The organism is Elioraea tepida (assembly GCF_019203965.1).
Classification (GTDB): Bacteria; Pseudomonadota; Alphaproteobacteria; order Acetobacterales; family Acetobacteraceae; genus Elioraea_A; species Elioraea_A tepida.
Map to the genome: position 1 here is coordinate 2,617,813 of NZ_CP076448.1, position 55,588 is coordinate 2,673,400.

Here is a 55,588-nt window from a genome sequence, read left to right on the forward strand (position 1 = left end):
TCGGCGCCGATGCGCGCCTGCAGGGTGAAGTAGCAGAAGAACGACAGGATCGAGACGGCGAGCGACTGGAACGCGAGCGCGGCGAGCCAGGGCAGGCTCGGCGGGATGGCTATCCCCTGGCCGCGCGCGAGGGAGACGGCGGCGGCGAACACCCCGCCGATCACGAGACCGTCGGCGATCACCGCGAGCGTTGGCAGCCGCGCGCGGGCGTTGCGAACCGCCGCCATGTTCGCGCACGCGACGACGCAGGAGCCCGCCACGGCGAGCAGGACGCCGCGCCAGGCCCCGCTTCGCCCGAGCGAAGACCATTCCGGAGCGAAGACGAGCGCGAGCCCAGCCGCCGCGACCGCCGCGCCTGCGACCACCGCACCGCTGACCGGCGTGCCGAACAACGCCCGCAGGCCGAAGGCGTTGAGCGGGATCACCATGGCGACGATCACCGCGACAAGGCCCGAGGCAATGAACGCCACCGCCTCGTAGAAGATTAGGTTGTTGATCGCGAACAGGCCAAGCCCTTGGGCGGCAACAAAGGGCAGGTCGCGCAAGGGGAAGCCGCGATGGCGGCCGCTTGCGCGCAGCCAGGCCTGAAGCAGGGCGCCGGCGAGGAGGAGCCGCCAAGCGACCGCAGGCCCAGCCGGCGCGATCTCCACCTGCACCCGGATGGCAGCCCAGCCCAGCGCCCAGAGAACGGCGGTGACGGAGAAGAGGAGGGCGTTCACCGGGAGGGAGCATCGCGCCGCGTGCGGCGTCAGGAAAGTCCCGTGCCTGCGGTTCGGCCCTGCGCGCCGGTCGCGGCGACGCTTCCCCCGATCACCCTCGACCGATGGCGCGGCGAGCCGGCCTCGTCGAGCGGTTCATTCGCTCACCGGCGTCCATCTCTGACCGGCAAATCGACTCCTCGACCGGTGCGCGGGCAAACACCCCCCGGCGCACGGGGAACGCGCGCCGGGGGCGGCCGAGGCCTCAGCGCGCGGCGAGAAGTTCCGGCGCGCGGATCAGGATGAACTCGTTGTCGGCGGCGCGGTCGAGCCGCCGGCCCGAGGAGAACGGCAGGTTGTTGTCCATGTTGACGAGGATGTGCGCGTCATCGACGGCAACCACGCCCTCGATCGTGAAGAACGGCATCGTGAAGCGCCCGCGCAGCGGCGGATTGGCGGCCGTCTCGACACGCGCGAGGCCTTCCGGGTCGGCGATGTCCATCAGGTCGATGTGGCCCAGCTTCCGCACGAAGCCGTTTGCATCCGTCTGGGCGAGGTCGACCACATAGACGCGCTTGAACCGTGCCGGGTTCGGGAAGCAGTCCGGGCGCGGCTGGTTCGGCGCGGGGCAGGCGAGCGAGGGGTCGCCCTCGCCGTCGTCACGCTCGATCACGAGCGCCCGCGTGGCGTCGATCATGTTGAAGTCGCCGATCGCCGTCGCCCCCTGCTCGAGCGCGTACTTGACGCTGCGCCCGGTCCAGCGTCCGGCCGCTGTGTCGAACTCGAGCACGCGGAGGAAGCGGCCCTCGGATTGGCCCTCGGCGGTGAGGATTGGCTTCTCGAGCATCGCCCAGAGCCGGGTTCCGTCCGGTGTGGCGGCGAGGCCCTCGAAGCCACCGCTGCGCGGCACGCGCCAGTCGCGCCCGGGGGCGGCCGGCTGCACGAGCCCGGGATGGTCAGGGCTGCGGAGCACCTGGCCGTCGAGCATCGTCTCGAACAGGCCGGTGACGCGGCCATCGAGCGTGGCGCGGATCAGGTAGGGGCCGAACTCGTCGCCGATCCACACCGTATCTCCGATCACCTGGATCGACTCCGGGTCGAAGTCGCCGCCCGTGAGGTAGCGCTCGCGGGTGCCCTCGTTGACGATCCGGAAGGGGATCACCCGGTCAGGGTCGCGCAGGAAGATGCGCTCGCGCACATCCACTGCACCGCTTGCCCAGTCCGGCATCACGCGCACGAAGAGTAGGAGCGCGTCGGGGCTGTTGCGCTTGTTGCCGAAGCCGTTATCGATGATCGCGTAGAACGAGCCGTCGGCGGCGCGGCTGCGCGAGAAGCCGGAGAAGCCCTGGAGCGGCTGTCCGATGAAGGGGAAGGAGATGCCGGTCGCGCGGTTGCCATGCAGCGCTCCGGTCGTTCCCATCACGCTCATCGGGCGGTCATTGCGCAGGTTTCCGGGCCCGGCGAAGCGGCCGCTCATCATCGCCTCGGCCGGGGCATCCGCAGGCGGAAGGTGCAGGCTGAAGGCGGGGAGCAGCGCATGGCCGGCAAGCCGCGCAGGGAAGCGCTGGTCGGCTTCGGCCGGCGTGGCGAGGATCGTGGCGGCGAGGAGGCTCGCGGCGAGGCCCTGAGCGGTCTGGCGAAGGCGCATGATCGTTCGGTCCTTTTCGGTGGATGAAACGCGCCGTGGGCATACTCGCGTGCTGTTACAGCCGCGTGGCCCGACGATGACGGTTCCGTTGCACCTGCCCGTCGCGGCGAAGGTCCCGCCGCGCCATACTGCTGTGAGATGACGGACACGCTGCGCAGCCTCGACCTCAACCTGCTGACCGTTTTTGCCGCGATCATGGCCGAACGCTCGGTCACACGCGCCGGCGAACGGCTCGGCTTGTCACAGCCGGCCACGTCCGGTGCGCTTGCACGGCTGCGCGTGGCGCTCTGCGATCCGCTCTTCATCCGCACCGGGCGCGCTTTAGGCTCCGGACTCATAACCGGCAAGTGACGGTTGCGGCGAGGTAGACGGCGCTGAGGAAGACGTCTGCGCGTCGGTCGTATCGCGTGGCGATGCGTCGGAAATCCTTGAGGCGGCAGAAGACGCGCTCGATCAGGTTTCGCTTGCGCCAGGCGCTCCGGTCGAAGGGGTGTGCTGTTTGCGGGTGGGGTTGTTCGGGATCACCGGCAGGATGCCGCGGGCGAGGAGGAAGCTGCGGATGCCGTTGCTGTCATAGGCAGCGTCGGCGATGCAGAGCTTGGCTGACGGCCAGGGAGCAAGCAGCGCCAGTGCCACTGGCGCATCGCCGTGCTGGCCGGCGGTCAGTTCGAAACCGATCGGGCGGCCAAGATGATCGGTCAGCGCGTGGATCTTGGTGGTCCGCCCGCCCCGCGGCGGGCCCCATCGCGGCTTGCCGCGATGGGTTCCGCGACCGCCCGATGGCTTGCGCGCGCTCCCCCCTTTTCCACCCCCGGCGCTGCGATGGGCCTTCACATGGCTGCTGTCGAGCAAAAGCTCGGCCGGCGGGCCGCCAGCCCTGGCGAGCGCGCGGAACACGCGCTGCCACACGCCCTTGGCTCTCCAGCGCACGAAACGGTTGTACAGCGTCTAGCGCGGGCCGTAGACAGCCGGCGCATCGACCCACCGACCACCAGAGCGCAGCACATGGACGATGCCGCTGATCACACGCCGGTCATCCACCCGAGGCTTGCCGCGTCTCTCCGAAGGCAAGAGCGGCGCAAGCCGCCGCATCTGCGCCTCGCTCAGAGAGACACAGATCGCTCATCCCGGTTCCCCTCCATCACCGCCAAGGGAACCACCCCGAAACACACCAGCCCGCGTCGCTCAAAGAACTTTATGAACACATTATGGGTCCGGACCCTAAAGCGGTTTTCCTACTGGTGTGAATAGCCGCAGTTGGTGATGTATTTTCGGCATTCGTCTGGGGCGAAGGCGTCGAGCACGCTGCCGATGGCGTTTCAGAGGCCATCGACGGTGCGGCGTGCGGCGGTGCGAAGCAGGGCCTTCAGCTTGGCGAAGAACTGCTCGATCGGGTTCAGGTCTGGGCTGTAGGGTGGCAGGAAGAGCAGGCGCGCGCCGACTGCCTCGATGGCTTCGCGAACGCCCTTCACCCTGTGGCTGCCGAGGTTGTCGATCACCACCGTGTCGCCCGGGCGCAGGCTTGGTGCCAGGAACTGCTCGACATAGGCGCGGAAGCTTGGGCCGTTGATTGCGCCGTCCAGCACGAGGGGTGCAACAACTCCGTCGGCGCGCAGCCCGGCGAGGAAGGTTGTGGTTTTCCAGAGGCCATGCGGCACGGCCGCGACGACGCGCTGCCCGCGCGGCCCGCGCGCCATGCGGCGGGTCATGTTCGTGCTGGCCCAGGTCTCGTCCACGAAGACCAGGCGCTCGGGATCGAGGCTCGGCTGCATCTCGCGCCAGGCGGCGCGGGCGGCGGCTACGTCCGGGCGGTCCTGCTCGGCGGCGCGGACCGACTTTTTTTCAGCGTCAGCCCAAGCCGCGCCAGCGCCCGCCAGACCGTCACCAGAGAGACCGCGACACCGCGCTCGGCCAGCAGCCAGCCGCGCAGTTCGCCAAGTGTGGCATCCGGCTGCGCAGCCACACGCTCGCGCAGCGGCGCAAGATGCGCGGCGATCTTCGACGGCGGCCGACCCGTCCCACGCCGCGCCACCGTCTCGCCCGTCTCGTCCCGCTGCTGGCGCACCTTCACGACGTAGGACGGGCTGACCATCAGCCGCTCGGCCACCTCGCGCACGCTCGCCCCGCCATCACAGGCCGCGAGCACCCGTCCCCGCAGGTCCGGCCCATAGGCTTGTCCCCGACGCCACCCCATCTCCGCCTCCAGCTCATCGCCAGAGGCCTACGAATCACAGATCAGGGCCGCGCCGGAATCCCCAAACCGATTCCACCAGCCAGAAATCGACTCTAACCAGTCCTCGCGCGTGCCGCCGTCGCGCAGGATCTGCTCCTCTTTCGTCAGGCGCAGTCGCCGAGCCTCGACCACGGTCGCCTCGACGATCTCACGGCGCATGGCGAGAAAGCTGCGCTCAGCCAACATCTCGTCGAAGCGCACGAACAACCTCGTCAGCGCGCCCGGGCGCATCAGCGGTTCGCAGTAGAGCCAGATCTGATTGGCGTAAGGCACGGCGCTTCCTGCAGCGCCACGCCCGCAACGCGCAGGACGCTCAAGCGGTCGCGCAGCTGGTCTTCGGCCCGGTCATCCGACAGCGTCTCGTGGGCCCGCAGCACGAGGATGCGGACTATCAGCACCGCATCCCAGGGCGGGCGTGCGCCGCGGCAGCGGTCCGCGCACGGCAGCGCCGCCCCCAGCTCCGCGCGGAACGCCTCGAGCTCCACCACGGCGCGCAGCCGTGCCAGGCAATCGACAGAGGCCGAACGCCACCCCAAGCGTTCCTTCACGTCAAACAACCCGGACTGTCCCGCCATCCGCCGCTCCCGCTGTCACCAGCAGAAGCGAACCAGCCCGCAGCCGTCAGCGCCAGTGGTTTTTCGAGGTGTCCTTTTGGTATTATGGTAGAGCACATGGTTCTCGGCTCACCTTCTTCCCAAGGACTAGGCACGGTCGAGATCGAGAGACATCACTGCGGTTCAAAACTGGGGCAATCCTAACCAGCGCACGATAATGATATCTGGACACCCTACTCTGAATCAGCAAGTAACATTTCTCTATTCCGAGGACGTCGAGGCTTCGTGGCGGTTTTATTCTGAAATACTCCGTTTGCCTCTGATCCAGGATCAGGGTACGTGCCGGATTTACGAGGCAGCACCGGGCGGTCGAGCCTTCCTAGGGATCTGCCGCGCCAAGGCGCCGCGGGCCACTATGGATCCTCGCGTCGAGGGAGGTGTAGTGATTACCTTCATCGCGGATGATGTCGACTGTTGGTATGAGTACTTAAAAGCTCGAGGGGTGGAGATCCCCTACCCACCTACCTTCAACGAGTTTTATCGAGTGTATCACTTCTTTTTCCAAGATCCGGCGGGCTACACGCTCGAGATCCAGCGCTTCGAACGACCCGACTGGGTAGATCCACCTTGCTAACTTTCAGTTTCTAAACATTGTTGACGGCAGCCAGGTGGCGATGCCCGGAAAGACGGTCACCAGCGCCACGGCAGTGCACATCAACAGAAAGAAGGGGAGCGTGTTTCGTGCGATCGAGAGGATGTTCTCCCCCGTTAGCCCTTGCAGGACGAACAGGTTGAAGCCGACGGGAGGCGTGATCTGCGCCATCTCGACAACGAGGACGATGAAGATCCCGAACCAGAGCAGATCGAACCCCGCCCCCTGGATGATCGGCAGAACGACCGTGACGGTGAGCACGATCATGCTGACGCCGTCGATCACGCAGCCGAGCAAGATGTAGACCCCCGTGAGTGCGGCGATGATCAGGTACGGGTGAAAGCCCTGCGCGCCGACCCACGCCGCCATCGCCGCGGGGATTCGGGTATAGGCCATCGCCTGTGTCAGAAAGGCTGCGCCGGCGAGGATGAAGTTGATCATGCAGGAGAGCCGGACTGCTCCCATCAGACTGTTGCGAAATGTCGTCAAGGTGAGCGTTCGCTCCCACGCCGAAAGCGCCAGAGCGCCGATCACGCCCATCACCGCGGCCTCCGTTGCGGTGGCAATCCCGCCATAAATTGAACCGAGAACAGCAAGGATCAGCAGCAGAACCGGGATCAGCGCGCCGCTTTCGGCGAACTTGCGGGCGAGCGACAAGCGCGGCCCGGGAGGAGGCGTAAGCCGCGGGTTCAGCAACGACCAGACCATGATATAGCCCGAGAACAAAGCAACCAGCATCAACCCGGGCAGAATGCCCGCGATGAAGAGCCGCACGATCGAGACATCGGCCGCCACCCCGTAGACGATCATGACGATCGAGGGCGGAATCAGCAGGCCGAGCGTGCCGGATCCAGCGAGCGAGCCGATCGCCATGGGCCGGTAATACCCACGCTCAAGGAGGGTCGGCAGGCTCATCTTGCCGACCGTTGCGGCCGTTGCAGCGGAGGAGCCGGAAACGGCTGCGAAAATGCCGCAGCCGATCACGTTCACGTGCATCAGCCGGCCGGGAAGGCGCTCGACCCACGGCGCGAGGCCGCGGAACATGTCCTCCGAGAGTTTTGTTCGGAATAGGATCTCGCCCATCCAGATGAACAGCGGCAGGGCGGCCAGCGTCCAGGACGCCATGGCCTGCCACACCGCCGTCCCTAGAACCTTCTCCACCGGAAAGGCGTTGAAGGAGGGGAAGACAGCCGGAAGGACAACGATGCCGACAAGCCCGGTAAGCATGAGGGCGAATCCGATCCAAATGCCGAGACCGAGGAAGAGGAAAAGGGTCGCGAGCAGGATGACGCCTGCTTCGGTCAGGGCGACGTCCATCGTCTCAGAGCTCTTCCGACGCCTTCTCGAGCGCCGTCTCGCTGCCACGCCGATAGGACGGCATGCCGCCTTGGAGCAAAACAACGAGGTCATCGATGAGCGCGATCGCAAACACGAGGGCGCCCGCCGCCATGAAGCTCTGCGGCATCCACAGCGGCACGGCCAGCATGCCCTGCGCCACTTCCTCAAACGTCACGCTGTCGGAGACAAGATCGACAGCTGCCCAGGCGAACAGAAGCGACATGCACGCTGCTGCCGCGAGGGCGACCGCCTCGATCACTGTACGCGCCCTGCCGCGCACGCGGCCGATCAGGAGGTCGACCCTGATATGCGCACCATGCCGGAAGGCATAGGCGAGCGGTAGCATGGCACAGGCGGCCATGGAGAAGGCGGTGAGATCGTCGCCGCCGGGCAGGAGACCTCCGACCTGCCGCAGCACGACCTGCGCAAGGATGAGCCCGCCGACGGCCAGAAGCGCGACAGCGCCGGCAATCCCACTCGCCCCGTACAGGGTGTCGAGCGAGCGGCGAAGCATCACCGCCGCGCCTTGGGTCAGGCAGCCCGGGCGATCGCCGCGCGATAGGCCTCGATCAGCGCCCGGCCATCCGGCCCGGCCTTCTGAAGCCACTCATCGACCATGATGTTGCCGATACGCGCGAGGTCTTCCATCAGCTTCTGCGGCGCCGGGTCAGTCACGATCATGCCGCGTTCAGCGAGCTGGCGTTGGCGTGACACTTCCTGCTCCTGCGCAAGATCCCAGCCCCTCTGTTCGGCACGTTCGGCAGCGTTCCGGATAGCCGTCTGTGCCGCTGCGGGAAGGCTGTTAAGCGCGCGCGTGGAGCAGAACACGGCGTTCTTAGTGCGCGTGAAACCGACCGGAACGAAGTACTTCACGTAGTCCCAGGCCTGGCTGTCGACCCCGGTAGCGGCGGATGTAACCATGGCATTCACGACGCCGGTGGCGAAAGCCTGAGCCAGTTCGGCCACCTGAACGAGCGTCGGGGTGGCACCCACAAGCGTTGCGAATCGTTGCGTTGCCGCGTTGAAGGTGCGGAACTTCGTCCCCTTCAGGCCCTCGAGGCTCGTCAGCGGCGCGTTGGTGTAGAACCCCGACTGGGGCCAGGGAACCATGTAGAGCAGGGTGAGGCCCTGGCGCGCGAACCGCGCCTGGATGTAGGGGCGCTGCAAGCCGTTCAAGACCCGTGCCTGCGTGAAGTTGGTGACAAGCATCGGAATGCCGTCGACCTCGAACATCGGGTCCTCGTTCCCGTAGGCAGAGAGAAGGATCTCGCCCATCTGCACCTGACCGGTCTGAACGCCGCGCTTGATCTCCGGCATCCGGAGAAGCGACGCATTCGAGTGGACCACAATGCTGAAGCCTGGGACGGCCGACTCGATCTCCTTGACGAACTCGCGGATGTTCTGAGTGTGGAAGTTCCCATCCGGGTATGGCGTGGCAAACTGCCAGCGTGTACGCTGAGCTGCAGCATCGGAGGGAAACAGGCCGGAGCTCAGGGCAGCCAGAGCACTGCCCGAGGCACCCAGCAGAAGTGAGCGGCGATCCATCACACGAAGCCCCCAAATCCGTCGTTGCGGGCGACAAACGCCCATTCACGCCAGCATGTCACAGAAAACGGGCCTCGAGCGCAAGGGGGTCTTGGAGGTATCAACGGCTGGAGTCACCGTCGCCCGAGGCCTCGGCGGCGTCGAAATGGCGCTTCACCAGCGTGAACAAGAACAGCACGAAGGCGAGGAAGATGACGAGACCGGCGATATAGAACGCATCATCCTTGGCTGAGGCGGCCATCACGAGGCCAACGAGCGCCATCAGCACGCCGAGGCTGCCGAAGATAAGCGAGGATGGGGTCATCGCGTCGTCTCCCTCGAGGTTTCGACGTGTTGGGGGGACTGCGGCGGCGCCATCTCGTCCTCGAACAGCACCCTGGAGGCGACCGCTTCGAGATCATCGTATTGGCCGCTTCGGACAGTCCAGAGAAATCCCGCGAGCGCGAGCCCCGCGAGCAGAAGCGACAGAGGGATGAGGAGGATCAGTGCGTCCATGGCACACGAGCCCTCTCGACCCTCAGCGCATTCAGGATGACGGTCACGGACGACGCTGCCATCGCAACGGCCGCAACCAGCGGAGTGACGAGCCCGGCTACGGCAAGCGGCACCGCGAGAGCGTTGTAGGCGAGCGAGATCGCGATGTTCTGACGCACCAGCCGCGCCGCGAAGCGCGCCACATCGATCGCCCAAGGGATGGACGCCAGGCGCTTGCCCTGGAACACGAGGTCGGCGGAGGCTTGCGCGATGTCAGCCCCGCTTGCCGGAGACGCGGAGACATGGGCGGCTGCAAGCGCAGGCGCATCATTGAGCCCGTCCCCGACCATCAGCACACGATGGCCCGCTGCGCGCAGCTCAGCAAGCCGTGCGAGTTTCGCACCCGGGTCGGCGCCCGCGCGCCACTGCGAGATATCGGCTGCACGCGCCGCAGCCTCGACGGCCGCAGGTCGGTCACCCGAGAGGAGTTCGACCTCCAATCCAGCCCGGCGAAGTGCTGCCACCGCCTCCCCTGCGTCCGCCCGCAGCGCGTCGGCGAAGCGGAAGACAACCGGGGAGCGACCGGGAACAGCAAGCCAGAGCTCCATCCCATCGCCCGCGATCGCGCCCGCGAAGCGTGCGTTACCGAGCCGAACCGTTCCAGAGGGCGTCGCACGCGACAGCCCCTGCCCAGGATGCTCGACCACACCCACCGCCGCCGCGACGCCTGCAGCCTGTGCCAAGGCCCGCGCAAGCGGATGGCGGCTCGCAGCCGCAAGCGACCCTGCGAGCACGAGATCGTCGTCCGACCAGTCGCCCGGAAGCAAGCTTGGCTGTCCGCGCGTCAGTGTCCCGGTCTTGTCCAGCACCGCGACATCGGCCTCCGCGAGGCGATCGAGCGCGGAACCTGATGCAATGAGCACACCACCTCGCATCAGCCGACCTGCAGCGGCTACGTGGACGGCCGGCACAGCGATCCCGAGCGCGCACGGGCAGGTGATGATCAGCACCGCGACGGCATTGACGAGAGCCGGCTGCCAGGCAAGATCGAACCACACCCACCAGAGCAGGAAGGTTGCGGCGGCGACAAGGTGAACCACCGGCGTGTACCAGCCTGCCACGCGGTCTGCCAAGGCTCGGATGCGCCCTCGGTCGGCCTCCGCCGCCTCCATCATCCGCACGATTGACGCGAGCACGGTGCTGGTCCCCGAGGCCGTGACACGCACGGTGAGCGGGGCGGCAAGGTTGAGCGTCCCGGCCTCGACGGTGTCACCGGGCGCCGTGGGACGGGGAATGCTCTCGCCGGTGAGGAGCGACATGTCGATCTCGGAACGTCCAGCGAGCACGACCCCGTCAACCCCGATCCGCTCGCCGGCAGCGACGAGAACGCGTTCGCCAACCCGGACGGCATCAGGGGCGCGCGGCCGTGCGATGCCGTCGTCCCCCAGCACCGAGACCGGAGCGCGACTGAGCGCAAGCAGCTCCGCCGCTGCTCGGCGAGCGCGTGCGCGCACTCGCCGGTCGAGGAAGCGGCCGACCAGAAGCAGCAAGAGCAGCGTCACCGCGCTGTCGAAATAAGCGTAAGGACCGCCGCGGACCGTCTCGGAAAGGCTCATCGCCGCGGTGAGCAGCACGCCGAGGCTGATCGGAACGTCCATGTTGGTCCGCCCCGCGCGCAGCGCGCCGAGTGCGGAGGTGTAGAACGGCAGGCCGCACCAGAGGATGGCGGGAAGCCCGATCAGCGCTGCGATCCAGTGCATCAGGTCGCGGGTCGCAGGCCCCATGTCGCCGCTCGCATGCCCCGTCCAGACGGCGACAGAGACGAGCATCACATTCATCGCGGCGAAGGCAGCGACACCCATCGCGCGCATCAGACGCCGGGTCTCATCGTCATCGGCCGAGGCAAGACAGGACGGATCGAACGGCGCCGGGGTGAAGCCAAGCGTGGCCAGCCGCGCGCCGAACGCATCGGCCCGCTCGGCTGGCCCGCGCCAGCGAATGGTGAGGCGACGCGTTGACAGCGCCTGCCGCGCCCAGGTCACGTCCGGCTCCTGCGCCAGCACCTGCTCGATCAGCCACGCGCAGGCCGCGCAGGTGACCCCGCCGACGAGCAAGGTGAGCTCATGCCCGCCCTTGCCGTCCGGCACGGCGCGCGCGGCGAGATCATGGCGCGGTGCGTCCGGGTCCGGCCGTGGGGGCGAAGCGGAGGCGCGCGCGTAAAACGCCTCGAGCCCCAGCTCCGTGACGAGACGGTGCGCCGCCTCGCACCCGCGGCAACAAAACCGATCCGTTCCTGCGGGCAGCGGGCGCCCGCAGTGCGCACAGGCTGAGCCGGCCCGGCCGGTCGCCCGCTCGAGAAGGTCGGTTTCGGTCATCGGTCCGACCGCCTCATCGCGCTTGCCTCACCTCGCCACGAAACGCTGGCGGAAATCGACCGGCCCATCACCGTCACGTCGTGCCTCGAGGCGAACCTCCCATTGCCCCGGTTTAGGCAAGGCGATCGGCGCGACGTATCGACCGGCCCCTGTTTGCGTAAAACTTAGCCTCAGCGGCTTCGGCGTCTCGAGCGGGCGGATCAGCACGGCGTCGAGCGACAGCTGGTCAAGCGGCGTCGAGCGCGAATCCTCGGCGATCAGCACCACGCGACCGGCCAGACGATCGGACGGACCAGCCTCCCACTCCAGCGAGAAGCGCCAACCGATGCGCGCCTGGCGCTCCGCTTCCGCGAGCACCTCATTGTAGAGACGCCCTCGCTCATAGGCACGGTCCACGGTCGTGCCGGTGAAGGTGGACAGAGCGAGCCAAACCATGACGGCATTGACGACGATGACGACCCCCATGCCGCCGACGAAGGCCATCGGGATCCAACGGTCACGTCTCGGCGAGCCAGTCGGCGCAGTCATCGCTTCGGTGCGAGGAAAACGCTCGCTGTCGAGACGACGGCGCGTCCGGCCTCGTCCTGCAGCACGAAGGTGACCGGCGTGCTTTCGGCAAGTCGCGCACCGGGCGCGGCCGTGACGTGCACGCGATGGGTCGTAACCCCATCAGCCCGCGTGGCGATGAGCGGCCGCTCGTCAGGCGCGCCGACGACGGCGATCGTCACTCCGGGCAGCCCCTCGAGGCGGAGATGGTAACTCGGCTCGTCATAGCCCTTGTTCCACACTTTGAGCGTGAAACTGTTGCGGATCGTGCCGTCCGAGAGAACAACGTAAAGGGGCGCACGATCGCGCAGAACCGCAAGCTCGGTTGTGGAGCGCAGAACGAAGGCGACGAGCATCACGAGCGCGACGGCGACAAGAACGGTCGTGTAGATGAGCGTGCGCGGGCGGATGACCCGCCATTCAGCTCGCGCTGCTGCAACACGCTCAACTCGTGCCGGGCCGGGCGGCACGGCCGAGGCCACCGCCTCTGCCCTCTGCAGATTTGTCAGCGTATCGAGGGCGATCAATCCACGCGGGCGGCCCACCCGGTCCATGATCTGGTTGCAGGCGTCGATGCAGAGCCCACAGCCGATGCATTCGAGCTGCTGGCCGTCGCGGATATCGATCCCGGTGGGGCAGACATTGACGCACTGACGGCAGTCGACGCAGTCGCCACGTCCCTCCCAGGTCTCGCCCTGTTTGTGCTTGCCACGCGGCTCCCCTCGCCAGGCGCGGTAGGAGACGACGAGGCTGTGCTCGTCGAGCATGGCTGCCTGGAAGCGCGGCCAGGGGCACATGTAGGTGCAGACCTGCTCACGCGCCCAGCCTGCGAGCGCGTAGGTGGTGAAGGTGAGGATGCCAAAGAATGCGTAGGTCCAGCTCCCCGCCTCGCCTGTGACGATGGCACGAAGCGTGGTTGGTGCATCGCCCACGTAGAGAACAAATGCCCCGCCGGTTGCTGCGGCGATCACGAGCCAGACGGTGTGCTTGGCGATCTTCCTGGTCCAGTAGGCGGCGTTGCGCGGGCCCTGGTCGAGCCGCAGGCGTGCGTTCCGGTCCCCCTCGATCCGGCGTTCGACCCAGAGATAGAGGTCCGTCCAGACAGTTTGTGGGCAGGCGTAGCCGCACCACACGCGGCCGAATAAGGAGGTGACGAGAAACAGAGACACAGCCGCGAGGATCAGCAGGCCGGTGACGAAGTAGAGCTCGTCCTGCCAGATCACGATCGGCCCGAGATAGAAGCGGCGGCCTGCGAGATCGACGAGCAGAAATTGATCAGGCGCATCGCCGGGACGCGGCCAGCGGATCCAAGGCGTGATGTAGTAGGCGGCAAGGGCCAAGATCAGGAACGCCCATTTTGCGGCACGGAACCGGCCGTTCACGCGAGCAGGATAGACCTTGATCCTCTTGGCGTAGAGCGAGCTCGGGGGGCTCAGCGGCGCCTCCGCCGGCGTCGTGCGTGTCGGCGCCTCGATGGTCATCGCTTTCTCTCAACCTTCCCTACTCGCCGCCACCAAGAGTGTGCACATAGACCGCGAGCATCTTGATTGTCGCCGCGTCGAGGCGACTGCCCCAGGCAGGCATCACCCCCATGCGAGGATTGGTGATCTGCGCGACGATCTCCGCTTTCGTTCCGCCGTAAAGCCAAATCGCATCGTTCAGCGCGGGCCCTCCCACAGCACGCACGCCCTCACCCCTCTCGCCATGACAGGAGACGCAGTTTTCCGCGTAGACCTCTTCGCCACGCCTCGCCGCTGCCTGATCCGTCGCGCGGTTCGAAAGGGACAGCACGAACTCCGCGACATCATTGATCTGCCCGCGGCTGAGAATGCCGCCATAGACCGGCATCTGGCTGATCCGGGCCTCCACACTCTGGGCGTTGCGGATGCCATGGACGATGGTGAAGTGGATGTCCTCGAGGCTGCCGCCCCAGATCCACTCATCGTCCACGAGCGCCGGGAAGCCCCCGGTGGCTCCCTGGCCGCCTGAACCATGGCAGCCCGCGCAGTTGTCGGCGAAGGCCACGCGGCCGCCCGCGATCGCGTAGGCCAGCAACTCGCTACTGTGCCTAATCTCGTCGAGGGAGGCGCCGCGGATCCGATCGAGGAAGGGTGCCTGCTCCGCCCTTGCCACCGTCATCTGTTCCACGATCGCCGCGCGCTGTGTCCAGCCTGTCAACCCCCGGAAATGGCCCGAGAAACCGGGAAACGACGGATACAACAGCGCCCATACTGCCGACCACGCGATCGTCGCGTAGAAGATGTAGAGCCACCATCTCGGCAGGGGCGTATTGAGCTCCTTAATACCGTCCCACTCGTGCCCGGTCGTGGTCTTCCCGGTCAGGCTGTCCTTCTCGATCTTCGTCGGCATCGTTTGCCTCGATCCCTTCAGCCCCGGTCCGCCGCGCATTGCGGCGGCGCGCCACAGTCGCCGCCGCCGCGATCGTCGAGTGGAATCCGACCATGCGCCTCGAGCCGCCTCCTGTTCCCCGGCCAGAACGCCCACGCCACGATGCCGACGAACAGCAGAACGAACCAGAGCAGCCATGCCTGCCTCAGGAGCCCGTAGTTCGCCGCAAGCCACTCCATATTCGCCTCCTACTGCCTGAGCTGCTCCGGGGTGACCTCGGCGAAGTTCACAAGCGTGCCGAGCATCTGCAGGTAAGCGATGAGAGCATCCATCTCCGTCACTACGCTTGGGTTGCCGTCGAACGCTGCCTGCACGGCCTTCGGATAGCGCGCAAGCAGGCCGGTCGCATCGGCATCAGGGTTCGCCTGCGCGATCAGATCGGCGCGCGCATTCGCGATCATCTCCTCCGTGTAAGGCACCCCGATCGCCCGGAGCGCCCGCAAGTGATCGGCGATCCCGTCAAACTTGAGTGGCCTCAGGAGGAACCCGTAGGGCGGCATGATGCTCTCGGGAACGACGCTGCGCGGATCGACGAGATGGGCGTAGTGCCACTCGTTCGAATACTTCCCACCGACTCGGGCAAGATCGGGTCCGGTACGTTTCGACCCCCACTGGAACGGATGATCGTACATGCTTTCGGCAGCGAGCGAGTAATGCCCGTAGCGTTCAAGCTCGTCCCGGAACGGTCGTATCTGCTGGCTGTGGCAAGTGTAGCACCCCTCTCTCAGGTAGATGTTGCGCCCGGCGAGCTCGAGGGGGGAGTAGGGCCGGACGCCCTCGACGCGCTCGATAGTCGTCTCGATCGTGAATAGCGGCACAATCTGCACAAGCCCGCCGATCGACACCGTGACAAGCGTCAGGACGGCAAGGAGGATGACGTTTTTCTCGATGACTTCGTGACGAATCATCACCATCGCTCCCGTCTCACTCGGCTGCCACCGGGGCGATTGCCCTTCGTTTCGCGGGCAGCACCTCCATTTCCCTCACTGTCTTCCAGAGGTTGTAGACCATGATCAATGCGCCGGTGAGGTAGAAGATGCCGCCAATCGCGCGGATGACATAGTAAGGATGCATGGCTGCGACCGTCTCGATAAAGGAATATTGTAGAAAACCGAACTCGTCGTAGGCGCGCCACATCAGGCCCTGCATGATGCCGGAGACCCACATCGCCGTGATGTAGAGCACGATGCCCAACGTCGCGATCCAGAAGTGCCACGCAACAAGCTTCTGCGAATAGAGCTCCCGCTTTCTCCACAGCACCGGAACGAGATAGTAGAGAACGCCGAAGGTGATGAATCCCACCCACCCCATTGCGCCCGAATGCACATGGCCAACCGTCCAGTCGGTATAGTGGCTGAGGGCGTTGACGGCCTTCACGCTCATCACAGGCCCCTCGAAGGTGCTCATCCCGTAGAAGGCGACGGCGGTCACCGAGAAGCGCAGCCCCGGGTTGGTGCGCAGCTTGTCCCATGCCCCCGAGAGCGTCATGATGCCGTTGATCATGCCGCCCCAGGACGGCATCCACAGCATCACCGAGAAGATCATCCCGAGCGTCTGCGCCCAGTCAGGCAGGGCCGTGTAGTGCAGGTGGTGCGGCCCCGCCCAGATGTAGAGAAAGATTAGCGACCAGAAATGGACGATCGACAACCGGTACGAGTATACAGGACGCTCCGCCTGCTTGGGAATGAAGTAGTACATCATCCCAAGAAAGCCCGCCGTTAGGAAGAAACCGACGGCATTGTGGCCATACCACCACTGGATCATCGCGTCCTGGACGCCGGCGGGGATCGTGTAGCTCTTCGCGCCGGCGAGGCTCACGGGAATTTGGAGATTGTTGCCAATATGCAGCATTGCGATAGTGACAATGAAAGCGAGGTAGAACCAATTCGCGACATAGATGTGCGGTTCCTCCCGCTTCATGATCGTGCCGACAAAGACGACGAGGTACACGACCCATACGAATGTCAGGAGAAGGTCGACGTACCATTCCGGCTCGGCGTATTCCTTGCCCGATGTTACGCCCATGACGTATCCGGTCGCGGCGAGCACGATGAACGTCTGATAGCCGAAGAAGAGGAACCAGCCGGCCTCCGCGCCGCCGAACAGGCGTGTGCGACACGTCCGCTGCACGACGTAGAGCGACGTGCCCAGCAAGGCATTGCCACCGAAGGCGAAGATCACCGCGCTCGTGTGCACAGGCCTGAGCCGCCCGAACGTCGTGTACTCGAGGTCGAGATTGAGCGCGGGAAAAGCGAGCTGCCAGGCGATCACCGTCCCCATCAGGAATCCGATGACACCCCAGAACACCACCGCAACCATGAAGGCGCGGACGACATCCTCGACATAGTCGGCCGACCGCGCGATCGCGTGACCGCCCGCCTCTTTCCTTATTGCCGCCTCTGCCGCCATGCTTCCCCCAGTCCCTCACGCGCGTGGCGAACGCCACGCCGGCCCGCTGAGCCGGCCCTCACGGTGCTCGTGTTGCGGCGGCGCAGCATTGACATGCATCAAGGTATCTTGCCGTTTGCCGGGCCACACAGGAGAAGCTTCAGACTACGCCAGCGGACGTGAGGGCGGGCGTTTCTGGTTCGCATCGACACGACGAGGCACGCGCATGACCGACGAGGCCATCGAGGTTTTCGCTCACGCCGCGCCGCGGATCAGACGCGTTGCCGTCGATCGCCCCTGGGCCTGGCTCGCCGCCGGCTGGCGCGACGTGACGGCAGCGCCACGCGTGAGCCTCGCCTACGGGGCGCTGATCGTCGTGATTACCTATCTCCTGCTTTTCCTCCTGCTGCAGGCGGGGGTGTTCTGGCTCGTCCTGCCGCTGACGGCAGGGTTCTTCTTCACGGCGCCTTTGCTCGCGGTCGGCCTCTACGAGACAAGCCGGAGGCTTGCCGCAAGGGAGCCGGTCAGTCTCGCACGCGCCCTTGCCGCCTACAGGCGAAACGGCACCCAGCTCTCCTTCATGGGTGTGATGCTCGGGCTGCTACACCTCGGCTGGATCAGGCTTGCCTTGCTCCTCTTCGCCGTCTTCTTCGGCGTCGGCTTCAACCCGAGCTGGGAAACCCTCGTCATCAAGCTGATGGCGCCGAGCGCGATCCCGTTCTGGATCGCGGGCAGTGCCGTCGGTGCCGTTCTCGCCGCGCTCGTGTTCGCGATCTCCGCCGTCTCGATCCCCATGCTGCTCGATCGCGATGTGAACGTCTTCGTAGCCGTGGCGACCTCCTTCGCCGTTGTGCGCGAGAACTGGCCGGCGATGACGCTCTGGGCGGGGCTCATAGTTGCCTTCACCCTCTTCGGCGTCATCCCGTTCTTTCTGGGACTTACGGTGACGATGCCGCTGGTCGGGCACGCCACATGGTACGCCTACAAGGATTTGGTCGAGTAGACATTATCCGAGTTCTGGTGCGAATCGTGACCGTTACAGATTTTCCGAGAAACGGCGGTTGACGCCACACGGCTTGGGCAGTTCCGGCTGACCTGGAACGGACGATCGGGAGGCGCATACGCTATGCGGCCTCGCCAGTTCCTTACCTTTCCCACGGGCCGTTGTCGGCGGTAAGCCGTCCGCCCTGTCGGTAAAGACCTGAGCACGAACGGGCAGCGTTTCCTTTGCAAGGCGTCTGCCATACGCGGGCGCCGCTCGTCTGGGTGTCGCAAAACCAGGTTCAGGCAAGCCCCGCGGCGCGGAAAGCAAGCGCAACGAGCACTGCTGCATTAAGCAGGAGCAGTGGCACGGAGACGAGCCGCAGAGTCGGAGCGAAGCGCCGGGTGAAATACGCGCCGGCGAAGCCGACACCCATCAAAGCTGGCATGGTTCCCGCACCAAAGGCGGCCATGCTTACTGCGCCTCCAAAAGCGGAGCCGGATGCTGCTGCGGCTACAAGCGCACCGTAGAGAAGGCCGCAGGGCAGAAACCCGAGGAGCAAACCCAGGGTGAAGCCCCGTCCCCAGGTCGGATTAGCGAGACTTGGCGCGGCTCTGCGCGACACCGCCTCGCTCACGGCGGAAGGAACGCCGAAGCGGGGGAACCACGAGAGGCTCGGACAGGTCGCCTGCGCAAGTAGCAGACCAGCTCCGAGCACAAGCAAGACAGGCAGAAAGAGAGTGATCCCAGCACCATGCACGGCAACGCCCGACGCAAAGCCTGCGCCCGCGCCGAGCCCAGAGTAAGTGACGAGACGGCCGAGATGATATGGCAGGAGCGCTCCGGCGCTCAGTCGCGACAGTGTTGGCCGCGCGACGAGTCCGGCCGACACCTGCCCCAGCACGAATGGTCCGCACATCCCGGCGCAATGCGTTACGCTGCCGGCAAGACCCGCCACGAACAAGGTCGCCGCAAGCGTCGCGGTGCCTGAACCTCCGAGTGGCGTCAGATCGTGCAAGCACGAGGCAAGCCATTCCATGGAGCGAAGTTTAGGGCGGTCACGGCTGCCGCGCGAGCTCGATCAGGCGTTGCCCGCGACAAACTGGCGGAGCTGATCAGCCTCTTCCTCGACATCGGCGATCCGACGCTTCACCACATCCCCGATGGAGACGATGCCGATCAGCTTCCCTTCCTCGACAACGGGAAGGTGGCGAATACGGCGCTCTGTCATCGTCGCGAGTACCTTGTCGACCGTATCGCACGGCGATCCATATATGATGTCGCGTGTCATCACGGCGCTTGCGGTCAACAAGAGTGCGGCGGCACCGTGTGTGGCGATGGCGCGGATGATGTCGCGCTCCGACAGGATGCCGAGCACGGCATCCGTTGCATCACGGATCAGCACTGCTCCGATGTTATGGCGGGAGAGTAGGCGAGTGATAGCCTCCAGCGTATCATCCGGCCGTGCTGAAAAGATTTCCTGACCCTTTTGCTCCAGTATCGCAGCAACGCTCATCGCGAACCTCCATTGACATAGGGCGCTGTGCGGAAGCCCGCAGCCCGCCCTCCGGCAAAGAAGCAGACATCCCGAGCTACCAAAAACGCAACAGGTCAAGTGTGCAGGTGCACAAAGGCTCGACCATTTGCATTTTCCAGTATGACAGGACGCACTCGCCGGCTTCGCCGTCAGCCCACCCGCCGGAGCGAGCGGCGCAGCCCATCACCTCCACATCAGCACCGCGACGTCGGCAAAGCTAGTGGTTTGATCGAGTTGATGATTCCCTTGTTGGCCCAGACGTGGGAGTCTGGGCGGATGAGGGAAGGCGTTGAGGTCCGGCTCCGGCCGGGCGACCGGGAGCGGCTTGAAGGCGTGGTCTGCGACCGCAAGAGCTCGCGGCACCACGTCTGGCGGGCTCGGATCGTGCTGATGACCGCGGACGGCGCGGGCACGATGGCGATCCGCGCGGCGACCGGCAAAGGCAAACCCACGATCTGGCGCTGGCAGGCGCGCTCCATGCACGACGGTGCCGAGGGCTTGTTCCGCGACGCCCCGCGAGGCCGCGCCTTCGCTTCCACCTCGCCTGAGCAGATCGCCGCGGTGGTCGAACGCACGCTGCACGACGACCCGCCAGCGGCGACGCACTGGACGTTGCGCTCGATGGGGAAAAGGCGAGCGGCCTGGCGCCGTCCACCATCCACCGCATCTGGCGCGAGCACGGCCTGAAGCCGCACCGGGTGGAGACCTTCAAGCTCTCCAACGACCCGAAGTTCGTCGAGAAGGTCCGCGGGCTGCAGGCAACGCCCGAAGGGCGGGACATCGTCGGCCTCTACGTCAACCCGCCCGAGCACGCCCTGGTGCTGTCGGTGGACGAGAAGAGCCAGATCCAGGCGCTCGACCGCACCCAGCCGGGACTGCCGATGAAGCGTGGCCGGGGTGCCACCATGACGCACGACTACAAGCGGCACGGCACGACAACGCTGTTCGCCGCGCTCGACGTGACGGCGGGCACGGTGATCAGCCAGCGCATGCTCCGCCACCGCGCGGCCGAGTTCATCCGCTTCCTGCGGCTGATCGACAAGCAGACCCCCGCCGAACTCGACCTGCACCTGATCCTCGACAACTACGCCGCCCACAAGACTGAGGCGGTGAAGCGCTGGTTGGCCCGGCATCCCCGCTTCCACCTCCACTTCACGCCGACCTCGGCCTCCTGGATCAACGCCGTCGAGGGCTTGTTCGCCACGCTGACAAAGCGTCGCCTGAACCGCGGCGTCTTCCGCTCCGTCATCGAGCTGAACCAGGCCATCCATGCCTATCTCAATGCCCACAACGCCGACCCGAAGCCCTTCCGCCAGACCGCGCCCGCCAACACCATCATCGGCACGCACCAGCGCAGGAAACGTTCGCTGGAATCACTCTACTAGGCTCAGGACTGATTGGCCGAGCCAGAAGGTGACGATGGCGGCGAGGGTGATGGCGCCGAAGAAGATGGTGGCGCATTGGTCGTAGCGGGTGGCGATGCGTCGCCAATCCTTGAGGCGGCGGAAGGCGATCTCGATGCGGTGGCGCTGACGATAGAGCGCCTTGTCGTAGGGGATGGGCTGCTTGCGGTTCTTCTTGGTCGGGATGCATGCGGCGATGCCACGCTCGGCGAGCGCGGCGCGGAACGGGGTGCTGTCGTAGCCGCGGTCAGCGATCAGCTTGCGCGCCGGCGGCAGGAGTGGGGCGAGGATGTTGGCGCCCTTCTGGTCGTTCATCTGCCCGGCGGAGAGCATCATGACGACGGGGCGGCCTTGGCTGTCGCAGACGGCGTGGAGCTTGGCGTTCAGCCCGCCCTTGGTTCTGCCGATGCACCGATCAGGCGCCCCGTTTTGAGGAGGCTGGCCGCGGTGCGGTGGGCCTTCAGGTGCGTGCTGTCGATGATTAGCCGGTCGGGCTCGCCGGCCTCGCCGGCGAGGGCGGCGAAGATGCGGCTGAACACTCCAGCGGACGAAGCGGTTGTAGAGGGTCTTGTGCGGGCCGTAGCCCGGCGGGGCGTCGCGCCAGCGCAGGCCGCCCCGGATGACGAAGATGATGCCGCTCAGCACGCGCCGGTCGTCCACGCGCGGGATGCCGTGCGAGAGCGGGACGTGCGGCCGGATGCGCCGCATCTGCGCCGGGGTGAGCAGGAACAGGACGGACATCAGGGCACCTCCGCCCCGTTCAGAATCACGCCCGCCCGCGTCGCCGCAAGCAGATTAATGGGTCCTGAGCCTAGTGAGACCCGACGCGAGAAACACCAGTATAACGAGATTGGATCGAGATGAGCGAGTACCGTTGCCGGCGAACTTGCCAGCGGAAGACCATCCTGCCTGCGCCAGAGGGCGAGGGCGGAGCCGAGGACGGTGCGGAGGCTGTCTGGGATCAGGAGGGTGGCTCCGCTGGGAGTGCTGGAGCGGAGCGCCTTACAAACTTCGGGCTTTCCAGGGCTCGAGCCACGAAAGCTCAACCCCGCGCAGTGATCGCGTTCTTCGCAAGGCAAGCTCCCGATGAGCTGGCCCTTTTTTCCTTGGACATCCATTTGTCGAAGGACGCCCGAGGATGGCTGCTTCCGAGATGCCGAGACGAGAGACCCCGGAGCGGGGTGATGGGGCTGAGCGGCGCGCCGGCGGCGGGGCCGCTCGCTCCGGGGCAGCGCTGGAGCGTGGCGCGCAAGCGCGCGGTGGTGCTGCGCCTGATCGCGGGCGAGCCGGTGGAGCTTGTGTCGCGCGAGATCGGCGTGCCGGTGTTCAAGCTCGAGCGCTGGCGCGAGCGAGCCGAGGCCGCGCTGGAAGGGGCGCTCAAGGAGCGCGAGGCCGACGGCGAGGGCCCCGAGCTGGCCGCCGCGCTGCGTCGGATCGGCGAGCTCAGCATGGAGGTCGACCTCCTGCGCGCGAAGATGGGCCAGTCCCCCGGCCCTTTGGCCCGGAAGCGGTGGCGGTGATGGCCGGGTCGGTCTCTCCTGCCACCGGCCGCGCCTACGGCGTGGCGCGGGTGTGCGCGGTCTGGGGCGTGCCGCGATCATCGTTCTACCTGGCCCGGCAGGCGGCGCAGGGCTTGGCCCCCGCGCGGCCGACCGGCCGCCGCGGGCCGAAGCCCGCGGTTCCGGACACCGCCCTGCGGGCGGCGATCCGGGCCGACCTCGCCCGCTCGCCCTGGTCGGGCGAGGGCCATCGCAAGGTCTGGGCGCGGCTGCGCGTCCGGGACGGGCTGCGCATCGCGCGCAAGCGGGTGCTGCGGCTGATGCGCGAGAACGCCCTCCTGTCGCCACACCGCGCCCGCCCACGCCCCGCCGACGACCATGACCGGAAGATCATCACCGACGCGCCGAACGTGATGTGGGCCATCGACGGCACGCAGGTCGCCACGGTGCGCAACAGCAAGGTCTGGCTCTTCGCCACGGTGGAACACTGGAACGCGGAGGCGCTCGGCTGGCACGTCAGCAAGCGCGGCACGCGCCGCGAGGCGCTGCAGGCCATGGGCATGGCCGTGCGCCAGCAGTTCGGCCATCTCGGCCGCGACGCCGCCCGCGGCGTCCAGCTGCGCCATGATCACGGCAGCTGCTTCATGGCCGAGGACTTCCAGAACCAGACACGAGCCTAGGGCATGACCCCGAGCTTTGCCTTCGTAGGCAGCCCCAGACCAACGGCGTCGTCGAGCGGTTCTTCCGCACACTCAAGCCCAACTTGGACAGTCGTGCGGAACATATGAGGAACTCTTTGGCCTAACTTAGTGATCGGGCAGAGGGCGTCTCTGGTCGGCCGAAAGTTTTAGTGAAAACATTTTGCGTAGACGATCAGGAATAGCTTGCGAATCAGCTCTTCCCGCGCGCACAACAGGGCATGTTCGTCGTCGAAAAGGCAGCCCGCGGCCGCCGCTACCTGTACCTCGTCGAAACCGTCCGAGAACCAGGCGGACGCGTCCGCCAGCGCATCCTCCAGCCACTTGGGCGCAAGGACATTCTCAAACAGTCCGGCGCCCTCGATCGCCTCCTCCAATCCCTCGGACGACATTGCGAACGCAGCATCATCCTTTCCGACATCGCCGCCGGCACCATCGCCTGTCGCCGCATCGGCGCGCCGCTGCTGTTCGGGCGCCTGTGGCAACGCGTCGGTATCGCCGATGTGCTCCACAACCGTCTCGCCGGCCGCGGCTTCGAGTTCGACGTCGAGCGCGCGATCTTCGTCACCGTGCTGCACCGGATCATGGTCTCGGGCTCGGATCGCGCCTGCGAGCGCTGGATGGAGGACTACGAGATCCGAGGTGCGGAGGGCCTTGCGCTGCACCACCTCTATCGGGCGATGGCCTGGCTTGGCGAGGAACTGCCCGACGCCGAGCAGGCCGGCGCCACCCCCTTCGCGCCCCGCTGCGTCAAGGACCAGATCGAGGAGGAGCTGTTCGCCCGCCGGCGCGACCTGTTCAGCGAGCTGTCGGTGGTGTTCATGGACACCACCTCGCTCTGCTTCCATGGCCGCGGCGGGGAGACGCTCGGCCGGCGCGGCCATTCCAAGGACCATCGACCCGATCTCAACCAGATGCTCCTCGCCGTCGTCATCGACGCAGACGGCAGGCCCCTCTGCACCGAGATCTGGCCGGGCAACACCGCCGATGTCGCGGTGCTGCTGCCTGTGATCGACCGCCTGCGCAGCCGCTTCGCCATCGGGCGGGTGTGCGTGGTCGCCGACCGGGGCATGATCTCGCAGGCCACCATCGAAGGCCTCGAGGCGCGTGGTCTCGAATACATCCTCGGCGCGCGCGAGCGCTCGGATCCGCTCATCCGCGAGGTGGTGCTGGCCGATGAGCGTCCCTTCACGCCCCTCCTCATCGAGCGCGCCAACGGCGCCGAGACCGAGCTTCGGATCAAGGAGGTCAGCGTCGCCGGCCGGCGCTACGTGGTCTGCCGCAACGAGGCCGAGGCCGAGCGGGATCGCGCCGACCGTCAGGCCATCCTCGCCGGTCTCGAGCGCCAGCTGAAGCGCGGCGACAAGGCGCTGATCGGCAACTCGGCCTATCGGCGCTACCTGCGCCGCCTCCGCGACGGCGACGGCAAGCCCGGCCCGGCCTTCGAGATCGACCCCGGCAAGGCCGCCGAGGAGGCCAAATACGACGGGCTATTCGTGCTGCGCACCAACGCCCGCATCACCCCTCTGCAGGCGGTGCTGCGCTACCGCGACCTCCTTGCGGTCGAAGAGCTGTTCCGCCGGACCAAGGCGCTGCTGCGCACCCGCCCGATCTACCACTCCTCCGACGCCGCCATCCGCGGCCACGTCTTCTGCTCCTTCCTCGCCCTCCTGCTGCAGAAGGAGTTGGCCACGCTCTGCGCCGCCAAGGGCGTGAAGATCGAATGGGCCAATCTGTTGCGCGACCTCGATCGTCTTCAGCAGGCGACGATCGAAAAGGACGGCAAACGGATCGTCACCCGCACTCACGCCGAGGGCCAAGTCGGGCGCGTCTTCCAGGCAGCCGGCGTCGCCCTGCTGCCGCCGCACTTCCGTGAACACCCAGGCTGAGCAGCCGCCTGCTCACGCCAACCGCACGTGTCGTGCAAACAACCGACACACACGCCCTATCGCATTGGAACAACAGGCGTTTTTCTCAGACAGTCTCCAAGTTGGGTCAAGGAGCAGGTCGTCCACGGCCGCGTCTTCGAGACCCTCGAAGACCTCCGCGACGCCGTCCGAGCCTTCATCGCCCGCTACAACGCCCAATGGCTGATCGAGAAAAACGGCCACCTCAGCCCACACGCACGACGCCGCCAACACGAGCTTGCGGCCATGCCCATGGCCGCGTAACCCAACCGAGTGTCCAAGGAACCGGGTCCGGTTCAACAGCAACGCGGGGCAGCAGACCGTCTGGCTCTGATAAATCGGCTCGACCGGATTGCCGGGCTTGTTGCGTCCATCAGGGTGCCGTTGAGCTATGGCCGCGAACTGTACGATCTTCGGCAGCACATCGATTTCGTCCGCGGCCTTATCGACAGCGGCCGTAGCCTGGGCGGGAGTGCAAAGCCGCACCGCGGCCCTTCGCCGCCGACTGGTCTATAGTATCCCCTCGCTCCGAAAGCTGAGCCAACGTCCGTTGCCGATTATGAGGTGATCATGCAGCGTTACCGAGAGCACAGCTGCCGCCTCCTTGACCATCCGTGTTATCTCAATGTCCGCCCAGCTAGGGCTCGGGTCACCGGAAGGGTGATTATGGACGAGAATAAGTGCAGTGGCATGTAGATCCAGCGCGCGTTTGAGCACCTCGCGAGGGTAGAAAGGGGTGTGGTTCACTGTGCCACGAGCTAGCGCCTCAGCGGCAATCAGGCGGTTCTTGCTGTCAAGGAAAAGTACGCGGAACACTTCCGTTTTCTCTCGTGCCATCGCGGCCGTCAGATACTCGAGTAGCCTATTCCAAGTGTCCAAAATTGGTCTTTCTATCACCTCACCCTGCGCCAGCCTGAGCGCTGCCGCCTGAACGAGCTTAAGCGCTGCCACGCTGTGCACGCCGAGCCCTCTGGTCTCTAGCAAAGCCTGCTTCGGTGCAGCAAGAACATTGGCGAAACTGCCGTAGCGGTTTATGAGCGCCTTCGCGAGCGGCTTGGTGTCGCCCCTTGGCATAGCAAAATAGAGCAGCATTTCGAGCAATTAATAGTCGGCGAGCGCATCAGGACCACGCGTGAGCAGCTTGTCGCGCATCCGGCCCCTATGCCCGTGCGGACCGGTGCTCTCAAAGGGCAGGAAACCCGAAACTTGTGCTAGCCCGCTTCCCTGCGGCGTCTCCGGCGGCTGCTCATCTCGGGCGCCGGGCAATCTCTCAATCGGCTGCCGCTCGACAACGAGCATCGACGCTGACAGCGATTCGGCGAACCCGCCCGGCTTCACCTTTGGCTCGGCGTCGGCACGACGGATGCGAGGAAGCTTTGAAACAGGCCACACAGTGCACCATCCGCCCCGCTACTCGAAAACGGTAGCATACCAGACAAATAAATACAACTTAAAGTTGTTAAATGGAGGGTGTAGACAGGCTTGGAGCGTTTCGAAGGGAATCCCTGGGCGCCGTGGTGGTTCACGCTACAGCGGTTTCCATCTTCAGGCTGCCCCTTCAGGGTTTGCTCGCGAACAAGCCTCGGGAGCTTGCCTTGAACCGGACCCGGTTCCTTGGACACTCGGTTGGGTTACGCGGCCATGGGCATGGCCGCAAGCTCGTGTTGGCGGCGTCGTGCGTGTGGGCTGAGGTGGCCGTTTTTCTCGATCAGCCATTGGGCGTTGTAGCGGGCGATGAAGGCTCGGACGGCGTCGCGGAGGTCTTCGAGGGTCTCGAAGACGCGGCCGTGGACGACCTGCTCCTTGAGTGTGCGGAAGAACCGCTCGACGACGCCGTTGGTCTGGGGCTGCCTACGAAGGCAAAGCTCGGGGTCATGCCCTAGGCTCGTGTCTGGTTCTGGAAGTCCTCGGCCATGAAGCAGCTGCCGTGATCATGGCGCAGCTGGACGCCGCGGGCGGCGTCGCGGCCGAGATGGCCGAACTGCTGGCGCACGGCCATGCCCATGGCCTGCAGCGCCTCGCGGCGCGTGCCGCGCTTGCTGACGTGCCAGCCGAGCGCCTCCGCGTTCCAGTGTTCCACCGTGGCGAAGAGCCAGACCTTGCTGTTGCGCACCGTGGCGACCTGCGTGCCGTCGATGGCCCACATCACGTTCGGCGCGTCGGTGATGATCTTCCGGTCATGGTCGTCGGCGGGGCGTGGGCGGGCGCGGTGTGGCGACAGGAGGGCGTTCTCGCGCATCAGCCGCAGCACCCGCTTGCGCGCGATGCGCAGCCCGTCCCGGACGCGCAGCCGCGCCCAGACCTTGCGATGGCCCTCGCCCGACCAGGGCGAGCGGGCGAGGTCGGCCCGGATCGCCGCCCGCAGGGCGGTGTCCGGAACCGCGGGCTTCGGCCCGCGGCGGCCGGTCGGCCGCGCGGGGGCCAAGCCCTGCGCCGCCTGCCGGGCCAGGTAGAACGATGATCGCGGCACGCCCCAGACCGCGCACACCCGCGCCACGCCGTAGGCGCGGCCGGTGGCAGGAGAGACCGACCCGGCCATCACCGCCACCGCTTCCGGGCCAAAGGGCCGGGGGACTGGCCCATCTTCGCGCGCAGGAGGTCGACCTCCATGCTGAGCTCGCCGATCCGACGCAGCGCGGCGGCCAGCTCGGGGCCCTCGCCGTCGGCCTCGCGCTCCTTGAGCGCCCCTTCCAGCGCGGCCTCGGCTCGCTCGCGCCAGCGCTCGAGCTTGAACACCGGCACGCCGATCTCGCGCGACACAAGCTCCACCGGCTCGCCCGCGATCAGGCGCAGCACCACCGCGCGCTTGCGCGCCACGCTCCAGCGCTGCCCCGGAGCGAGCGGCCCCGCCGCCGGCGCGCCGCTCAGCCCCATCACCCCGCTCCGGGGTCTCTCGTCTCGGCATCTCGGAAGCAGCCATCCTCGGGCGTCCTTCGACAAATGGATGTCCAAGGAAAAAAGGGCCAGCTCATCGGGAGCTTGCCTTGCGAAGAACGCGATCACTGCGCGGGGTTGAGCTTTCGTGGCTCGAGCCCTGGAAAGCCCGAAGTTTGTAAGGCGCTCCGCTCCAGCACTCCCAGCGGAGCCACCCTCCTGATCCCAGACAGCCTCCGCACCGTCCTCGGCTCCGCCCTCGCCCTCTGGCGCAGGCAGGATGGTCTTCCGCTGGCAAGTTCGCCGGCAACGGTACTCGCTCATCTCGATCCAATCTCGTTATACTGGTGTTTCTCGCGTCGGGTCTCACTAGGCTCAGGACCCATTAATCTGCTTGCGGCGACGCGGGCGGGCGTGATTCTGAACGGGGCGGAGGTGCCCTGATGTCCGTCCTGTTCCTGCTCACCCCGGCGCAGATGCGGCGCATCCGGCCGCACGTCCCGCTCTCGCACGGCATCCCGCGCGTGGACGACCGGCGCGTGCTGAGCGGCATCATCTTCGTCATCCGGGGCGGCCTGCGCTGGCGCGACGCCCCGCCGGGCTACGGCCCGCACAAGACCCTCTACAACCGCTTCGTCCGCTGGAGTGTTCAGCCGCATCTTCGCCGCCCTCGCCGGCGAGGCCGGCGAGCCCGACCGCCTAATCATCGACAGCACGCACCTGAAGGCCCACCGCACCGCGGCCAGCCTCCTCAAAAGGGGGCGCCTGATCGGTGCATCGGCAGAACCAAGGGCGGGCTGAACGCCAAGCTCCACGCCGTCTGCGACAGCCAAGGCCGCCCCGTCGTCATGATGCTCTCCGCCGGGCAGATGAACGACCAGAAGGGCGCCAACATCCTCGCCCCACTCCTGCCGCCGGCGCGCAAGCTGATCGCTGACCGCGGCTACGACAGCACCCCGTTCCGCGCCGCGCTCGCCGAGCGTGGCATCGCCGCATGCATCCCGACCAAGAAGAACCGCAAGCAGCCCATCCCCTACGACAAGGCGCTCTATCGTCAGCGCCACCGCATCGAGATCGCCTTCCGCCGCCTCAAGGATTGGCGACGCATCGCCACCCGCTACGACCAATGCGCCACCATCTTCTTCGGCGCCATCACCCTCGCCGCCATCGTCACCTTCTGGCTCGGCCAATCAGTCCTGAGCCTAGTAGAGTGATTCCAGCGAACGTTTCCTGCGCTGGTGCGTGCCGATGATGGTGTTGGCGGGCGCGGTCTGGCGGAAGGGCTTCGGGTCGGCGTTGTGGGCATTGAGATAGGCATGGATGGCCTGGTTCAGCTCGATGACGGAGCGGAAGACGCCGCGGTTCAGGCGACGCTTTGTCAGCGTGGCGAACAAGCCCTCGACGGCGTTGATCCAGGAGGCCGAGGTCGGCGTGAAGTGGAGGTGGAAGCGGGGATGCCGGGCCAACCAGCGCTTCACCGCCTCAGTCTTGTGGGCGGCGTAGTTGTCGAGGATCAGGTGCAGGTCGAGTTCGGCGGGGGTCTGCTTGTCGATCAGCCGCAGGAAGCGGATGAACTCGGCCGCGCGGTGGCGGAGCATGCGCTGGCTGATCACCGTGCCCGCCGTCACGTCGAGCGCGGCGAACAGCGTTGTCGTGCCGTGCCGCTTGTAGTCGTGCGTCATGGTGGCACCCCGGCCACGCTTCATCGGCAGTCCCGGCTGGGTGCGGTCGAGCGCCTGGATCTGGCTCTTCTCGTCCACCGACAGCACCAGGGCGTGCTCGGGCGGGTTGACGTAGAGGCCGACGATGTCCCGCCCTTCGGGCGTTGCCTGCAGCCCGCGGACCTTCTCGACGAACTTCGGGTCGTTGGAGAGCTTGAAGGTCTCCACCCGGTGCGGCTTCAGGCCGTGCTCGCGCCAGATGCGGTGGATGGTGGACGGCGCCAGGCCGCTCGCCTTTTCCCCATCGAGCGCAACGTCCAGTGCGTCGCCGCTGGCGGGTCGTCGTGCAGCGTGCGTTCGACCACCGCGGCGATCTGCTCAGGCGAGGTGGAAGCGAAGGCGCGGCCTCGCGGGGCGTCGCGGAACAAGCCCTCGGCACCGTCGTGCATGGAGCGCGCCTGCCAGCGCCAGATCGTGGGTTTGCCTTTGCCGGTCGCCGCGCGGATCGCCATCGTGCCCGCGCCGTCCGCGGTCATCAGCACGATCCGAGCCCGCCAGACGTGGTGCCGCGAGCTCTTGCGGTCGCAGACCACGCCTTCAAGCCGCTCCCGGTCGCCCGGCCGGAGCCGGACCTCAACGCCTTCCCTCATCCGCCCAGACTCCCACGTCTGGGCCAACAAGGGAATCATCAACTCGATCAAACCACTAGAAATACACTGCTTGCAGGCCATGGTCCAACCGGCATTCGCATCCGTACAGAAATAGGAATGATCTCCACTGGAGACCTCTGCTTCGCTGAGGCTTGTGGTGTGAAGGCGAGGCGGCGATGGGTCAGCGTCGGATTGGCCAGGTCAGCTTGGCGGAGGCGCTGCTGCCGGCGGGGGCTGGATCGAACCGCCGTCTGGAAAGGATCGCCGGCCTGATCGACTGGGCGCCGATGGAGCACCTGCTCGCCGCGCTGCGCGCACCCACCGGCCGGCCCGGCTATCCGCCGCTGGCGCTCTTTCGGGCGCTGCTGCTGGCGCAGTGGTACCAACTCTCCGATCCCTGCCTTGAGGAGGCGCTGGCCGACCGGCTGTCCTTCTGCCGCTTCTGCGGCTTCGGCCTGGATGACGGCACGCCGGACGAGACCACGCTCTGCCGCTTCCGCAGCGCACTTGCCGAGCGAGGCCTGGCCGAGGCCCTATTCGCCGAATTGAACCGCCAACTCGACGCCCGTGGCCTGGTGCTGAAGGCTGGTACGCTGATCGACGCGACGCTCGTCGAGGCCGCGGTCGCCCGTCCGCTGCAGAGCAAGGGCGAGGTCTCCACCAAGGACCCGGAGGCCGGCTTCACGCGGCGCGGTCAGCGCAGCTTCTTTGGCTTCAAGGCGCATGTCGCGGTCGATCTCGGCTCGGACCTGATCCGCGACGCCGTGCTGACAGGCGCCGATATCGGCGACAGCCTGGCCGCGGATGGGCTGGTGCAGGGCGACGAGGCCGCGGTGTTCATGGACAAGGCCTATGACAGCGCCGCCCGACGTGAGGCGCTGGCCGAAGCCGGGATCGCCGCCGGCATCATGCCTCGCGGTCATGCGCGCCGCCCGCTCACCGCCTGGCAGCGCTGGATGAACGTGGCCCTGGCGCCGATCCGCAGCCAGGTCGAGCGCGCCTTCGGCACGCTCAAGCGAAGCTACGGCTGGCGCCGCGTCCGCTACCGCGGCCTGCTGCGCAACGGCGCCCATCTGCACCTGCTCTGCACGGCGATGAACCTCCGTCGCGCCAAACGCCTCATCGCCTGACGGGAGAGGTGCGTCAGCCGCACGGTCGCCAAACACTGAAACCGAACACAAAGGCCCCTTCCAGCCCGCCGTCGCCCCTCCATCACCCGATCAGGCGCATTTCGCAGGAGTCTCCGAAGCGGGCGTGGATCCTGGTGCTCAGTCCGCCACGAGAACGACCGATGGCGTGATCCGGACCCCCCTTTTTGGCCCCGGCAGCGTGCTGGTGCGCGCACGATCGACCTGTCGATCAGCGCGAGCGAGCCGGGCGAGCGCGCCGCCAGCGCCTCGAAGATCGCGAGCCACACGCCGCGCTTGGCCCAGCGGTTGGAGCGGTTGTACGCGGTGGTGTGCGGCCGGTAACCGCTCGGGCAGGTCGCGCCACGGCGTTCCGGTCCGAAGCACGAAGAAGATCGCGTTCAGCACGCGCCGGTCGTCGAGCCTTTGACGGCCGATCTGCCGACCTTCCGCACCCGGCAGCAAGGGCTCGATGATCCGCCACTCCGCCTCGCTCAAGTCAAACCGCGACACACCCGCTCTCTGACACCACCCACGGCGCATCAGATCGCACTGCGTCGCAGCAAGCACTTTCGGTTCAGGACTTAGGCGCGAGGCGATAGCCAAGCTCGCTCGGGCAAGCGATCGTGTCCGCTCGGCCGGATCAAACCGAAAGCTCCACGATTTGCAACGGTGGGGGGCGTATGGTCCTGCTTATGATCCAGAGCCAGACGATCTATTTAGGCTCAGGACTCATTGTCCGAGCCAGAAGGTGACGATGGCGGCGAGGGTGATGGCGCCGAAGAAGATGGTGGCGCATTGGTCGTAGCGGGTGGCGATGCGTCGGAAATCCTTGAGGCGGCGGAAGGCGATCTCGATGCGGTGGCGCTGACGATAGAGCGCCTTGTCGTAGGGGATGGGCTGCTTGCGGTTCTTCTTGGTCGGGATGCATGCGGCGATGCCACGCTCGGCGAGCGCGGCGCGGAACGGGGTGCTGTCGTAGCCGCGGTCAGCGATCAGCTCGCGCGCCGGCGGCAGGAGTGGGGCGAGGATGTTGGCGCCCTTCTGGTCGTTCATCTGCCCGGCGGAGAGCATCATGACGACGGGGCGGCCTTGGCTGTCGCAGACGGCGTGGAGCTTGGCGTTCAGCCCGCCCTTGGTTCTGCCGATGCACCGATCAGGCGCCCCCTTTTGAGGAGGCTGGCCGCGGTGCGGTGGGCCTTCAGGTGCGTGCTGTCGATGATTAGGCGGTCGGGCTCGCCGGCCTCGCCGGCGAGGGCGGCGAAGATGCGGCTGAACACTCCAGCGGACGAAGCGGTTGTAGAGGGTCTTGTGCGGGCCGTAGCCCGGCGGGGCGTCGCGCCAGCGCAGGCCGCCCCGGATGACGAAGATGATGCCGCTCAGCACGCGCCGGTCGTCCACGCGCGGGATGCCGTGCGAGAGCGGGACGTGCGGCCGGATGCGCCGCATCTGCGCCGGGGTGAGCAGAAACGGGACGGACATGAGGGCACCTCCGCCCCGTTCAGAATCACGCCCGCCCGCGTCGTCACAAGCAGATTAATGGGTCCTGAGCCTAACGAATAAAGTCAAAAGCTCTCAGAGGCTGTCTCGGAATGCGGGCGGAACGGGGGTTGGGTGGTCACGGTAGGCTGTGATTCCAACCGGTTGTCGAGACCGAGCTGGAGTCGCAACCGATGCGGACCGCAACCACCCGGCGGCAGCATAGCCGCGCGGGCCTTCGCTACGCGAGCGACGTGACGGATGCCGAGTGGGGCATCCTGGAAGCCCTGCTCCCCCGACCCGCCTGTCGTGGCCGACGCTGGGCCTGACCGCTGCAGAAGATCATCAACGCAATCTTCCATGTGCTGCGGGCGGCCTGCACTTGGCGGCTTCTGCCAGACAGCTTCCCGCCTTGGCGGACGGCGTTTCGCCGGTTCGCCCAGCTGCGCGATGGCGGGGTATGGGAGGCCATATACCATGACCTGGTGATGCTCGACCGCAAGCGGTGCGGGCGGGAGGCCAGCTCGACCGCCGCAGTGATCGATAGCCAGAGCGTCAAGACGACCGAGAGCTGCGGGCCGCGCGGCTACGACACCGGCAAGAAGGTGAGGGGCCGCAAGCGCCAGGTCATGGTGGATACCGACGGGCGCGGGCTGACCCTCGACAACCATCCGGCCGACATCCAGGACCGTGACGGCGGGCCGCCCCTGCTGCGCACCTCGCGCCGCAGCTGGCTGTTGATCCAACGCGGCTATGCCGATGCCGCCTATGCCCGCGACGGACCCGCCAGGGCCAGTCCGATCCGGGTTGAGATCGTGCGCAAGCCAAGGGATCAGATCGGCTTCGCCGTCCACGCGCGCCGCTGGGTGGTCGAGCGCTTCTTCACCTGGATCGGTCGAAACCGCAGACTGGCCGAGGACTTCGAGACCACCATCGCCTCCGCCCAGGCCTTCCTCTACGCCGCCTCCGCCATGCTCATGCTACGCCGCGTCGCACGTTCCGCATAAGATTCACGACGGACTCTCAGTCCTGACCACTCCGTTCGAGCAGGCTGCGGCGCACATTCGCTCGGCATGCCCTTGCGCCGCAGGAGAGACAGCCGACGATCACGTGCCACTGGAAGCGCGCGACACGGCAGGACGGCCGAGGTCGCGCCGCAATCAGCAGGTAGCGTCGGCCATGGTCCTTTACGCTCCCCGCAGGACACCACCCAAGCGATGCACACAGGCCCGCCGCCTTGTCGGTGAACAGCCAGATCATGGAGAAGCCCCCTAGCCGGGCGGCGCATTCGACGGCGGCGACAAGCACCCTGCCGTAGCCGCGACCGCGTCTGTCAGGAACGACGAAGACCGAGGCGAGCCACGGTGTGAGATCGGGGCAGCTGTCGGCATCCTCCGCTGCGAGGCTTGCTGTGCCGACCGGCACGCCATCCCCAAGAGCGACAAAACATTGCTCGAGGCCAATACGGGACGTGCGCCCGGCTATCATCGCGCGTGTGGTCGTACGGGCGTCCCTTACCTTGCCCCCATTCCACCCAAAGCCAGCGCGCGACCGGTTCGGCAAGATCCGGCCGATCGGCAATCGTTGTCAGCGATAGCGCCATAGGCTGCTCTGCCTCATGCGGGAAGGCGGCGGAAGGCGAGCTGCACCGTGCCGATCCAGATCCCCCAGCGATAGACGCGGGCGGTATTCAGCACAGTCTCTTCGTCGATACGGAACATCCAGTCGTCAAATCGCACCTCCCACAAGCTGTCGCCTACCTTGAGATTGATCCGGTAAGAAAACTGAAAAGCGTTACCTGCTTCGCGGCCGATGGCTACGCCGATCACGTCATCCGCCCTGCCTTCCCACAAACGGTCTCCAGTCCGTGTCAGTCGCCAGATGCGCCGCTGCTTCTCTCCGTCATTGTAGGTGAAGTCCTCATCTAGTGTGAGGGTAGTGCCGTCCCAGGTACCAACGATGTCGACCACAAAAGTGCGGCGGACCTTTCCGAATCGGTCCTCGAACAGGCCGGCGGCGCGCGTCTTTCCCGAAAAGAATTGCTCGAGCCTCAGTTCCGGCTTTCCGGCAGCGAAATCGTCGATTCTCATTCCGCCTCCGCATCCTGCAAGCAGCAGCATTGCGCCAAGGCCGGCGATCATGGCGCGGATCAGCCTTGCCATGATCCCGTGTCCCCGTTCTCGCTTCTGAGGTCGATCCAGGAGAGGTGTCCTCCCTTGCCGGCGCCTGTGTCCATGAACACAGCCCTCCCGCCCGCGCGTCCGAACCGGATATGGGGTCGGCCGTCGCTGCTGCGATTGTCGTGGCCACAATAGACCGTGAAGCCCTCGGGGATCGTGTCCACCCAGTCGAGCAGGCGCAGAGGGTACCCGTCTTCGATCAAAGCACCCCGAACGGTTTGGCCATAGATCGCGCGGGCAACGGCTCCCTCGGGGCGCCTCGACCCGGCGTTGGGCGGCGAAGGGTGGAGGAGCATCGATGGGTGGAACCCTCCATGTACGAAGAGTGTTCGCCTGCCCCAGATGACCCAGGCGGGAGCGCGGGCGATCTCCTCGACCGCCCTGCAGCAGATCGCTGCGGCGTTGTGGTGACGGGCGAGCTGGGCGAGAGTGGTTCCAAGCCCGTCATTCGCCGCCGGCGTTGCGGCGCCAAGGAGGGCGCGCCGAAGCTTTCGGTCATGGTTCCCAAGAAGGAATAGCCCGGTACCTTGATCGATCAGAGCGAACATTGCCTCGAGAACGCCTGGGCTGTCGGGCCCGTGATCAGTCAGGTCGCCGAGCTGCACAATGAAGAGCCTTTCAGCCTCCGCACCCTCGATCGCCGCACGGAACGCTTCCGCTTCGCCATGGACGTCGCCGACAACGCGCACGCCGCTGAAGCGGGCAGAAAGTGTGAGCCTCATCCCCCTGATCCAAGTTGTGCCCTGAGCCGTGCCTGGGCGGCGGCGTCCAGCGGGAAACTCCACATGAGCGCAACCGCGAGCAGCTTCAGCGTCACCGGGGCGGCGCAATAGAGGCCGACGAGCGCGCCGAGCCCTGTGGCTCCTTCTGGTGCGGCTCGGAAGCCAAGCACTTCAAGGAGGGGCAGACCGGCACCCACAGCCGCCGCGTTCCCGAGCTTCTGGGCCATCGAGGACACCGCGAAGAGGAGGCCGGCGCGCCCCTCACCTGTGGCGATCCGATCTAGGTCGACGACATCGGCCTGGATCGCCGGAGGAAGAGCAAGGTCGGCACCGAGCGACGCCCCTGAGAAGATCGAGATCGCGAGGAATGGCAGCCAGTCTCCGGGCCCGAGCAGCGGGACGAACGCGAACACGAACGAGGCCCAGAGCATCGCCGCGCACCAGGCTCGGTGCTTGCCAAGGTGAGCGGAGAGCCGCGTCCAGACAGGAACAGCAAGGATTCCAGCGAGAAAATACGCGAGCAGGAGCGGTCCGGCCTTGTCGTCCGCTTCGAGCAGATGTGTGACCACCAGAAGGAACAAGGAGGCTGGCAGGCCATTGGCCATGCCATTGGTCACCCAGGCGAGAAGAAGGCGTCGGAACGGCGCGTTGCCGACCAGCGGCGCGAACGTGGTGCCAAAGTCTCGCGGCTGTAGGGGGCGAACGGGAGCCGGCGGATCGGGAACGAAGGCGAACAGAAGAGCGAAGGCCGGAAGCGCGAGCCCCAGCGTGACAATGGCCAGCGCGCGGAGGTCTTCCGCGATTCCACCGGTGATGACCGCCGGCACGAGGGCGGAGACAACGATTCCCGAGAGAGTTGCCGCCTCGCGCCAAGCGTTGATGCGAGTACGCTGGTGATACTCAGGCGACAGCTCGGCGCCCCAGGCGGTGTGGGTGATGTTGAGCATGGTCCAGCCCAGATAGACGAGGCTGGCCGTGATGAAGAGGTGCATAGCGCCTGCGCCGGCGGGCGGAACAAACAGCAGCCACACGGCTGGAGCCGCGATCGGCAACGCGGCGACCGCCCAGGGGCGGCGTCGTCCGAGACGGCCCCGCGTGCGGTCCGAGAGCAGGCCGATCAGCGGGTCTGTCACGACATCGAGAAGCCGGGTGGCGAACAACACAAGGCCGACGGTGGTAAGCCCAAGCCCCATCGAGTCGCCCCAGAAGGTCGGCACATAGACGTTCAGCGGCAGGCCCAGGATCGCAAGAGGGAAGGCCGGCGCGGCATACGCCGCAAGCTGCCTGGGTGGAAGCGGCGGCACGTGGTTCAGGGGCGGGCGAGCACGAATCGGCCGACATCGGTCCAGCCGGCGCGGAAGCCTGTCTCGCAGTAGCAGAGATAATATTCCCAAAGGCGCTTGAAGCGCTCGCCGTAGCCGAGCGGCGCGAGGCGTGGCCAAGCGTCCTGGAAACGCGCATTCCACTGACGGAGCGTTTCGGCGTAGGACTGACCAAACCACGCCTCCGACTGCCATATGAGGCCGGCTCGGCTCGTCTCCTCGCGCAGTCGCGCCGGCGAGGGCAGCATACCACCGGGGAAGACGTAGCGCTGGATGAAGTCAGCCGAGCGGCGATACGTTTCGAAATACCTGTCTGCGATCGTGATGATCTGCAGGCCGGCGCGGCCGCCGGGAGTGAGGCGATCACGGAGCGCAGCGAAGAACGGCGCCCAGTAGGCTTCGCCGACCGCCTCGAACATCTCGACCGAGGCGACCCGGTCAAAGCGCTCTTTCACGTCGCGCCAGTCCTGAAGCCTGATCTCGACGCGATCGGCGAGACCTGCCTTGGAAATGCGCGCCATCGCGTAGGCATGCTGCTCGCGCGAAAGCGTGAGCGCGACGACACGCGCACCGAAATCGCGTGCCGCCGTCTCCGCGAGATAACCCCAGCCGCAGCCGATCTCGAGCAGGCTGTGCCCCGGGCGAAGATCGATTGCGGCGAGCAGGTTACGCACCTTGCGAGCCTGGGCCTCTTCGAGCGTTTCATTCGAGGCAGCAAACTCGGCCGACGAGTACGTCATCGACGGGTCGAGCCACGCGGCATAGAACTCGTTGCCAAGGTCATAGTGCGCAGCGATGTTCCGTCGCGCGCCGCGGCGCGTGTTTGGGCGGAGCGCGTGGAGAATTCGCGACACCAGGCGGACGAGGGCGTTGCCGCGCAGTACAGCATCCCACTCTTCCTCGTTCGCTACCGCCAACCCCATCACTGCCCTGAGATCGGGAGAGGACCAGTCACCGTCCAGGTAAGCCTCAGCCCAGCCGAGGCTCCCGCCAAGCGCAAATCGTCTGATCGCGCGCGGCGAGTGGAGGATCACCTCGGCGCAGGGACCAGGACCGTGGCCGCCGAAACAATGGACGGAGCCATCGGGGAGTGTGAGCTTGAGATGACCTGCCCTGACAAGGCCCGCAAGCCGAAGCGCGAGGCGGAAGCGCCTGTCCTGTCGCAGAGTGTGATGGGTGGTGAGGCTGGTTCCGAGGCCGTGCATGCGTTGTGCCCGTTAGGCGGCGGCGGATACAGGCGGATCAGGCGGAGCTGGGCGCGCGTGGAAACGTGCTCCCTTGCGCCAGAGCTTCAACGCTTCCCAATGGATCGCGGCAATGGTCTTCACGGTCACGAACGGCAGGGTCAACAACGCAGCAGCGAGAGCTCGATCGGTCATTGCGACACCGCGGCCGTTCATCGTAGCCGTAAGCAACAGGGCACCCGCGCAGTCTTCCTGCTCGATCGCGATGGCGAAGCGTTCGCCCGGCACGCTGAGACTGAACCTGTAGCGGCAGTCCATACCGAAGAATGGGGAAACATGGAGAAGCTTGCCGGCACAGTGCCGCCATGGCGCATCGCCATCGAGCCGGGCAAGATAACTGTGCTGGTCTCCAAAGGTGTTCTTCACCTCATAGAGCACGGCCCCGGGGGTTCCATCACTCCTATCACAAAAATAGATGGAAATCGGGTTGAACACGTATCCCGCGACGCGAGGCATGGCGAGAAGGCGGATGCGGGCGGCACAGTCGTCAAGCCCATGGCGGGCGAGCGCCGCCTCGACCCAAGGCCGGAGGGGAGAGCCGTCGCGCGCACCATGGTCACGACATCGAAAGGATACCAGTCCAGGCGACTCGGCTGTCATTAGCCGCGACTGCGCCGCGACCTCCTCGATCCGGTCGATATCGATCAGGAGCGTCCAGATGCGGTATTCGAAGCGGTGATGGAAAGGCTGGTGCCTCGCATGCATGACGCGCATGCGGTACAGGACGGCCGGCGTCTCCGAAAGCGCACTCATGCGGCCCGATCGAGTGCCGCCTCGACCCAGGGGGGGGAGACGCCGAAGCCGCGCGCAACAGAGACTGCCGAAGCAATTCCATCCTCGTGGAAGCCGTACCCTGTCCAGGCGCCGCAGAACCAGGTGTTGCGATCGCCCTGCAGCGATGGCAGTGCTCCCTGGGCAGCGATCATTGCGGCATCGTAGCAGGGGTGCCGATATGTCTTCTCAAGGATCACCCGGGAGGGATCAGGCTCGCGCAGCGGGTTCAGCGTCACGAACAGAGGTTCAGGTGTGGCGAGGTTCTGCAGCCTGTTCATCCAGTAGGTCACCGAGACTTCTCGGCCATGATCGCGCCGGTCGCGCGCGAGATAGTTCCAAGATGACCACACGCGCTTGCGTCTGGGCATCAGCCGAGCGTCGGTATGGAGCACCATGCGGTTCGCCTGAGTGCGCACGGCGCCGAGGATGGAGCGCTCGCGCGGCGATGCATCCGCAAGCAGCCGAAGCGCTTGGTCGCCATGAGTGGCAATCACCACCGCATCGTGTCCACTGACGGTGCCGTCGGCGAGGTGGATCGACACCCCATTGGGGCGACGCAGCACGGCTTGGACTGGCACGCCTTTGTGCACGGAGGTCGCGAGATCGGCCTCCATGCGGCCGACGTAGGTGCGCGAGCCACCGGTTACCGTCCGCCAGACAGGCCGTCCGGAAAGGCGGAGGAGGCCGTGATTGACAAAGAAGCGAATGAAGATTTTTGCAGGGAACTCGTACATGGCGCTGACTGAGGCTGACCAGATCGCCGCTCCCATTGGCAGGATATGGTCCTCGATGAAACCCGGGCCGTAGCGGTTGCGATCGAGATACTCGCCGAGGGTTGGATCGTCGTCACTGCAAAGAAGCTTTGGCGCTTCACGGTAGAAGCGCATCACGTCGCGCAGCATGGCGAGGAAACGTGGGCGGGCGATATTGCGTTTCTGGGCGAAAAGCTGGGGAATCGATCCGCCACCGTACTCGAGCCTGCCCCCGCCGATCGAGACCCCGAAGCTCATATCGGAGCGTTCCGTTGCAACTCCGAGATGGCGGAACAGGGCGGTAAGATGTGGATAGTTCACGGTATTGTAGACGATGAAACCAGTATCCACAGCTATATCTTGCCCGCCCAGCCGTATGACCTGCGTATCAGCATGGCCTCCGAGCCGATGTTCTGCCTCGTAGAGAGTTACCGTGCAGTACTCTCGCAGAAACCAAGCAACCGAAAGCCCGGGAATGCCGGCACCGATCACAGCGACCGAACGTCGCCGCCCCGCTCCCCATACACCATCCATTCAGGCAGCTCCCTTCTCGGCGGAGATAGCCTCGAGCGCTGCAAGAGCGCGAGCGCGCGCTTCAGCATGCTCGACGATCGGTAGAGGGTAGGTTCGCCCGAGAACGACGCCAGCCTCCGCAAGCACAAGTGGCGACGCTTCCCAAGGCCGATGGATCAGGGCGGCTGGAAGTCGTGCGAGTTCAGGGACCCAGCGGCGAACGTACGCTCCTTGGGGATCGAACTTCTCGCCCTGGAGAACCGGATTGAAAATCCGGAAATAGGGAGCGGCATCTGCGCCACAGCCGGCAACCCATTGCCAGGAGGCGCTGTTGGCAGCGAGGTCCGCGTCGACCAGCGTATCCCAGAACCACGCCTCTCCTTCCTGCCAAGGGATCAAGAGATGCTTGATGAGGAAGGATGCAGTGATCATTCGCACCCGGTTATGCATCCAACCTGTGTGCCAAAGTTCCCGCATGCCGGCATCGACGATCGGATAGCCTGTGCGCCCACGCTGCCATGCCTTCAGAGCGACCGGATCGTTCCGCCATGGGAAGCGAGAGAAAATCGGCTTGAGCGGCACGTGTGGCATTTCGGGCCGGTGCCAAAGCAGATGATAACTGAACTCCCGCCAGATCAGCTCCTTCAGAAAACTCTCGGTCGGCACTGCGTGGGCGGCGCCGGCCGCAAGAGCCGAGTGCCAGACCTCTGAGGGAGAGATCTCACCCCAGTGAAGGTACGGCGAGAGGCCGGATGTGCCGGGAACGTCAGGGCGGTTGCGGAGCGTGTCGTAGCGGGGGAGTGCCTCACGGAGGAACCGCTCAAGGCGTGCCGCTGCTCCCGCTTCGCCTGGCCGCCACGTGGTTTGCAGCCCGCCGGCCCAGTCAGGTTTGCTCGGAAGGAGCCGCCAAGCCTCAAGCCGGTCGGAGGCCGGCACATGGTTGGGCGGGATGAGCCGCGCAGGCGCCGGCTTCGGCTGCGGCGGGGGTGCGGCGTTGAAGCAGGCGCGGCTGAACGGGGTGTAGACGCCGTACGAACCGCCCGTCCTTGTTCTGATGTCCCAGGGCTCGAACAACAGGGCTGTCCTGGCTCCCTCGATCCTCACCCCGCGCGCTGCAAGTGCGGCGGCTACGGCTTTGTCGCGCTCGCGCGCCCATGGCTCATACATCCGTCCAGCGAACACTGCCTGTGCGCCCACCTCCTCAACGATCGCTGGTATGAGTTGACGGCTATCGCCGCGTCGAAGCACGAGCGGCAGCCCGCGCGACCGGAGCGCGTCAGCGAGCGCGACGAGGCTGTGGTGAAGCCACCAGCGCGACGCGCCCCCGGGCGCCCAGGCGCCGGCCGAGGCATCGTCGAAGACGAATACAGGCAGCACAGGCGCACCTGTCGCCGCAGCGGCCGCCAAAGCCGCATTGTCCCCAAGCCGGAGGTCCTGGCGGACCCACCAGATCACCGGTGCCCCGGTGGCCTTCTCCATGCGCCAAACGCCTCGCCTGCCCTTTCAATGCCTCGGCGCACCCGGCCGTGACACGGCCAAATCGCCTCTCCCGTGACCTCGATATGGGAGGATCGCGGGTTTTGCCAGACCCTGATGCTGTCCCGCAGCGGCCGGGCTGGACAAACAAGCGCGTGACCCCCCGACCATGGGATGTGTACGCGCCTCCCTCCTTCCGAATCACCGATCGCCACCGGCTGCGGGCCCTGGCCTCTGGGATCAGCCTCGCCACGCTCGTGATCAATGGCGCCGAGGGACCGGTCGCGGCGCATCTGCCGCTCGTGTTCGAGGGCGAGGCGCTGATCGGACATCTCGCCCGGGCAAACCCGCTCGCGAGGCTGCTCATGCCCGATGCGCCGGCACTCGCGGTGTTCGTCGGTCCCTCTGTCTATGTCACGCGGTCCTGGTATCCCTCGAAGCGTGAGCACGGCCAGGTTGTGCCGACATGGAACTACCTCGCGGTGGAGGCTCGCGGCCCGTTCGTGCCGGTGACGGACCCGGAGGAGCTCCTGAACATTGTTCGCCGGCTGACCGACTTCCTCGAGGGGGAGCGGGAGCAGCCCTGGGCCGTCGAGGATGCGCCGGCCGATTTCATCGCGAGCATGATGGAGGCGATCATCGGGTTCCGCATTACGGTCACCGCGCTGGAGGGGACGGCGAAGCTGTCGCAGAACCGCCCTGAGGCCGATCGCGAAGGCGTTCGCGCCGGCCTCGCGTCCTCAGGTGACGCGGCTGCGGCGGCGCTTGCCTCGCTGATAGCGCGCTGACCCGCGCCACCCGTCAGGTTACCGGTTCCGCGGCGCGGAGCTGGCCGAGCGTGAAGCTGTAGAGGCGGTCGCGCCCTTGCAGAAACACGCGGCAGCCGCGTGGAAACAGTCGGGCGATCGCGGGGTCGCGTACATCGAGCCCCCCCGTGTAAGCGCCGAAGGCGGGAAGCATCAGCCTGCGCGCATCGGCCACGAAACAGGGGCGGGAGACAGGCTTGCCGCGCGTCGCGATGGTCGCCTTTGGGTGATGATGGCCGCAGATCTCTGGTGTGTCGCCACCTCCTTCATGGCGGAAGGCGATCGGGCCTTCGCGCCACTCCGCCGCGGCCTCGCCGGGCAGCGCCTGGGGCGGCGCCGGGTCATGGTTGCCCCGTACCCAGATGATTGGGACGGCGGAGGCAAGGGCACGCAAACGCTCGGCCTCGGGCGGGGGAAGCCGCGCGGGACCCTGACGGTCATGGAACGAGTCGCCGAGGGCGACGAGCCGCAGCGGCGCGTAGCGGCGGACCAGTGGGATCAACCGATCGAGCGTCGCGCGACTGTCATACGGGGGCAGAAGGGCCCCTCTGGCGGCAAGGGCTGAGCCCTTCTCGAGATGTAGATCGGCGACAGCAAGGAGCCTTCGCGCCGGCCACCACAGGACGCCGCCAGGGTCCAGCATGAGCCGCTCTCCCGCGAGATGAACCGGCGCAGCGGTCATTCGTCGATGGCAAGCTCGCCTTGGCGGCGGCTCCGGATGGTGGCGAGGGTCGCCCGCCCCTTGATGCCCAGCGCGCGGCCCCGAGCCTTTACGTCGCGTCGCGCATTCGCGCGGTGCAGCGGATGCATGCGAGGTTGCGGTGGCGGGCTTGCAGGCTCGGCCAAACCGAGCGCCTCGGCGATCAGCGCAGCCTCCTCGGCCTCGGCGAGCAGCGCCTCCTCGCCTTCGCCTGCGCGCACGCTTTCGCGTCCCACCTCGAGCAACACCGGCACCGCAAGCGGAGAAACGCGAGAGAGAGCCATGTGCACGATCCGACCCCTCACCCGTCGCAAAAGCCCCGCGACTCGTCCGACATCGACAAGCCCGCGAGCTGCTTCGGCGCGCGTCGCCCGCAGAAGCACATGGTTTGGCTCATGCTTGCGCAGCACGTCGTAGACGAGATCGGTGTTCACGGTGAGTTGGCGCCGGCTCTTCTCCGCCCCCGGCGCATGACGATCGACCAGCCCGGCGATCACAGCCACCGTGCGGAACGTACGGCGGAGCATGGAGCTCTCCGCCATCCACTCCTCGAGATCGTCGCCGAGCATGTCCTCGTCGAACAGCTCGGCGACGCGGACAGGCTGGTGCGCCGACCAGATCGCCACGACGTAGTCGGTCGCGACAAAGCCCAGAGGCCCGAACCCTGCCCGCTCCATGCGCCGTGTCAGCAGCATCCCGAGCGTCTGATGCGCGTTCCGGCCCTCGAAGCAATAGGCGACGAGAAACCACTTGCCGCCACGCGGGAAGGTCTCCACGAGCAGGTCGTTACTCCCCGGCAGGTGCGAACGAGAGCGCTGGAGCCTCAGCCACGCGGCCACATCCTCTGGCAGATCATTCCAGCTCTCGGGGCGTTCAAGCATCGCGCGCACCCGGTCAGCGAGAGAGGTGGTGAGCGGCAGCCGACCGCCGGCGTAGGCGGGGACCTTTGGGTCCTCGCCCGAGGCCGGGCTGCACTCGACCGTCGTTTCCCGAAGCCGATCGAAGCGCAGCACGCGCCCTGCAAACAGGAACGTGTCACCAGGCTGCAGCATCGAGACGAAGTACTCCTCGATCTCGCCGAGCGGCGTACTGCCGACGCCGCGCCCGAGCCGGACCTTCAGAAGCGGGGCCTCGACGATCGTTCCGATGTTCATCCGGTACCGGCGTGCGACCGCGGCCGAGGCGACGTGAAACCTGCCTTCGGAATCGCGGAACAGACGCCGGTACCGCTCGTAGCCTGACAAGGCGTAGCCGCCATCGGCGACGAAGCGCAGGACATCGTCGAAATCCTGGCGGGGGAGGGTGGCGTAAGGTGCCGCGCGCTTCACCTCAGCGTAGAGATCATCGGCGCGGAACGGCGCAGCGCAGGCCATGCCGAGGACATGCTGAGCCAATACGTCGAGCCCGCCAGGCGGAGGCGGATCGCCGTCGAGATCATGCGTGGCAACGCCCTCGACGGCGGCACGGCATTCGAGAACCTCGAAGCGGTTGGCCGGCACGAGCACGGCGCGCGACGCTTCGTTCCAGCGGTGGTTGGCGCGGCCGATGCGCTGCAGAAGCCGCGACACGCCTTTCGGCGCGCCGACGTGGATGACGAGATCGACATCGCCCCAGTCAATGCCAAGGTCGAGCGAGGAGGTCGCAACCACCGCCTTCAGCCGCCCCTCGGCCATGGCCGCCTCGACGCGCTCACGCTGCTCGCGCGCGAGACTGCCGTGATGCAAGGCGATCGGCAGCCCATCGTCGTTGAGCCGCCATAGAGCCTGAAACACAAGCTCGGCCTGGGCGCGCGTGTTCACGAAGACGATCGCTGTGCGCGCCGAACGGATCAGCCGGTAGATTTCGGGCGCGGCGAGCAGGCCCATGTGCCCGGACCAGGGAAGAGCGCCTTCCGGCACCAGCACGCGCACCTCCGGCTCAGCCCCGCGAGGCGCCTCGATCACCTCCACGTCGCCGCCATCTGCACGCCCATGGGCCGAGAGGAATGCGACGAGCGGGGCGCGGTGCGGCACGGTGGCGGAAAGGCCGACCCGGCGCGCCGCCGGCGCGATTGAGCCGAGCCGCGCGAGGCAGAGCGCCAGCTGGTCGCCCCGTTTCGTGCCGGCGAGCGCGTGGATCTCGTCCACCACCACCGCCTCGAGGCTACGAAACATGCTGAAGCTGTCGGGAAGCGACAGGAGGAGGGCGAGGCTCTCAGGCGTCGTGAGCAGGATATGGGGCGGTCGCTCGCGCTGGCGCCGCCGCGCTTCAGCACCCGTGTCACCGGTTCGTGTCTCGATCGCGATGTCAAGTCCCATGCCGCGAACCGGGGCGGTGAGGTTGCGGGCGATGTCTGCAGCGAGCGCCTTCAGCGGCGATACATAAAGGGTGTGCAGGCGTGGGGACGGATCACGCTCGAGGGCGGCGAGAGAGCCCAGAAAGCCAGCCAGCGTCTTGCCGGCTCCCGTCGGGGCAATCAGCAGGGTCGACCGGCCGGCCCGGGCGGTGGCGAGCATCGCCCACTGGTGCGGGTGCGGCGCCCATCCGCGCGCCGCGAACCAGGCGGCCAAGGCGGGGGGCAGATCGGGTGTTCCTGTTGACGCCACGCTCCCGACTATAGTGACGAGTGTTGAGTACGCCATGCCCCCGCACCCTCGAACTTGGCTCACGGTCACGGAAGCCGGGCTCTTATGCGAGCCGGGTGGCTTCTTCATCGACCCAAGCCGCGCGGTCGATCTGGCGGTGATCACCCACGGCCACAGCGACCATGCGCGGCCGGGCCACCGGGCCGTGCTCGCCACCCCGGAGACGCTCGCGATCATGACGCGACGCCTTGGTGATGGACGAGCTGGGACGAGCCTTCAACCGCTCATCTACGGCGAGACGATCACCGTCAACGGTGTCACGATCATGCTTCGCCCGGCCGGACATGTGCTCGGTTCCGCCCAAGTGGTGCTGGAGTGGCGCGGCGCGCGAGCAGTGATCAGCGGCGACTACAAGACGCGCCCTGACCCGACCTGCGCTGGCTTCGAGCCGGTCCCGTGTGACCTCTTCGTTACCGAGGCGACCTTCGGGCTTCCCGTATTCCGCCATCCCGACGCGGCAGGCGAAATCGGCAAGCTGCTCGCTTCGCTGCGCATCTTCCCGGAGCGGACCCACGTCGTCGGTGCCTACGCGCTCGGCAAGGCGCAGCGGGTGATCGCGCTTCTCCGTGCCGCCGGCTATGACGCGCCCATCTACGTCCATGGGGCACTCGCGGCGATGAACGAGGTCTATCGGGGCTTTGGCGTTGCGCTGGGTGACCTTCGGCCGGCGACTATCGCCGATCGCAAAGCGCTGAGGGGAGCGATCGTGCTCGCGCCCCCTGGAGCGATCCAGGACCGCTGGGCCCGCCGGCTTGCCGATCCAGTGGTCTGTCTCGCGTCGGGCTGGATGCGTATTCGGCAGCGCGCCAAGAGCCGTGGCGTGGAACTGCCGCTCGTGATTTCCGACCATGCTGACTGGGACGAACTCAACGCCACGATCGACGCGGTGGGAGCGCCGGAGGTGTGGGTGACGCACGGCGCTGAAGAGGCACTGATCCATGCGGCCGGCCTGAGGGGCATTCGCGGGCGCGCGCTCTCTCTCTCCGGACGTGGCGACGAGGACGAGGCAATCGTCGAGGAGATCCCCGGCACGTCAGCGCCTGACCTGCCCGAGGCTTCTGCCGCAGAGGCCCGATGAAGCTCTTCGCCGACCTGCTTGAACGCCTCGTGCTCAGCCCTGCGCGTACGACAAAGCTTGCCGCGCTGCGCGACTGGATTGCCATCGCCCCCGACCCGGATCGTGGGATCGGCCTTGCGGCTCTGACGGGCGAGCTCGCCTTCGCCGCCGCCAAGCCAGGGCTCATCCGCGCGCTTGCGGCTGAACGGACGGACCCAGTCCTGTTCGCGCTCTCCTACGACTTTGTGGGCGACCTAGCCGAGACAGTTTCGCTCATGTGGCCTTCCCGTGACACCGGAACCGAGGAGCCGCCTTCGCTCTCCGAGGTTGCGGCGACGCTCGCCTCAGCGCCGAGGAATACGCTTCCGAGCATCGTCGCCGGCTGGCTCGACTCGCTCGATGCGTCCTCGCGCTTTGCGCTCCTGAAACTTATCACTGGGGGCATGCGCGTTGGCGTCTCGGGGCGCCTGGTGAAAGTGGCGCTTGCCGAACGATACGGGAGGGATGTGTCCGAGATCGAGGAGGCGTGGCCTGCGGTCACGCCGCCCTATCTCCCGCTGTTCCGCTGGCTCGAGGGGGATGGGCCGCAGCCGCGGCGAGCCGAGGCCCCAATATTCCGCCCGCCCATGCTCGCCACGCCGCTCGAAGAGGCTGACCTCGCCGCGCTCGACCCTGCCCGCTACCGGGCCGAGTGGAAGTGGGACGGGATACGGGTTCAGCTCGTTGCGACGCCTGCCGGCGTGAAGCTCTGGTCGCGCGGCGGAGAGGAGATCGGGCAGGCGTTTCCAGAAATCGTCGCGGCCGCGGAGGGGCTTCACGCGGTTCTCGACGGCGAGCTTCTCGTGGTGCGCGATGGAGCCGTCGCACCCTTTTCCGATCTGCAGCAGCGCCTCAACCGCAAAGCGCCAAGCGCGAAGCTTCTGCGCGAGCAGCCGGCGCATCTGCGGCTCTATGACATGCTGTTCGAGGGGGCGGAGGACATTCGACCGCTCGGCTTCGATCAGCGCCGCGCGCGGCTCGAGGCGTGGTTTGCGCGAACAAGGGCCCAGCGGATGGATCTCTCACCACTTGTACCGTTCGCCTCATGGGAAGAGCTTGCCGCCCTTCGTGCCGGTGCGCGCGAGGCCGGGATCGAGGGGCTGATGCTGAAGGAGGCGGAAAGCCCTTATGTCGGAGGCCGACCGAAAGGTCCCTGGCTCAAATGGAAACGGGATCCGCTCGTGATCGACGCAGTCCTGATGTACGCGCAGCGCGGCCACGGCAAGCGTTCATCCTTCTACAGTGACTATACATTCGGTGTGTGGCGTGGGCAGGAGCTTGTGCCCGTCGGCAAAGCGTATTCCGGGTTCACGGACCGAGAGCTCGCCTGGCTAGACCGTTGGGTCCGCAACAACACGATCGGACGCTTCGGGCCAGTGCGGGAGGTGGAAAAGGCGCTTGTGCTCGAGATCGCCTTCGATGCCGCGCAGCGTTCGTCGCGTCACCGCTCCGGTGTGGCGCTCAGGTTTCCGCGTATCAACCGAATCAGAACCGATAAACCAGCGGCCGAGGCTGATCGACTTGACACGGTGCTTGCCCTGATCGAGCGCGGCTGATTGACGAAGACAGCCGCGCGTGGCCCCTTTCCCGCGCAGGTGAACCGGCAGGGAAGGAAACGCGGTGATGAGCATCATCCCCAACCACGCCAAGGAGCGCATGAAATCTGGCGGGCTCGCTCTTGGCTTGGGCGTGCACCACCTGCGCACGGCGGCAACCGGAATGATCGCGGAAGCGGCAGGCTTCGACTGGCTGTTCATCGATGCCGAGCACGGCGCCTTTTCCGAGGACCAGGCGACGCAGATTGCGCTTGCCGCCCTGCCCACACGCTGCACGCCGATCGTGCGCGTCTGCAAGGGGGCGCTCGACCAGGCGCCACGCCTGCTCGACAACGGTGCGATGGGCGTTGTGATACCGCATATCGATACACCCGATGAGGCGGCCGCCGTGGTGGATGCCTGCAAATATCCGCCCCTGGGCCATCGAAGCCTTGGCGGGCCACCGGCTCAGGCGCGTTTCGCCGCGATGCCGCCCGGTGAGCTGATGGCCGCGCTCAACGAGACTCTTATCACGGTCGTGATGATCGAGACTCCGATGGCCATCGACCATGCTGAGGCGATCGCTGCTGTGCGCGGCATTGACGTGCTGATGATCGGCACCTCCGATCTGACCGCGGAACTCGGCATCCCGGGCGAGCTTGGCCACCCCAAGGTCCAGGCAGCCTATGAGACGGTGATCGGCGCGTGCCGACGACACGGCAAGTTTGCTGGCATGGGAGGCGTCTATGACCAGGAAAACGCAAGCGCCTACATCGCCATGGGAATACAGTTCATTCTCGGCGGTAGCGACCACTCGCTGCTGATGCCGGCGCTGAGGGCTCGCACGACGTTCCTGCGCGCTCTGAGAGACTGAGCGGCGCGACCAAGTGAGCGCTCAATCCGAGAAATAGAGACGCGCCGGATTGTCCCGCAGGATCATCTCGCGCGTTCCGGCATCAGGCACCCAGTCAAGCAGCAAGTCGAGTTCCTTCGCGTCGTCGGGCTTCGGCTGCAGCTTCGGGTGCGGCCAGTTGGCGCCATAGAGAAGTCGATCGGGCCGGAGCTCGACGAGCGCTCGCACGCGCGGCTCGACGTCCTGGTAGGGCCAGCCCGTCGCCGAGGAATAATAGAAGCCTGAGAGCTTGACGTAGACGCGCCCAGTCTCGACGAGGCGGAGCAGAGCCTGGAACTGCGGGTGGGTGGCCGAGGCCATCGCGCCCGGCCCGGGCGGGATCCGGCCTAGATGGTCGATCACCACCGGGCAGGGAATGCCCTCGATCGCTTCCGCCCAGGCGGCGATGTTCGGGCCTGCCGGGTCCTGGAGGATGATGTGCCAGCCAAGCGGTGCAATCCGCTTGGCCAACGGCTTGATGTCGGCAAGGCTGAGGAACGGCGTGCCGAGAAAGACGCGCAGCGCGCGTGCGCCTTGCGCATGGAGCGCACGAAACCCTGCCTCGGTCTCGTCGGGGCCTGTCACGACCACGGCGCGGGCGCGGCCGCGCCCAAGCCGTTCGACCGCATCGAGTGTGCAGCGATTGTCGGTGCCGTAGGCAGCGGCCTGGACGATGGCGGCACGATCGAAGCCGAGCCGGTCCAGCATGTCGCGGAAGGCCTGCCAGTCATGCGGCGTTTCGCCGAGTTCCTGAAGCACGTAAGGGAAGCGCACGGGGTCGTAGACATGGCTGTGGCACTCGATTGACCCCTGAGGGCAAACGAGGAGTGGGCGGTGGGGGTCCGGGGTCATGCGTCCGCGCTCCGGCAGTCGGTGTGTATCTGTTCTGGGTCGGGTGACACTCTAGGCTGGGTCTGCGGCCGGGGTGAGGTCCTGAGGCGGCAAGGGGTCTGTCGATTTGCACTTGCGAGTCGTTTGCAACTCGACTAGGGTTGCAAATGAGAATAGGTCGCAGGCGAGCGAAGCGGCCGGTCCATTCCCCTCGTTGCAGGAGACACCGATGAAGCGTTCCACCCCGATCGTCGCCAACATCATCGCCGGTTTCGCCACGCGGCGGTGCCGCCGGCGCGGCGGCAGACGACGCGCGCTCCTCCTTGCAGCCGGCGCGGCGGCGCTGCTTGCCCCCGCCTTTGCTTTCGGCCAGGAGCGCGTGGTCAATGTCTATTCCTCGCGTCACTACGACACCGATCGCGCGCTCTATGACGGGTTCACGCAGGCGACCGGGGTGCGCGTGCGGCTCATCGAGGGCGATGCCGACCAGCTGATTGAACGCATCCGGAACGAAGGGCCGAACTCGCCCGCTGACGTCCTGATCACCGTCGACGCCGCGCGGCTCGAGCGGGCGCGTGCCGCGAACCTTCTGCAGCCTGTGCGGAGCGAGACGCTCGAGCGGCGCATTCCCGCGCATCTCCGCGATCCGGACGGGCACTGGTTCGGGCTGTCGGTGCGCGCACGGGTGATCATGGTGGCGCGCGACTGGACGCCTCCCGTCCCGCTCGCCCGCTACGAGGACCTCGCCAACCCGGCTCTGAAAGGGACGATCTGCGTTCGAAGTGCCAACCACGTCTACAACATTTCGCTTGCCGGATCGATCCTGGCAGCCAACGGGCCGGCGGCAACGGAGGCCTGGGCGAAGGGTGTCGTCGCCAACATGGCCCGCCCGCCTCAGGGTGGCGACACGCCACAGATCCAGGCCGTCGCTGCCGGACAGTGCCGGATCGCCATCGCCAACACCTACTATGTCGGCCGGCTCGCCGCCTCATCGAACGCTGCGGATCGCGAGGTCGCCGGCCGGGTGACGGTGATCTTCCCCAATCAGGGGCCAGGTGACCGAGGCACGCATGTGAACGTCTCCGGCGGCGGCGTGGTCCGTACCGCGCCAAACCGCGACGCGGCCGTGGCCTTTCTCGAGTATCTGACCTCGGTGCGCGCGCAGGAGATGTTCGCCAACGGGAACTTCGAGTATCCGGTCGTCGACGAGGTCAACATCCACCCGGTGGTCAGCGCGTTCGGCCGCTTCCGTCAGGACACGCTCAACGCCGTTGCCTACGCAAAGAATGGAGCTGAGGCGCTCGCCATCATGCAGCGGGCCGGGTGGCGCTGACGCGCGCGTGGGGGTGTGGCTTTGGTCGCACCCCCTCTTTCCGGGAGAGAGATGCGAATGACTTGCAGTCGCAAAAATTCGCCCTCGGGCGAGCCCCGCGTGGGCGTGCCGGAGAAAACCTGCGACGAGCTCACGCCGCATCGGCTCGGCCTCAAGGCTCTTTCCCGAGGCGGACAACTCGTGATCGCTGCGGCGCGCGCATGGTCCTCGCCTCAGGCAATGCCTCTGACGCCGTGTCAGATCCTCGGTGCGGCCGGCGTCAGGCCCTCCGCTTTCGCCGCCTTCGCCGGGCTCCTCGCTCTGCTTGCCACGGTCCGGCCCGACGCTCCGCTCTTCCTCGCCCCGGGCGATGACCAGATCGCTCCCCTCGAGCATGACCTGCTCGCGGCTTTGGATGCGCTACAGCAGGGTGAACCGTGGCGAAGCCAGCGCATTCTCGCCTCCTGGCTTCCGCCAGCCGCGGCGCCGCGCGCGATCGCGCTCATGGCGGTCGCGGCCAAGGGCTTCGCGGCGGCCGGCCTTGGGATCGCACCGACCGGGTTGGCGACCGTGCACTGAGGGCGGTTCGACCGGGATCGGGACAGCTGCGCGCTCCCTTCAGCTGTCCCGCGACGCCGGGCGCCGTCGCATCCCTCGCGCCCCAACGCTCCGTTCCTCACCTCGGCCCCGCAGGATGCGGGGCTCTTTTTTGCGGTCGCGGCCGATCAGAAGCGGCCGGGCTCGTCGAGGCAGAGAAGCAGGCGCGGCCGACGGGAATCGGCGGGCGGCGAGCGATGCACCACGCCCTTCCCGCGATTGCCCGGATAGGCCTCCCCCTTGAAGAGAGCTACGGTGAAGGGCGCGACACGGCGTATGAAGCGAGGGTCAGGAACGATCGCGCGATTGTCGCCTGATCCGAGCGCTGAGCGATCCACCGCGTGCTCCGGCACCCACTCCGTGCCTTTCCCGACATAGGTCACAAGAAGCCTCAGCCCGACCTGATCGGCATGGAACAGCGGGCAGCCGATCGAGGCGAGGGCCTCAAGTCGCAGGTGGACCCTGTTCGCGCTGGCAGCGGCGGCGAAGCGCCGTGCCAACATCGCCGCGTCGGCAACGAGGGCAGGGGCAGAACTTGGCAGCGCTGCGGTGAGCTCCGCGCCAATCCGGTCCGGCTTCTCCTCTGCCGTGATGGTCAACGGCGCTCTGGCGGCGAGCCGCGCTGCCTCGAGCCGGATGCGGCGTTGCGGCGGCCGAACCCAGAGGGCGAGAGTGGTGTCTGGCGCGTGGATTGCCGTGAACGCGTCCGGCGTCCCGCGAACGACGGCGAGTGGTGGGGCTTTGCTGATGCTCGTCATTTGGATATGTTATAGCATATCATCTCGGAGGCAGCGATGGAAGGAACCCGTCTTCCCGTGACAGTCCTCTCGGGCTTTCTCGGGGCAGGCAAGACGACACTGCTCAATCACGTGCTTCGCAACCGAGAGGGGCGTCGTGTCGCCGTCATCGTCAACGACATGGCAGAGGTGAACATCGACGCTGAGCTGATCGGCAACACGGGAGCTCTCTCCCGGACCGAGGAGAAGCTGGTCGAGCTCTCGAACGGCTGCATCTGCTGCACCTTGCGGGAGGATTTGATGATCGAGGTTCGGAAGCTTGCCTCCGAAGGGCGGTTCGATTCGATCTTGATCGAGAGCACGGGGATTTCCGAGCCGATGCCGGTCGCTGCCACCTTCGCGTTCCGCGATGCCGAGGGGCGCAGCCTCGCCGACGTTGCGCGTCTGGACACGATGGTCACCGTCGTCGATGCCGCCGCTTTCCTGCGCGACTTCGGTTCGACCGCGAGCCTCGCGGATCGAGGGCAGGTGGCTGGACAGGATGATCGTCGCATGCTGGTCGACCTGCTCGTCGAGCAGGTGGAGTTCGCCGACGTGATCGTCGTCAACAAGGTGGATCTTGTTAGCGAGGCCGAACGCGAGCGGCTCGTCGCTCTCCTCCGCACGTTCAATCCCGGTGCGGAGATCGTCAGTGCTGTGCATGGCGCAGTCCCGCTCGGGCTCGTGCTTGAGACCGGGCGGTTCGACTTCGCCCGGGCGCAGCGGGCGGCCGGTTGGTCGCAGGCGCTCGCAGGGCACCATCTGCCGGAGAGCGAGGAGTTCGGCATCCGAAGCTTCGTTTACCGAGCGCGTCGGCCCTTTCACCCGGCACGCTTTAAGGCGTTCATCGAGGGGCCGCTGCCTGGCGTGATTCGTGCCAAGGGATTTTTCTGGCTCGCCACGCGCATGCCTTGGGCGGGAACCTGGCAGTTGGCGGGAGCGATCGGGCGGCACGAGGCCGCCGGCTTCTGGTGGGCTGCCGTCGAGCCCGATCGCTGGCCGGATGACCCTGACTGGCGTGCGGGCATCAAGACGCTCTGGGACAAGCGCTACGGCGATCGCCGCCAGGAGCTCGTCTTCATCGGTATCGACATGGATGAGGTGGCGATCCGCGACGCTTTGGACGCTTGTCTCATCGACGAGGCGCTGTTCGCGCGCGGACCGCGCGCCTGGGCCTCCTTGCCCGATCCTTTCCCTGTGTGGCGGCAGAACTGAGCGCCAGAGCGGCTGCTGTATCGATGTTCCCGGCGATGGACGCTGTTCGTCGTCTGGTCGCCTCGGCGGCGTCAATGCCCTGAGCGCCGCATAGCGCGGGCGAGGACAGCGACGGGGATCAGCCCGGCAGCGACGATCAGGAGCGCAGCCGTAGAAGCCTGGGCGAGCTTCTCGTCGGAGGCGAGGTTGTAGACTCGAACGGCAAGCGTATCGAAGTCGAATGGGCGGACGATCAGCGTCGCCGGAAGCTCCTTCATCGTATCGACGAACACGAGGAGGGCCGCCGAAAGAAGGCTGCCGCGGAGCAGTGGCAGGTGCACAGTGGCGAGGCTGCCGGCCGGGCTGCGCCCAAGCACCCGGGCAGCGTCCTCGATCGATGGCCGGATCCGTTCCAGACCAGCCTCGACAGAGGACAGTGCGACGGCGAGGAAACGCACGACGTAAGCGAACACCAGAGCCGCGATCGTGCCCGAGAGGAGGAGCCCTGTTGAGACCCCGAAGCGCGCCCGCATCCAGCCATCGAGCGCGTTGTCGAACAGCCCGAACGGCACGAGCACGCCGACCGCGATCACCGATCCCGGGATGGCATAGCCGAGAGAAGCGACCGTGGTGGCCCCCCGTATCAACGGCGAGGGGAAGAGCCGCGCGCCGTAGGCGATCACCACCGCAACCGTGACTGCGCACAGCGCGGCAAGTCCGGCGAGCAGGAAGCTGTTGCGCGCAAACGGCAGCACCAGCGCACCATCGTCGCCAGCGCTCCAGCCGAGAAAGGCGAGACGGGCGGCTGGTATGACGAAGCCGAGCAGTACTGGCAGGGTGCACGCGACAATCGCGAGGAGGGCCGAGGCGCCGCCGAGCGGCTGTGGAACAAGTGCTTGGTGCTTGGAACTCGTGTTGAAGAAGCGACGCGGACCGCGGACGAGCCGCTCGGACAGCAACAGGAGTGCAACGATACCCATAAGGCAGGCGGCGAGCTGCTGCGCCGCTGTTCGATCGGCCATGTGGAACCAAGCTTGATAGATGCCGGTTGTGAACGTGCGCACCGCAAAGTGCCCGACCGTTCCAAAGTCTGCCAGCGCCTCCATCACCGCGAGCCCTGCCCCTGCCGCGATCGCCGGGCGTGCCAGCGGCAAGGCGACACGCCAGATCATCCCGCGTTTCGAACAGCCGAGCGTTCTCGCGACCTCCGCGAGACAGATCGACTGCTCCAGGAAGGCTGCGCGACACAAGAGGTAGACGTACGGGTAGAGCACCAGCCCGAACATCACCACTGCGCCCTCGATCGATCGGATCTGGGGAAACCAATACTCGCCGAACCGCAGGCCGAAGCTTTCGCGGATCCAGCCCTGGACAGGCCCCGTCACGTCGAGGAGGTCGGTATAGACATAGCCGATGAGGTAGGCCGGCATGGCCAGAGGCAGAAGCAGAGCAACCTCGAAGAGCCTCCGCCCGGGGAAGGCGTGCATCGTCACGAGCCATGCCGTGCTTGCCCCGATCGCGGTCGAGATCAACGCCGTGCCGGCGGCGAGCAGGACCGAGTTCGC

Annotated in this window: 53 protein-coding genes and 6 pseudogenes (2 of these 59 running past the window's edge); 17 read left to right on the forward strand and 42 right to left on the reverse strand. The window is 66.5% G+C overall.

The window, feature by feature from the left end; translation table 11 throughout:
* Both KO353_RS12565 and KO353_RS12570 read right to left on the reverse strand, forming a co-directional pair.
* Nucleotides 1–719, reverse strand: the 5' portion of a protein-coding gene (locus KO353_RS12565; protein WP_218285069.1) for a DMT family transporter. Its footprint begins 160 nt before the window's first position; the window shows 719 of its 879 coding nt (coding positions 1–719); it begins with the start codon at nt 717–719; its stop codon lies off the left edge, out of view.
* Between the two features lie 244 nt (nt 720–963).
* Nucleotides 964–2,346, reverse strand: a complete 1,383-nt coding sequence (locus tag KO353_RS12570; RefSeq protein ID WP_218285070.1) for an esterase-like activity of phytase family protein — start codon at nt 2,344–2,346, stop codon at nt 964–966.
* A 138-nt stretch (nt 2,347–2,484) separates the two neighbouring features.
* Here KO353_RS12570 and KO353_RS12575 point away from each other — a divergent pair, with 138 nt between their 5' ends.
* A complete protein-coding gene (locus tag KO353_RS12575; protein ID WP_218285071.1) occupies nt 2,485–2,697 on the forward strand; it encodes a LysR family transcriptional regulator in 213 nt (70 codons plus the stop codon).
* On the opposite strand, the pseudogene KO353_RS12580 reads toward KO353_RS12575, so the two are convergent.
* The 4 genes and pseudogenes from KO353_RS12580 to KO353_RS12595 all read right to left on the reverse strand — a co-directional run bounded on the left by KO353_RS12580 (nt 2,681) and on the right by KO353_RS12595 (nt 5,154).
* A pseudogene (locus KO353_RS12580) lies at nt 2,681–3,438 on the reverse strand (IS5 family transposase). The gene KO353_RS12575 and the pseudogene KO353_RS12580 overlap by 17 nt on opposite strands.
* Nucleotides 3,439–3,581: 143 nt before the next feature.
* Nucleotides 3,582–4,540, reverse strand: a pseudogene (locus KO353_RS12585) (IS630 family transposase).
* 27 nt (nt 4,541–4,567) lie between these two features.
* A complete protein-coding gene (locus KO353_RS12590) occupies nt 4,568–4,852 on the reverse strand; it encodes a hypothetical protein (RefSeq protein ID WP_218285072.1) in 285 nt (94 codons plus the stop codon).
* Nucleotides 4,810–5,154 (reverse strand): transposase, encoded by a 345-nt coding sequence (locus KO353_RS12595; protein WP_218285073.1) that lies wholly within the window; start codon nt 5,152–5,154, stop codon nt 4,810–4,812. Before KO353_RS12595 ends, KO353_RS12590 begins: the two co-directional genes overlap by 43 nt.
* 196 nt (nt 5,155–5,350) lie before the next feature.
* On the opposite strand from KO353_RS12595, the gene KO353_RS12600 reads away from it, so the two are divergent.
* Complete coding sequence (locus KO353_RS12600; RefSeq protein WP_218285075.1) at nt 5,351–5,767, forward strand: VOC family protein; 417 nt, start codon at nt 5,351–5,353, stop codon at nt 5,765–5,767.
* Between the two features lie 3 nt (nt 5,768–5,770).
* Here the strand turns inward: KO353_RS12600 and KO353_RS12605 are convergent, their stop codons facing one another.
* From KO353_RS12605 to ccoN, 12 genes are all read right to left on the reverse strand, one after another.
* Nucleotides 5,771–7,102, reverse strand: coding sequence for a TRAP transporter large permease (locus tag KO353_RS12605; RefSeq protein ID WP_218285076.1), 1,332 nt, complete (start codon nt 7,100–7,102; stop codon nt 5,771–5,773).
* Between the two features lie 4 nt (nt 7,103–7,106).
* Entirely contained in the window at nt 7,107–7,637 is a 531-nt protein-coding gene (locus KO353_RS12610; protein WP_218285077.1) for a TRAP transporter small permease, read from the reverse strand.
* A 17-nt stretch (nt 7,638–7,654) separates the two neighbouring features.
* Nucleotides 7,655–8,668, reverse strand: coding sequence for a TRAP transporter substrate-binding protein (locus KO353_RS12615; RefSeq protein ID WP_218285078.1), 1,014 nt, complete (start codon nt 8,666–8,668; stop codon nt 7,655–7,657).
* A gap of 100 nt (nt 8,669–8,768) precedes the next feature.
* Nucleotides 8,769–8,972 carry a hypothetical protein gene (locus KO353_RS12620; protein ID WP_218285079.1) on the reverse strand — a complete coding sequence of 68 codons (204 nt, stop codon included), beginning with the start codon at nt 8,970–8,972 and terminating at the stop codon, nt 8,769–8,771.
* Nucleotides 8,969–9,163 (reverse strand): cbb3-type cytochrome oxidase assembly protein CcoS, encoded by a 195-nt coding sequence (ccoS, locus tag KO353_RS12625; protein WP_218285080.1) that lies wholly within the window; start codon nt 9,161–9,163, stop codon nt 8,969–8,971. The genes KO353_RS12620 and ccoS overlap by 4 nt, the downstream gene beginning before the upstream one ends.
* On the reverse strand, nt 9,151–11,517 hold the full coding sequence (locus KO353_RS12630) for a heavy metal translocating P-type ATPase metal-binding domain-containing protein (RefSeq protein ID WP_218285082.1): 2,367 nt from the start codon (nt 11,515–11,517) through the stop codon (nt 9,151–9,153). Before KO353_RS12630 ends, ccoS begins: the two co-directional genes overlap by 13 nt.
* 27 nt (nt 11,518–11,544) lie before the next feature.
* Nucleotides 11,545–12,000 (reverse strand): FixH family protein, encoded by a 456-nt coding sequence (locus tag KO353_RS12635; RefSeq protein WP_218285083.1) that lies wholly within the window; start codon nt 11,998–12,000, stop codon nt 11,545–11,547.
* A gap of 41 nt (nt 12,001–12,041) precedes the next feature.
* The gene (ccoG, locus tag KO353_RS12640; protein WP_218285084.1) at nt 12,042–13,544 is read right to left on the reverse strand and encodes a cytochrome c oxidase accessory protein CcoG; all 1,503 of its coding nucleotides are present in this window, start codon (nt 13,542–13,544) and stop codon (nt 12,042–12,044) included.
* A 19-nt stretch (nt 13,545–13,563) separates the two neighbouring features.
* Nucleotides 13,564–14,433, reverse strand: a complete 870-nt coding sequence (gene ccoP, locus KO353_RS12645; RefSeq protein ID WP_218285085.1) for a cytochrome-c oxidase, cbb3-type subunit III — start codon at nt 14,431–14,433, stop codon at nt 13,564–13,566.
* A 17-nt stretch (nt 14,434–14,450) separates the two neighbouring features.
* Nucleotides 14,451–14,651, reverse strand: coding sequence for a cbb3-type cytochrome c oxidase subunit 3 (locus tag KO353_RS12650; RefSeq protein WP_218285086.1), 201 nt, complete (start codon nt 14,649–14,651; stop codon nt 14,451–14,453).
* 9 nt (nt 14,652–14,660) lie between these two features.
* Nucleotides 14,661–15,380, reverse strand: coding sequence for a cytochrome-c oxidase, cbb3-type subunit II (gene ccoO, locus KO353_RS12655; protein WP_407928195.1), 720 nt, complete (start codon nt 15,378–15,380; stop codon nt 14,661–14,663).
* Between the two features lie 16 nt (nt 15,381–15,396).
* Complete coding sequence (gene ccoN / locus KO353_RS12660; RefSeq protein WP_218285089.1) at nt 15,397–16,881, reverse strand: cytochrome-c oxidase, cbb3-type subunit I; 1,485 nt, start codon at nt 16,879–16,881, stop codon at nt 15,397–15,399.
* A 205-nt stretch (nt 16,882–17,086) separates the two neighbouring features.
* Here ccoN and KO353_RS12665 point away from each other — a divergent pair, with 205 nt between their 5' ends.
* Entirely contained in the window at nt 17,087–17,863 is a 777-nt protein-coding gene (locus tag KO353_RS12665) for a DUF2189 domain-containing protein (protein WP_218285090.1), read from the forward strand.
* A 280-nt stretch (nt 17,864–18,143) separates the two neighbouring features.
* Here the strand turns inward: KO353_RS12665 and KO353_RS12670 are convergent, their stop codons facing one another.
* Together KO353_RS12670 and KO353_RS12675 are read right to left on the reverse strand one after the other, a co-directional pair.
* On the reverse strand, nt 18,144–18,881 hold the full coding sequence (locus KO353_RS12670; RefSeq protein WP_218285091.1) for a sulfite exporter TauE/SafE family protein: 738 nt from the start codon (nt 18,879–18,881) through the stop codon (nt 18,144–18,146).
* A 42-nt stretch (nt 18,882–18,923) separates the two neighbouring features.
* Entirely contained in the window at nt 18,924–19,358 is a 435-nt protein-coding gene (locus KO353_RS12675) for a CBS domain-containing protein (RefSeq protein ID WP_218285092.1), read from the reverse strand.
* A gap of 297 nt (nt 19,359–19,655) precedes the next feature.
* Between KO353_RS12675 and KO353_RS12680 the strand changes: the two are divergent.
* Nucleotides 19,656–20,764, forward strand: a pseudogene (locus KO353_RS12680) (IS630 family transposase).
* Here the strand turns inward: KO353_RS12680 and KO353_RS12685 are convergent.
* Complete coding sequence (locus tag KO353_RS12685) at nt 20,753–21,523, reverse strand: IS5 family transposase (protein ID WP_235691847.1); 771 nt, start codon at nt 21,521–21,523, stop codon at nt 20,753–20,755. The pseudogene KO353_RS12680 and the gene KO353_RS12685 sit on opposite strands and share 12 nt — an antisense overlap.
* Before the next feature lie 443 nt (nt 21,524–21,966).
* Between KO353_RS12685 and KO353_RS12690 the strand changes: the two genes are divergently transcribed.
* The 3 genes from KO353_RS12690 (at nt 21,967) to KO353_RS12700 (ending at nt 24,868) form a co-directional block, all read left to right on the forward strand.
* Entirely contained in the window at nt 21,967–22,302 is a 336-nt protein-coding gene (locus tag KO353_RS12690) for a transposase (RefSeq protein ID WP_218284934.1), read from the forward strand.
* Entirely contained in the window at nt 22,302–22,961 is a 660-nt protein-coding gene (locus tag KO353_RS12695) for a DDE-type integrase/transposase/recombinase (RefSeq protein WP_218285093.1), read from the forward strand. The genes KO353_RS12690 and KO353_RS12695 overlap by 1 nt, the downstream gene beginning before the upstream one ends.
* A 239-nt stretch (nt 22,962–23,200) precedes the next feature.
* Nucleotides 23,201–24,868, forward strand: coding sequence for an IS1634 family transposase (locus tag KO353_RS12700; protein WP_218285094.1), 1,668 nt, complete (start codon nt 23,201–23,203; stop codon nt 24,866–24,868).
* A gap of 12 nt (nt 24,869–24,880) precedes the next feature.
* On the opposite strand, the gene KO353_RS12705 is transcribed toward KO353_RS12700, so the two are convergent.
* The 5 genes from KO353_RS12705 to KO353_RS12725 form a co-directional block, all read right to left on the reverse strand.
* Nucleotides 24,881–25,309 (reverse strand): hypothetical protein, encoded by a 429-nt coding sequence (locus KO353_RS12705; RefSeq protein ID WP_218285096.1) that lies wholly within the window; start codon nt 25,307–25,309, stop codon nt 24,881–24,883.
* 87 nt (nt 25,310–25,396) lie between these two features.
* Nucleotides 25,397–25,978, reverse strand: a complete 582-nt coding sequence (radC, locus tag KO353_RS12710) for a RadC family protein (RefSeq protein ID WP_328774476.1) — start codon at nt 25,976–25,978, stop codon at nt 25,397–25,399.
* A gap of 539 nt (nt 25,979–26,517) precedes the next feature.
* Nucleotides 26,518–26,808 carry an integrase core domain-containing protein gene (locus tag KO353_RS12715; RefSeq protein ID WP_218287221.1) on the reverse strand — a complete coding sequence of 97 codons (291 nt, stop codon included), beginning with the start codon at nt 26,806–26,808 and terminating at the stop codon, nt 26,518–26,520.
* Nucleotides 26,766–27,425 carry a DDE-type integrase/transposase/recombinase gene (locus tag KO353_RS12720; protein WP_218285093.1) on the reverse strand — a complete coding sequence of 220 codons (660 nt, stop codon included), beginning with the start codon at nt 27,423–27,425 and terminating at the stop codon, nt 26,766–26,768. Before KO353_RS12720 ends, KO353_RS12715 begins: the two co-directional genes overlap by 43 nt.
* The gene (locus KO353_RS12725; RefSeq protein WP_218284934.1) at nt 27,425–27,760 is read right to left on the reverse strand and encodes a transposase; all 336 of its coding nucleotides are present in this window, start codon (nt 27,758–27,760) and stop codon (nt 27,425–27,427) included. Before KO353_RS12725 ends, KO353_RS12720 begins: the two co-directional genes overlap by 1 nt.
* Nucleotides 27,761–28,203: 443 nt before the next feature.
* On the opposite strand from KO353_RS12725, the gene KO353_RS12730 reads away from it, so the two are divergent.
* Nucleotides 28,204–28,974 carry an IS5 family transposase gene (locus tag KO353_RS12730; RefSeq protein WP_235691848.1) on the forward strand — a complete coding sequence of 257 codons (771 nt, stop codon included), beginning with the start codon at nt 28,204–28,206 and terminating at the stop codon, nt 28,972–28,974.
* On the opposite strand, the pseudogene KO353_RS12735 reads toward KO353_RS12730, so the two are convergent.
* Nucleotides 28,963–30,071: pseudogene (locus tag KO353_RS12735) on the reverse strand (IS630 family transposase). The gene KO353_RS12730 and the pseudogene KO353_RS12735 sit on opposite strands and share 12 nt — an antisense overlap.
* A gap of 176 nt (nt 30,072–30,247) precedes the next feature.
* Between KO353_RS12735 and KO353_RS12740 the strand changes: the two are divergent.
* Nucleotides 30,248–31,201: an IS5 family transposase gene (locus KO353_RS12740; protein ID WP_218285097.1), complete on the forward strand. Its 954-nt coding sequence runs from the start codon at nt 30,248–30,250 to the stop codon at nt 31,199–31,201.
* Between the two features lie 121 nt (nt 31,202–31,322).
* On the opposite strand, the pseudogene KO353_RS12745 reads toward KO353_RS12740, so the two are convergent.
* Nucleotides 31,323–31,711, reverse strand: a pseudogene (locus tag KO353_RS12745) (IS5 family transposase); the annotation flags it as partial.
* 219 nt (nt 31,712–31,930) lie between these two features.
* A complete protein-coding gene (locus tag KO353_RS12750) occupies nt 31,931–32,680 on the reverse strand; it encodes an IS5 family transposase (RefSeq protein ID WP_235691849.1) in 750 nt (249 codons plus the stop codon).
* A 191-nt stretch (nt 32,681–32,871) separates the two neighbouring features.
* On the opposite strand from KO353_RS12750, the pseudogene KO353_RS12755 reads away from it, so the two are divergent.
* Nucleotides 32,872–33,684: pseudogene (locus KO353_RS12755) on the forward strand (IS5 family transposase).
* A 16-nt stretch (nt 33,685–33,700) separates the two neighbouring features.
* Here the strand turns inward: KO353_RS12755 and KO353_RS12760 are convergent.
* From KO353_RS12760 to KO353_RS12795, 8 genes are all read right to left on the reverse strand, one after another.
* Nucleotides 33,701–34,165, reverse strand: a complete 465-nt coding sequence (locus tag KO353_RS12760; protein WP_268906190.1) for a GNAT family N-acetyltransferase — start codon at nt 34,163–34,165, stop codon at nt 33,701–33,703.
* Nucleotides 34,166–34,293: 128 nt separating this feature from the next.
* Entirely contained in the window at nt 34,294–34,839 is a 546-nt protein-coding gene (locus tag KO353_RS12765) for a DUF3833 domain-containing protein (RefSeq protein WP_235691850.1), read from the reverse strand.
* The gene (locus KO353_RS12770) at nt 34,827–35,579 is read right to left on the reverse strand and encodes a metallophosphoesterase (RefSeq protein WP_218285101.1); all 753 of its coding nucleotides are present in this window, start codon (nt 35,577–35,579) and stop codon (nt 34,827–34,829) included. Before KO353_RS12770 ends, KO353_RS12765 begins: the two co-directional genes overlap by 13 nt.
* Nucleotides 35,576–36,883, reverse strand: coding sequence for an MFS transporter (locus KO353_RS12775; RefSeq protein WP_218285103.1), 1,308 nt, complete (start codon nt 36,881–36,883; stop codon nt 35,576–35,578). Before KO353_RS12775 ends, KO353_RS12770 begins: the two co-directional genes overlap by 4 nt.
* Before the next feature lie 5 nt (nt 36,884–36,888).
* A complete protein-coding gene (locus KO353_RS12780) occupies nt 36,889–38,106 on the reverse strand; it encodes an SAM-dependent methyltransferase (RefSeq protein ID WP_218285104.1) in 1,218 nt (405 codons plus the stop codon).
* A 12-nt stretch (nt 38,107–38,118) separates the two neighbouring features.
* Entirely contained in the window at nt 38,119–38,898 is a 780-nt protein-coding gene (locus tag KO353_RS12785) for a DUF1365 domain-containing protein (RefSeq protein ID WP_218285105.1), read from the reverse strand.
* On the reverse strand, nt 38,895–40,205 hold the full coding sequence (locus tag KO353_RS12790) for an NAD(P)/FAD-dependent oxidoreductase (protein WP_218285106.1): 1,311 nt from the start codon (nt 40,203–40,205) through the stop codon (nt 38,895–38,897). The genes KO353_RS12785 and KO353_RS12790 overlap by 4 nt, the downstream gene beginning before the upstream one ends.
* Nucleotides 40,206–41,663 carry a cryptochrome/photolyase family protein gene (locus KO353_RS12795; protein ID WP_218285107.1) on the reverse strand — a complete coding sequence of 486 codons (1,458 nt, stop codon included), beginning with the start codon at nt 41,661–41,663 and terminating at the stop codon, nt 40,206–40,208. It abuts the gene before it with no gap.
* Nucleotides 41,664–41,815: 152 nt separating this feature from the next.
* Between KO353_RS12795 and KO353_RS12800 the strand changes: the two genes are divergently transcribed.
* Entirely contained in the window at nt 41,816–42,448 is a 633-nt protein-coding gene (locus KO353_RS12800) for an FMN-binding negative transcriptional regulator (RefSeq protein ID WP_235691852.1), read from the forward strand.
* A 13-nt stretch (nt 42,449–42,461) separates the two neighbouring features.
* Here the strand turns inward: KO353_RS12800 and pdeM are convergent, their stop codons facing one another.
* Nucleotides 42,462–43,148, reverse strand: a complete 687-nt coding sequence (gene pdeM / locus KO353_RS12805) for a ligase-associated DNA damage response endonuclease PdeM (protein WP_218285109.1) — start codon at nt 43,146–43,148, stop codon at nt 42,462–42,464.
* On the reverse strand, nt 43,145–45,787 hold the full coding sequence (locus KO353_RS12810; RefSeq protein ID WP_218285110.1) for a ligase-associated DNA damage response DEXH box helicase: 2,643 nt from the start codon (nt 45,785–45,787) through the stop codon (nt 43,145–43,147). The genes pdeM and KO353_RS12810 overlap by 4 nt, the downstream gene beginning before the upstream one ends.
* Here KO353_RS12810 and KO353_RS12815 point away from each other — a divergent pair.
* The 3 genes from KO353_RS12815 (at nt 45,786) to KO353_RS12825 (ending at nt 49,295) form a co-directional block, all read left to right on the forward strand.
* Complete coding sequence (locus KO353_RS12815) at nt 45,786–46,868, forward strand: ligase-associated DNA damage response exonuclease (protein WP_218285112.1); 1,083 nt, start codon at nt 45,786–45,788, stop codon at nt 46,866–46,868. The two genes, KO353_RS12810 and KO353_RS12815, sit on opposite strands and share 2 nt — an antisense overlap.
* Entirely contained in the window at nt 46,865–48,442 is a 1,578-nt protein-coding gene (locus tag KO353_RS12820; RefSeq protein WP_218285114.1) for a cisplatin damage response ATP-dependent DNA ligase, read from the forward strand. Before KO353_RS12815 ends, KO353_RS12820 begins: the two co-directional genes overlap by 4 nt.
* Nucleotides 48,443–48,605: 163 nt before the next feature.
* A complete protein-coding gene (locus KO353_RS12825) occupies nt 48,606–49,295 on the forward strand; it encodes an HpcH/HpaI aldolase family protein (RefSeq protein WP_235691853.1) in 690 nt (229 codons plus the stop codon).
* 21 nt (nt 49,296–49,316) lie between these two features.
* Here KO353_RS12825 and KO353_RS12830 read toward each other — a convergent pair whose 3' ends face one another.
* Nucleotides 49,317–50,165: an amidohydrolase family protein gene (locus tag KO353_RS12830; protein ID WP_218285116.1), complete on the reverse strand. Its 849-nt coding sequence runs from the start codon at nt 50,163–50,165 to the stop codon at nt 49,317–49,319.
* A gap of 208 nt (nt 50,166–50,373) precedes the next feature.
* Between KO353_RS12830 and KO353_RS12835 the strand changes: the two genes are divergently transcribed.
* Nucleotides 50,374–51,477, forward strand: a complete 1,104-nt coding sequence (locus KO353_RS12835; protein ID WP_218285117.1) for a Fe(3+) ABC transporter substrate-binding protein — start codon at nt 50,374–50,376, stop codon at nt 51,475–51,477.
* 99 nt (nt 51,478–51,576) lie between these two features.
* Complete coding sequence (locus KO353_RS12840) at nt 51,577–52,035, forward strand: hypothetical protein (RefSeq protein WP_218285118.1); 459 nt, start codon at nt 51,577–51,579, stop codon at nt 52,033–52,035.
* A gap of 146 nt (nt 52,036–52,181) precedes the next feature.
* Here the strand turns inward: KO353_RS12840 and KO353_RS12845 are convergent, their stop codons facing one another.
* On the reverse strand, nt 52,182–52,811 hold the full coding sequence (locus KO353_RS12845; RefSeq protein WP_218285119.1) for a DUF1826 domain-containing protein: 630 nt from the start codon (nt 52,809–52,811) through the stop codon (nt 52,182–52,184).
* Nucleotides 52,812–52,847: 36 nt separating this feature from the next.
* Between KO353_RS12845 and zigA the strand changes: the two genes are divergently transcribed.
* Nucleotides 52,848–54,044, forward strand: coding sequence for a zinc metallochaperone GTPase ZigA (gene zigA, locus KO353_RS12850; protein ID WP_218285120.1), 1,197 nt, complete (start codon nt 52,848–52,850; stop codon nt 54,042–54,044).
* A gap of 71 nt (nt 54,045–54,115) precedes the next feature.
* Here zigA and KO353_RS12855 read toward each other — a convergent pair whose 3' ends face one another.
* Nucleotides 54,116–55,588 carry the 3' portion of an ABC transporter permease gene (locus KO353_RS12855; RefSeq protein WP_235691855.1) on the reverse strand. 192 nt of this gene lie beyond the right edge of the window, so the window shows 1,473 of its 1,665 coding nt (coding positions 193–1,665); its start codon lies beyond the right edge, outside the window; it ends in the stop codon at nt 54,116–54,118.

Coding starts and splice junctions, on each gene's coding strand:
- KO353_RS12770 (WP_218285101.1), bottom strand. CDS start 35,579: ATGAGGCTCACACTTTCTGCCCGCTTCAGCGGCGTGCGCGTTGTCGGC.
- ccoS (WP_218285080.1), bottom strand. CDS start 9,163: ATGGACGCACTGATCCTCCTCATCCCTCTGTCGCTTCTGCTCGCGGGG.
- KO353_RS12575 (WP_218285071.1), top strand. CDS start 2,485: ATGACGGACACGCTGCGCAGCCTCGACCTCAACCTGCTGACCGTTTTT.
- ccoP (WP_218285085.1), bottom strand. CDS start 14,433: ATGCCGACGAAGATCGAGAAGGACAGCCTGACCGGGAAGACCACGACC.
- KO353_RS12785 (WP_218285105.1), bottom strand. CDS start 38,898: ATGAGTGCGCTTTCGGAGACGCCGGCCGTCCTGTACCGCATGCGCGTC.
- KO353_RS12670 (WP_218285091.1), bottom strand. CDS start 18,881: ATGGAATGGCTTGCCTCGTGCTTGCACGATCTGACGCCACTCGGAGGT.
- KO353_RS12665 (WP_218285090.1), top strand. CDS start 17,087: ATGACCGACGAGGCCATCGAGGTTTTCGCTCACGCCGCGCCGCGGATC.
- KO353_RS12690 (WP_218284934.1), top strand. CDS start 21,967: ATGGGGCTGAGCGGCGCGCCGGCGGCGGGGCCGCTCGCTCCGGGGCAG.
- KO353_RS12750 (WP_235691849.1), bottom strand. CDS start 32,680: ATGTCCGTCCCGTTTCTGCTCACCCCGGCGCAGATGCGGCGCATCCGG.
- KO353_RS12605 (WP_218285076.1), bottom strand. CDS start 7,102: ATGGACGTCGCCCTGACCGAAGCAGGCGTCATCCTGCTCGCGACCCTT.
- KO353_RS12700 (WP_218285094.1), top strand. CDS start 23,201: ATGTTCGTCGTCGAAAAGGCAGCCCGCGGCCGCCGCTACCTGTACCTC.
- zigA (WP_218285120.1), top strand. CDS start 52,848: ATGGAAGGAACCCGTCTTCCCGTGACAGTCCTCTCGGGCTTTCTCGGG.
- KO353_RS12820 (WP_218285114.1), top strand. CDS start 46,865: ATGAAGCTCTTCGCCGACCTGCTTGAACGCCTCGTGCTCAGCCCTGCG.
- ccoO (WP_407928195.1), bottom strand. CDS start 15,380: ATGATTCGTCACGAAGTCATCGAGAAAAACGTCATCCTCCTTGCCGTC.
- pdeM (WP_218285109.1), bottom strand. CDS start 43,148: ATGACCGCTGCGCCGGTTCATCTCGCGGGAGAGCGGCTCATGCTGGAC.
- KO353_RS12595 (WP_218285073.1), bottom strand. CDS start 5,154: ATGGCGGGACAGTCCGGGTTGTTTGACGTGAAGGAACGCTTGGGGTGG.
- KO353_RS12695 (WP_218285093.1), top strand. CDS start 22,302: ATGGCCGGGTCGGTCTCTCCTGCCACCGGCCGCGCCTACGGCGTGGCG.
- KO353_RS12830 (WP_218285116.1), bottom strand. CDS start 50,165: ATGACCCCGGACCCCCACCGCCCACTCCTCGTTTGCCCTCAGGGGTCA.
- KO353_RS12765 (WP_235691850.1), bottom strand. CDS start 34,839: ATGGCAAGGCTGATCCGCGCCATGATCGCCGGCCTTGGCGCAATGCTG.
- KO353_RS12620 (WP_218285079.1), bottom strand. CDS start 8,972: ATGACCCCATCCTCGCTTATCTTCGGCAGCCTCGGCGTGCTGATGGCG.
- KO353_RS12760 (WP_268906190.1), bottom strand. CDS start 34,165: ATGATAGCCGGGCGCACGTCCCGTATTGGCCTCGAGCAATGTTTTGTC.
- ccoN (WP_218285089.1), bottom strand. CDS start 16,881: ATGGCGGCAGAGGCGGCAATAAGGAAAGAGGCGGGCGGTCACGCGATC.
- KO353_RS12685 (WP_235691847.1), bottom strand. CDS start 21,523: ATGTCCGTCCTGTTCCTGCTCACCCCGGCGCAGATGCGGCGCATCCGG.
- KO353_RS12610 (WP_218285077.1), bottom strand. CDS start 7,637: ATGCTTCGCCGCTCGCTCGACACCCTGTACGGGGCGAGTGGGATTGCC.
- KO353_RS12790 (WP_218285106.1), bottom strand. CDS start 40,205: ATGGATGGTGTATGGGGAGCGGGGCGGCGACGTTCGGTCGCTGTGATC.
- KO353_RS12740 (WP_218285097.1), top strand. CDS start 30,248: ATGGGTCAGCGTCGGATTGGCCAGGTCAGCTTGGCGGAGGCGCTGCTG.
- KO353_RS12630 (WP_218285082.1), bottom strand. CDS start 11,517: ATGACCGAAACCGACCTTCTCGAGCGGGCGACCGGCCGGGCCGGCTCA.
- KO353_RS12835 (WP_218285117.1), top strand. CDS start 50,374: ATGAAGCGTTCCACCCCGATCGTCGCCAACATCATCGCCGGTTTCGCC.
- KO353_RS12795 (WP_218285107.1), bottom strand. CDS start 41,663: ATGGAGAAGGCCACCGGGGCACCGGTGATCTGGTGGGTCCGCCAGGAC.
- KO353_RS12570 (WP_218285070.1), bottom strand. CDS start 2,346: ATGCGCCTTCGCCAGACCGCTCAGGGCCTCGCCGCGAGCCTCCTCGCC.
- KO353_RS12725 (WP_218284934.1), bottom strand. CDS start 27,760: ATGGGGCTGAGCGGCGCGCCGGCGGCGGGGCCGCTCGCTCCGGGGCAG.
- KO353_RS12635 (WP_218285083.1), bottom strand. CDS start 12,000: ATGGCCTTCGTCGGCGGCATGGGGGTCGTCATCGTCGTCAATGCCGTC.
- KO353_RS12845 (WP_218285119.1), bottom strand. CDS start 52,811: ATGACGAGCATCAGCAAAGCCCCACCACTCGCCGTCGTTCGCGGGACG.
- radC (WP_328774476.1), bottom strand. CDS start 25,978: ATGCTGCTCTATTTTGCTATGCCAAGGGGCGACACCAAGCCGCTCGCG.
- KO353_RS12615 (WP_218285078.1), bottom strand. CDS start 8,668: ATGGATCGCCGCTCACTTCTGCTGGGTGCCTCGGGCAGTGCTCTGGCT.
- KO353_RS12825 (WP_235691853.1), top strand. CDS start 48,606: ATGATCGCGGAAGCGGCAGGCTTCGACTGGCTGTTCATCGATGCCGAG.
- ccoG (WP_218285084.1), bottom strand. CDS start 13,544: ATGACCATCGAGGCGCCGACACGCACGACGCCGGCGGAGGCGCCGCTG.
- KO353_RS12810 (WP_218285110.1), bottom strand. CDS start 45,787: ATGGCGTACTCAACACTCGTCACTATAGTCGGGAGCGTGGCGTCAACA.
- KO353_RS12650 (WP_218285086.1), bottom strand. CDS start 14,651: ATGGAGTGGCTTGCGGCGAACTACGGGCTCCTGAGGCAGGCATGGCTG.
- KO353_RS12780 (WP_218285104.1), bottom strand. CDS start 38,106: ATGCACGGCCTCGGAACCAGCCTCACCACCCATCACACTCTGCGACAG.
- KO353_RS12720 (WP_218285093.1), bottom strand. CDS start 27,425: ATGGCCGGGTCGGTCTCTCCTGCCACCGGCCGCGCCTACGGCGTGGCG.
- KO353_RS12730 (WP_235691848.1), top strand. CDS start 28,204: ATGTCCGTCCTGTTCCTGCTCACCCCGGCGCAGATGCGGCGCATCCGG.
- KO353_RS12600 (WP_218285075.1), top strand. CDS start 5,351: ATGATATCTGGACACCCTACTCTGAATCAGCAAGTAACATTTCTCTAT.
- KO353_RS12675 (WP_218285092.1), bottom strand. CDS start 19,358: ATGAGCGTTGCTGCGATACTGGAGCAAAAGGGTCAGGAAATCTTTTCA.
- KO353_RS12815 (WP_218285112.1), top strand. CDS start 45,786: ATGCCCCCGCACCCTCGAACTTGGCTCACGGTCACGGAAGCCGGGCTC.